Consider the following 56,592-nt stretch of genomic DNA (forward strand, 5'->3'; position numbering starts at 1 on the left):
ACACAGCGGGGGAAAAAAGAGAGGACACACCGTGGGGGTGGGGGTCTTTTTTTCTCCCCCCCCCCCCCCCCCCCCCCCCCCCCCCCCCCCCCCCGCTGCATCACCGGGACCGCCGAACCGCGGAGACCAGCAGGAGTGCAGGGGGCCGGTCAGCCGACGACGGCCGACCGGGCAGGGGTCGAGGTGACGGCCTCGGGGCTGGTGGGCACGGACCCGAACGGGCCGTCGGTCGTCGACCCGTAGACCGCGAGCGGTGGCAGGGTCGACGTGCCGCAGGTCGCCGGCAGGGTGAACCAGACGACCTTTCCGGCCGCGCCGCTCGGCCGTACGCCCCAGCTCTCGCTGACAGCGGCGATCAGGGCCAGGCCGCGGCCCGACGTGGCGAAGGAGTCCGCCTCGTTCACCGTGGGGACACGGGGGTCGTGGTCGTGGACGGAGACCGTCAGCCGGTCGAGCAGCAGCTCGATGTCGACGGTGCATGACTTGTCCGGCTGTGCGTGCCGGTGGACGTTGGTCAGGAGTTCGGTGACGCCCAGGGCTGCCTGGTCGATCAGAGGATCGAGATGCCAGTAGCGCAGTTGCGCCGAGATGATCCTGCGGACCTGACCGATCCGCGACGGCAGGGCCTGGAGCTCCACCGTGCAGTGCCTGCTTGGCTCGCTGATCACGGCTGCGACTCCCCGAAATAGGTCCGGAAGAAAGAAGACGGACGAACGGAGCCGGCGGACGACTGACTGCCGAATCCGCTCTGCTCTTGTCGTGTCTGCTCGTGTCGCGCGACCCGTCCCCCGGGGCGAGCCCATGAGGGCGAATCGCTCTGTCACCGAAAGTTCACTTTCAGTGACGTGGATCCAGCGTGTCCCACCCCGTGCGGTTCCGCAACTCGCGGAGCCGTCTCCCGTGTTCCGCACGCCGTGGTCCGTTCCCCGCGCCCAGCCGGCCCCCGGCATCGGCCCCGCCCTCGGCCCGGCTCCGTCCCCCGGGCCTCAGCCCCGGCGTCCTCCCGCGCTGCGCAGCGCCTCCAGGAAGCGGCGCAGCGGGGCCGCCCCGTCGCGTCTGCGGTTGCGCTGCCCCATCGTCAACCGGTAGCGCACGCCGTTCACCCGGGCGATGGCCGAATCCGCCGCGAAGAACCACCGCTTGCCCGCACTCACCGTGGTCACCGGAGCGCTGTCGATCTCCCGCCCGTTGCTCGTGAGCAGGGAGAGCCGACCGTCCTTGACGACCACCTGACCAGCGTGCGTCAGCGACCTGGTGAACCGCTCGATCCTGACCCCCGACGCGCTGAACTCGACGTCCGCCATTGCGGCTTCGCCCCCCTTCGTCACCACTTCTCCTGTTGCAGTGTGCCGCGCCCGGGCTCCGGCCGCCAGAGGGCGTCCGAGCGGGCCGCGCGCTGCTCGCCCCCGCCCCGCCCCAACTGCCCCCGCAGGCTGGCCCAAAGGCAGGGCTATGGTCGGTCAAAGTCACCGTTTGTGCAGGTCGGGGGCCTATCGTGAAGGGGAGGAATACCGCCTGGACGAGCACACGGACCAGCGGCACACCAGCAACGTACGGAACAGGGAGCACGGCGATGGGCAGCCACGAGCTGGGACATGACCGAGGAGCCACGGGGGCGGTCCTGGAGACGGTGGACGTCGACCGCAGCGACGCCGCGTACCGGGCCTGGCTGAAGGAGGCCGTCCGCAAGGTCCAGGCCGACGCCAACCGGTCCGCCGACACCCACCTGCTGCGCTTCCCGCTGCCCGAGGAGTGGGGCATCGACCTCTACCTCAAGGACGAGTCGACCCATCCCACCGGCAGCCTCAAGCACCGGCTCGCCCGCTCGCTCTTCCTCTACGGGCTCTGCAACGGCTGGATCCGGCCGGGCAAGCCGGTCGTCGAGGCGTCCAGCGGCTCGACCGCCGTCTCGGAGGCGTACTTCGCGAAGCTGATCGGGGTGCCGTTCATCGCCGTGATGCCCCGCACCACCAGCCCCGAGAAGTGCCGGCTCATCGAATTCCACGGTGGGCAGTGCCACTTCGTCGACGACTCCCGCACGATGTACGAGGAGTCCGCCGCCCTCGCCGCCACGACCGGCGGGCACTACATGGACCAGTTCACCTACGCCGAGCGCGCCACCGACTGGCGCGGCAACAACAACATCGCCGAGTCGATCTACCAGCAGCTCCGGCTGGAGCGCTACCCGGAACCCACCTGGATCGTCGCCACCGCCGGGACCGGCGGCACCTCCGCCACCATCGCCCGGTACGTCCACTACCTCCAGCACGACACCCGGGTCTGCGTCCCCGACCCGGAGAACTCCTGCTTCTTCGACGGCTGGACTCGCGACGACCCGTACGCGACCAGCGACTGCGGCTCCCGGATCGAGGGCATCGGCCGCCCGCGCATGGAGCCGAGCTTCCTGCCCGGCGCCATCGACCGGATGATGAAGGTGCCCGACGCGGCGAGCGTCGCCGCCGTACGGGCGCTGGAGCGGGCCATCGGCCGGAAGGCGGGCGGCTCGACGGGGACCGGGCTGTGGAGCGCCTTCAAGCTGATCGCGGAGATGGTGGAGCAGGGGGAGCGGGGCAGCGTCGTCACCCTGCTCTGCGACCCGGGCGACCGCTACCTGGACAAGTACTACTCGGACTCCTGGCTGGAGGAGCAGGGGCTGGACATCGCCCCCTACCGCGCCGCGATCGACACCTTCCTCACCACCGGGGCCCTGACCGGCTGAGCCGGGACCTCCCGCGGATCACGCCGCCGGTGCCGTCAGCCGTCCGTCGAGCCGGCGCACCGCGTCCCGGAAGGACCGGCCCATCCCCAGGCGGCCGATCCCGAGCACCGAGCGGAACGGGCCCGTCCCGTCGGCGGCGAACGTCCACTGCACCCGGGTCCCGGCCCCGTCCGCGGTGAGCCGCCACTCCTCCAGCAGGGCCCGCAGGCCGGGGGCGTTGGTCTCGTCCACCCGGTAGGCGTACCGCTCGCCCGGCTCGGCGGCCACCACCGTCTCCCGGAAGAGCACCCCGCCGCGCAGCCGCACCTCCCGGCCCGCGCCCCCGTCGGTGGGCGTGGCCCGGGTGATGGCGGTGAACCAGGAGGGCCAGGCGGCGACGTCGTCCGCGAGTGCCCGGTAGACCACGTCCGGGGCCGCGGACACCTCGGCGGCGAACACCAGAAGGATCGGCGCGGAGTCGGTGAACTCCAGCCCTACGGTACGGAGTCGGCGTGCCATCGCCTGCACCTCCCGGCGGTCTGCGCATATGGGGAGGCACACCCTAGCGTCCGGGACGGCAGTTGTCTGTACCACTGCCGGAGGTCGGTTTCCGGCCCTCCGGCCGTGCCCGGGCGGCGGTTCTGGCGGCCTCCGCGATGTTGCGGGCCATCCCGCCGAACACCACCGCGTGGAACGGCGACACGCTCCACCAGTAGGCATGACCGAGCAGCCCCTGCGGGTGGTACAGGGCGCGCTGGCGATAGAGGGTGCGCCCCCGGTCGTCCGTGCCGACCGACAGCTCCAGCCAGGCCCGGCCCGGCAGTCGCATCTCCGCCCGCAGCCGCAGCAGTTCACCGGGCACGATCTCCTCCACCCGCCAGAAGTCCAGCGAGTCCCCGACCCGCAGCCGGTGGGCGTCCCGTCGGCCGCGCCGCAGCCCCACCCCGCCGATGATCCGGTCGATCCAGCCCCGTACCGCCCAGGCGAGCGGGAAGGAGTACCAGCCGTTCTCACCGCCGATGCCCTCGATCACCCGCCACAGGTCCGCCCGGTCCACCGGCAGCGCCAGCTCCCGTTCGTCACGGTAGAGGCTGCCGCCCGACCAGTCCGGGTCGGTGGGCAGCGGGTCGCTCGGCGCCCCCGGCAGCGAGGCGGACGTCCAGCGGGTGTCCACCTGGGCGTCCTTGATCCGCTGGAGGGCGAGGCCGAGGGCCCGGTCGAAGCCGATCGGCCCGTCCGGCGGATCGGGGACGTAGCGGACGATGTCGTGCTCCCGGCAGACCACCTCGTGGCGCAGCGACTCCGCGAGCGGCCTGGCGATCGACCGGGGGACCGGGGTGACCAGCCCGATCCAGTGGCTGGAGAGCGTCGGCGTGAGCACCGGTACCGGCACGATCACCCGCCGCGGCAGCCCCGCGACCCGCGCGTACCCCTGCATCATGTCCCGGTACGTCATGATGTCCGGGCCGCCGATGTCGAAGGTGCGGCTCACCTCCGGCGGCAGGGCCGCGCTCCCCACCAGATACCGGATCACATCCCGCACGGCGATGGGCTGGATGCGGGTGGAGACCCAGCTCGGGGTCACCATCACCGGCAGCCGCTCGGTCAGATAGCGCAGCATCTCGAACGAGGCCGACCCCGAACCGATCACCACCGCCGCCCGCAGCACCGCCGTCGGTACCCCGGAGTCGAGCAGGATCCGCCCGACCTCGGCGCGCGAGCGCAGGTGCGGTGACAGCTCCTCCTCCGGCACCCCGGCCGGGGTCAGTCCGCCCAGGTAGACGATCCGCCGCACCCCGGCCGCCCGCGCCCTCTCGCCGAAGTTCCGGGCGGCCCGGCGGTCGGTCTCCTCGAAGTCCGGGCCGGAGCCGAGCGCGTGCACCAGGTAGTACGCCACGTCCACGTCCCGCATGGCCTCCGTCAGCGAGTCCGCGTCGGTGACATCGCCGCGCACCACCTCCACCCGGTCCGCCCACGGGTAGTCGCGCAGCTTCCGCGGTGTCCGGGCCAGCGCGCGGACCCGGTGGCCCGCGTCGAGCAGCGCGGGCACCAGTCTGCCGCCGATGTAGCCGGTGGCACCGGTGACCAGGCAGCGCGGCCCGGCCTCGCCGGTGGAGTCGTCGGCGGAGGCGCGTACGCCGGGTTCCTCGGGAAGATCCGTCACCTGTCCGAGTCTCGCACCGGACCGGGTACACCCGCAGCCGCACCCGCACGTACGGATCGCTCTCACCGGGCCCCTCGTGGTGTCGGTGCCCACCGTCTCCCCCCGCCTCCTCGAAGGATCGGCGGCGGGACCGGGCGCTGCGCGGCCCCGTGGGCGGCCAGGACCGGCGGTCCCGGCCCGGCGCGGGCGGGGCGGGGGAGTGACATACCGGCAAACGAGTCAATCGTGTGACGGTCGCGTCACCCGCACCGGTCACCGTGCCGGTCCTCACGCCTCAGGCCAGCAGCTTGTCCAGCACTCCGCCGAACAGCCGCCGCCCGGCCGAGGCCAGCAGCGGATCCCCCCATCCGGGCACCAGCCGCACCCGCAGCTCCTCCACCCACACCACATGGGAACCGGAATGCGTCGGCAGCACGTCGATCGAGGCCCGGCCCAGCACCACGGAGCCGCGCTTCTCCAGCAGGCAGATCCCGGCCCGGCCGCCCGCCGGGGGCGTCCAGCGGACCACTTCCATCGGGTCGTCGAAGGCCAGTGGGCCCACCCCCGTGCGCGCCGTGAACACCGTGCCGACCCTGGTCGGCGCCCCGCCCGCCACCGTGATGGCGGTCAACGGGACATGCTCGGCGTGCCGCTCCCAGTCGGTCACTCGGCGCCAGGCCTCGGCTGCGGGGAGAGAGGAGAAGCGCTCGATCCGAAAGACGGCCATTCCTCGATCGTAGGGGGTGTACGGCCACCCGAACGGAATCCGCCCGGCCGCGCCCCGGAGATCAGCGGGGAGAGACCCTCTCCCCGGACGACCCGCGCGACTCGTGCGGCTCACGTGATTCACCCGCCACCACCAGCCCCGGCAGATGCTCGCCGATCTCCTGACGCGCCCCCGCCGTCAGCCCCGCGTCCGTCACGAAGGCGTCCACCTCGTCCAGCGTGGCGAACGAACTCAGCCCCACGGTCCCCCACTTGGTGTGGTCGGCCACCACCACGACCCGGCGCGCCGAGCGGACGAAGCGGCGATTGGTCTCGGCCTCCGCGAGGTTGGGCGTCGAGAGACCGGCCTCGGCCGAGATCCCGTGCACGCCGAGGAAGAGCAGATCGAAGTGGAGCGAGTCGATGGCCCGGTCCGCGACCGGCCCCACCAGCGAGTCCGAAGGCGTCCGCACCCCGCCCGTCAGCACCACCGTCGCCGTCCCCGGCCGCGCGGCCCGGCCGGACTCGGGGCGTTGGGAGTCGTGGAACACATCGGCCACCCGCACCGAGTTGGTGACCACCGTCAGATCCGGCACGTCCAGCAGATGCCGGGCCAGCACATAGGTCGTCGTGCCGCCGGAGAGGGCGATCGCGCTGCCGGGCTGGGCCATCGCCGCCGCCGTCCGCGCGATGTCCTCCTTGGCGCTCGGCTCCAGCGCCGACTTCGCCTCGAAACCCGGCTCGTGGGTGCTCGCCTCGACCACGGGGACAGCACCGCCGTGGACCTTCTCGATGACGCCCTGGCGGGCCAGCGCGTCCAGATCCCGACGGATCGTCATGTCGGAGACGTTCAGCCTGCGGGTCAGCTCGTTGACCCTGACCCCGCCGCGCCTGCGCACCTCGTCGAGGATCAGGGCACGTCGCTGCTCCGCGAGCAGATTCTGGTTCTCGCTCAACGCGGTCGCCCGGTCCTTCCCTCTGCCGTACGGTCCGCAGCGGTCTGCGAGACCCGCTCATCCTGCCACGCAGGCATGTCCGGCGTACCACCTGGGGAGATTCCGTGAGACCGCTCACGCACCCGCCCCGCCCGAAGGATTCTGGGGCCGGAGCACGGGCCGGGGCCCACGGTCCCCCGAGCCCCTCCCCGCTCGATCCCTGTCATGTCTCCGTCGGCCCGTACGCACGGCCGGCGCGCCCGAGAGAGAGTTCCCCCTTGGCTCCTGCCGTCCCGCCCCCGCAGCCACCCCCGCCGGACACCGGGGCAGCGCTGGAACTGCTGGTCCACGGCGTCGGCGGCGCCACCCCGCAGGAGATGCTCGGCGATCCCCGTACGGTCCGGGTCACCGGGGACGCCACCGCCGCCGTGTACCGGCGCACCGAGGACGCCCACGGCGAGAAGCACCCCGAGCGCTACCGGGACGAGCCCGTGGCCGAGGCGTACTGCTGGTCGGGGCTCACCTCCGGCAACGGCTCCCGCGCCCTGTGGCTGCTGCTCCTGCCGTTCATGGTGGTCAACCTGGCCCACTGGATGCGTCCCACCGCCACCGGCCGCACCCGCGCCGTCCGGCTGTACGGGGTGGTGGTGCGGCTCGTCGCGCTCAGCCTGACCGTGCTGCTCACCGCGGCCGCCTGCGAAGTGGCCCTGGACCTGGTGGCCTGGCAGTGCGCGGGCACTTCCGCCTGCTCCGAACGCCGTTCCTGGCTGGGCTTCCTGTCGAGCCGTCAGGGCGGCTGGTGGTCCCAGCCCGGCCGGCGGCTCGCGCTCGCCGCCCTCGTCCCCGCCGCCCTGGTGGGGCTGTTGTGGTACCTCTCCAACCGGACCTGGAGCGCCTACGAGTCCCAGAGTCCGCTGGACGCCACGGGCACCGACGCCGACGCCCACGACCCGGACGGGGCGGAGGAGGCCCACGGCCCCGGAGCGCCGGAGGCCCCCGAAGCCGCCGGAAGCGGCCCCGCCCCGGCCCCCACGCCCCCCGCCGTCCGCCCCGCGCTCGGTCGGCCGGGTTTCTGGTACGGGCGGCGGCTCGTCGCGCGACTGCGGGCCGCCCACACCGCCGCCGGGTTCCTCACCGTCGCCGCCGCCGTCACCGTCGCCGCCGCCCGCCACGACCGGACCGCCGACAGCCCGGTGCCCCAGGTGCTGGGCGCGGCCCTGGAAGCCGCCCTGGTCCTGTGCGCCGTGGTGACCGTGTGGGTGGTCTGCCGGCGCGGCCGCAGCGAGAGCGCCCGCGACACCCGCCTGGACGGCGCCCTCATCACCTACCTCCCGGGCTCCGCGCTCGCCCTGCTGGCCCTCGCCGTCCTGCACGCCGGCTGGTCGCGCCCCGCGTGGGAGTCCTCCGGCAGCCTGCCCGGCGAGACCGCCTTCCGGCTCCTCGCCGTAGGCCAGGGGCTCCTGGTCGTGATCCTCGCCCTGGTCGCCCGCAGCCTCTACCGGCGTGCCCCCGAACCCCGCACCACGCTGTACGGGCTCGGCGGCCCGTCCGTCGCCATGCTGGCCTGCGCCCTGGGAGGCGTGATGACCGGAGGGGTGGCCCAGCGCGTCGCCGACTGGCTGGACGGGCCCGGCACCCCGGGCGCCGGGCGCGGCTCCATCATCGAGGGCCCGCCCGTCCTGCTCAGCTGGCAGGCATCCGTCATCCCGGTGCTGCTGCTCCTGCTGCTCGTCCCGGTGCTCTATCTGGCGGTCCGCACCGCCCGCCGGGCCCGCCGCATGAGCCCGGACATCGAGGCCGAGTACGCCCCCGAGCCGCCCGACCGCGCCCGCACCCGGCGCATCGCCCGGATCCGGGCCACGGCCGCCCTCACCGACGCCGCCCCCTGGATCGTCGGTGTGGTCTCCGCCGCCACCCTGCTCCTCGGTGCGGCGGCCATCGCCGGCTCCTGGACCAGCGGCGAAGTGCCCGGCCTCGCGACGGACGGGGCCGCGGCGCCCGTGGCCGCCCTCGTCGAGGCGGCCGAGTCGACCGGCTCCTGGCTGACCGGCCTCGGCTTCATACTGTTCGTCGCGGGAGGCCGCCGTGCCTACCGGGACGCCTCGGCCCGGCGCACCATCGGCATCCTCTGGGACGTCGGCACCTTCTGGCCACGCGCCGCGCACCCCTTCGCGCCCCCCTGCTACGCCGAACGCGCCGTCCCCGACCTGGCGTCGCGGATGTCCGCCTGGACGGCCACCACCCGGGGCCGGCTCATCATCTCGGGCCACTCGCAGGGCAGCGTCCTCGCGGCCGCCGCCGTCTGGCAGCTCCCCGACACCGCCCGCCGCCGGGTCGGGCTGCTCACCTACGGCTCCCCGATCGAGCGGCTGTACGGGCGCTGGTTCCCGGCCTACTTCGGGGCCGTGCCCCTGCTCGGCCTGCACGACTCGGTGCACTGCTGGCGCAACCTGTGGCGGGCCACCGACCCGATCGGCGGGCCCGTCCGGCTCGCCACCGCCCACGACCCCCGGGTCGACCGGGGACCGCTCAAGGACCCGCTGGCCTACGGGCGTACCACCGCGCTCCCGCTGCCCGAACCGATCCTCGGCCACTCCGACTACCAGGCCGACCCGGTCTTCGCCAAGGAGCGCACCGCCCTCCTCGAGGAGCTGGGCCCCCGCCTGCCCCGGCAGACCGGAGGAGAGGAGGGCGGGAGGCTTCACAAGAGCTCGGGGAGGTCCTCCGGATAGAGCAGGGTCAGGTCGTCCGTGCTCGCCTCGGCGAGCTGGGCGACCCGCCCCGCGTGCCGCTCCACCATCGACTCGAAGGTCTGCCGGGCGGTGCGGCCGTTGCCGAAGGCGGGGCCCTTGGGAAGCTCCGTGAAGTACTTCAGCAGTGCCTCACCGGTCCCGTCCGCAAGGCTGTACTCGTGCTCCTCGGCCTGTTGCCCGACGATCCGCAGCAGCTCCTCGGGGACGTAGTCGCTGAAGGTGATGGTCCGCGAGAAACGGGACGCCACCCCGGGGTTGACGGTGAGGAACCGCTCCATCTCGTGGGTGTACCCGGCGACGATCACCACCACCGCGTCCCGGTGGTCCTCCATCAGCTTCACCAGCGTGTCGATGGCCTCCCGGCCGAAGTCCCGCCCGGAGTCCTCGGGGGAGAGGGCGTACGCCTCGTCCACGAAGAGCACCCCGCCGCGCGCCCGGTCGAACGCCTCCTGGGTCCGGATCGCGGTCGAGCCGATGTGCTCCCCGACCAGGTCCACCCGGGAGACCTCCACCAGATGGCCGCGCTCCAGCACCCCGAGGGAGGCCAGGATCTCCCCGTACAGCCGGGCGACCGTGGTCTTGCCCGTGCCGGGGGAGCCGGTGAAGACGAGGTGGCGGCGGACGGAGGCGGCCTTGAGCCCGGCTTCCTGGCGGCGCCGCCCCACCTCGATCATGTCGGTGAGCGCCCGCACCTCGCGCTTGACGCTCTCCAGCCCCACCAGCGCGTCCAGTTCGCCGAGGACCGCCGAGGCGTCCCGGGCGGGCTCGGGGGCGGGCGCCGGGGCGGCCGGTTCGGGTGCCACGGGCCGCTGGCCGGGCAGGGCGGAGAGCAGGCCGGGGGCCGCCTGGGCGGCCGTCAGCACGGCGGGCGCGGGTGCCGGTGCCGGTGCCGTACGAAGTCCGCTCTCGTCGCTCGTGCAGTCGGTGACCACCGGGCCGGTTCCCCCGGAGCCTTCCCCGCCCTCGGCGAACTCGTAACCACCGCGCGCGCACCGCTCGGTGCGGCAGCGGCTCAGGGTGGTGCGGCAGCCGTCCATGACATGGAAGCCGTACCCCTCGCTGCCCGTCACCCGGCAGCTGTCGAAGGTGCCCCGGCCCTCGGCGGAGACGTAGAAACCGGCCTCGGCGGGGCCGGTGACCGTGCACCGCTCGATCACCGGGTCGGCGCCCTTGGTGACGATCACCCCGGTCTGGGCCGTGTCGATGGTGCAGTTGTTGAGCGTGCCGCCGCTGCCGTGGTCGCGGAACCAGGCGCCGGTGGAGGTCTCCCGGATCCGGCAGTCGTCCAGCTGGGCGGTGGCCCCGTCGCTCACGGAGACGGCGGTGTTGCGGATCTGCGAGAGGTCGCTGTCCACCACGTCCGCGCGCGAGCCCCGGTCGAGGACGAAGAGGGCGTCCGGTACGTCGTGGACCCGGCAGGCGTCCAGTATCACCGTGGCCCCGTCGCTGACCCACACCGCCGGGTAGTCGCCCGTACTGTCGTGGATCTCGCACTGGTTGGCGTCCACCCGGGTCCCCGGGTCCCAGACCGAGAGGCCGTTGCGGCCGAACCGGCGGACCGTGGAGCGGGTCAGGGTGAGCACCGAACGCGAGCGCAGATCGATCGCGTTCTCCGGGATGTCGTGGATGTCGCAGTCGGCGAGCGTCAGCACCGCGTCGGTGTCCAGCGTGACGCCGTCGCCCGAGGTGCGGTGCACGGTGCAGTCGGTGAGGTGTGCGGTGGCGCGGGCGGTCACCTGGACGCCGCTGCCCTTCACCTCGTACACCTCGCAGCCGATCGCCTCCAGTCCGCTGCCCTCGCCGGCGACGCCGATGCCCGCACCGGAGGCGTGGTGGATCCGGCACCGGTCGAGGCGGGGGTGGCCGCCGTCGCGCACCGAGACACCGGACTGCCCGGCCGAGACGATCTCGCACTCCTCGAAGACCCCGCCCGCCCCGTCCAGGACCGCGATGCCCACCCCGGCCGGATTGTCGACCGTGCAGCGCCGCACGGTCGGCCGGGCCGCTCCCCGCACCTCCACGCCCGCGGCGGACCGCGTCACCACCCGCAGGTCCGTGAACTCGGGGGTGCCGTCCTCCACCAGCAGCGCCGGGGCGGCCGAGTCCTGCCCCTCGATGTGCAGATCCTGGATGATCGCGGAGGCCCGTACCGTCAGCGGTACGCCGTCGACCGGCGCGATCCGCACGGAGCCGACCGAGCCCTCGGGGCCTCGCAGGGTCACCGCCCGGTGGACGACGAGGTTCTCCCGGTAGGTCCCGGGCGCGACGGTGAGGACGTCCCCGTCGGCCGCCGCTTCCAGGGCCGCGGAGAGGGAGGCGTACTCGCCCGTGCGGCGGCGCCATCGCGATGTGCCGGTGTGCGTCACCTGGACCGTGCCCTGTGCCATGGAGTTGCTCTGCCCCCACCTCGTGCCGTGCGCTGCCTCGGGTCCGTCCGCCCGGCCTGCCTGTGCAGCTGCTCGGGGAGCCGGACGCGGTCGGACCACCGTAGCGCGCGGGAGGGGCGGGAGTTGACGAGTCGGGCGGCACGGGGCGAAGGGTCCGGCCGCGCCGACCTGCTGTGCCCTCCCGCCACCGTCACCGTCCGCCGTACGGTTCCGGCTCCCCGCTGCCGGTCCCCGCCCGGCCCCAGTCGGTCCCCGCCTCGGCCCACGCCCGGTCCCAGCGCGCGTACCGAGCCCGCACCAGGCGCCCCACGATCAGCCGCCTGCCCGCCTCGACACACCCGGCGGCCAGCAGGAACGCACCGATGCCACCGAGCACCGCGTGGGTGCGGGCCGTCCCCGGGGCCATCGGGGGCGGTACGGGGGCCCCGGCGCCGTCCGTCCAGATCCGTACCGGCGAACCGGGCCCCCCGGGCCCCGACGCCGTCGTGACCTCTCCGGTACGCGGGGTGCCGTCCGGTGCCCGCCAGGCCGCGACCACCGTCCGCCCCGGCGCCAGGTCCGGGTCACCGGTGAACCGCCGTGCCCCCGGCGCCCCGTCCACCACGGTGGCCGTCGTGGCCCGGCGCTCGGCGTGCTGGGCCTTCACCTCCCGCTGGAGCGAGGCGTCGGCGAGCGTGCAGACCGCCCACCCGGCCGCGGGCGCCCCCACGGTCAGGAGCACCAGTGCGCCGAGCGTCACCCATGCCTCGTGGCGGTCGGTGGCGCGCCACAGCGGGTTGTGCCGCCACCGCCGAACCCCTCTGATCGCCCCCACGCGCCGACACCTTTCGCCCTCGGGCCCGCCGTCCTCAGTCGAGGATCTTGACGGGGTCCCCGGGCCGGATCACCCCGGTCCCGTCCGGAATCAGATTCTGGCCGAAGAGCAACCGCTTGCCGACCCGTCGGTGCCGGGCGAGGGTGAGCAGGGGCTCCTTGCCGCGCTCGGCGGTGTGCTGGTCGGTGGTGGTGATCACGCAGCGGGCGCAGGACTTCACCACGGAGAAGTGCACATCCCCGATGGCGATCCGCCGCCAGCCGTCCTCGGCCCAGGGCTCGGCGGTGTCGATCACGACGTTCGGACGGAAGCGGTTCATCGGGAGCGGGCCCTCGTGAGGGTGGTCACCCGCCGCGATCAGGTCGTTGAGGGCGTCCAGCGAGGCGGTGGCGGTCAACAGCAGCGGATAGCCGTCCGCGAGCGAGACGGTGTCGCCGGGGCGCGCGTACTCGGGGTCGACGGGTCTGCGGTGGGCCGGTTCGTCGAGGTGCACGAGCCGGACCTCCGCACCCAGGACCTCGCTGAACCAGGCGTGCGCCTCGGGTGCCGCCTCCGCCACCGTGACGGTGTCCCGGCACACCTCCGCCCGGATCAGGCGCTCCGGGCCCGGCACCGCCACCCGGAGCGACGGACGGCCAGGCAGGGAGACGGCGATCCCGCCGCCGGGCAGCGGCGCGGCGGAGATCCGCGCCATGGACGGCTGCTCGCGCTGGGTGATCCCGCGCGACGTCGTGTCGACCAGCATCCAGCGGCGGTCGCCGTCGAGTCCCCATGGCTCGACGGCAACCTCGTCGGATGGCTGGGCGCCCAGCGATTTGACCGGATACACATGGACGGACCGGAGCACAGGAAGGGCCATGCGCCCATCCTGCCAGTCACTTCGCATCCGTACGCCCGGCTCTTCGCAGACCCGTCAGGTGGGCGCTGTCAGTACCCGCGGCCCTGATAGGGGCTGTTGTACGGATCCTCGTACGGCGACGGGGTCGGCGCGGGCCGCGGCGCGGCCGGGCGCATCGACTCGTACCCGGTGGCGGGCGCGGGACGCGGCGGCTGGGGCTGCTGCGGATAGCCGCGCACGGCCGAGGGCTGCTGCGGGATGTAGGGCGCCGGGGCGCTCTGCAACCCGGCGGGATACATCGGGGCGCTCTGCGCGGGAGCCTGCTGGTACTGCGGCACCGGCTGCTGCTGCGGGTAGCCGTAGGCGCCGCCCATCGACGGGGAGGGGGCCGAGGGAAGAGCCGGCAGCGCGGACGGCAGGGCCGGCAGATAGCTGCTGGACGTGTCGTACGCGGCAGGGACGCGGATCGGGGCGATCTGCGGGGTCCCCCGCTCCGCGACCAGGGAGTCGTAGATCGGAGTGTCGGGGAACGACGCGGCGTGGTAGCCGCCGCCGAAGGCGGAGCGAGGGGAGGTCATGGCACCTAAGTTAAGCCCACGATGTGCCGGTTGGGGAGCCCCCATCTCGGGCTCATCCGTTTTTCGTCGGTTCTGGCGGCCGGAACTGCCAAAACACCGCTCTTCCCTCCCTCGCCAGGGGGCTTTTCTGTTCATGGTCGCCATTGTTGACGAGAAGTGGCGGGCGGGTTACAAAGGGCGACCCCCGGTCGGTCGTGTCTCTCATTTCCCGCGGTAATGCGGATGTGCCCGAGAAGCGGTGGCGGATCGTGGCGGCCCGGTGCGCGGGACCGTCGCCGGTTGGGCCGGGACACGGCGGGCGGCCCGGGACCGGACGGCTCCGGGCAGGGCGGCGGCCCGCAATCGGGCACCGCTCCGGGCCGCCCGTAAACAAGGGCCCGGACGTGACCCGCCCGCTATCCCGGCGACAAAGGTCCGATACGATTCCGGCAACGCGACTCGGTGTTCCCCCGGCCCGGGCGTCGGCAACTGCCGCGCACGTACGGTTTTGTGTCACCCCGTCATGAACGCCATACCGGCAAACCTGCACCGGACGCACACCCGTCGGGCGCTTCCCGTCGGGCATAGGCGACCATGATCGGATGGAATCCCGTTTCCTCGGCATAGGTGAACTGCGCTCCACTCCGTCCGTGGCCGTCGTGGTCGACGTCATGCGCGCCTTCACGGTGGCCGCTTGGGCCTTCGCCCGCGGGGCCGAGAAGATCGTTCTCGCCGGGTCGCCGGACGAGGCCCTGGCGCTCAAGGCCCGCAACCCGGAGTGGGTCGCGCTCAAGGACGGCGCGCCCGCCCCCGGGTTCGACACCGTCAACTCCCCGGGCCTCCTGCGCTCCCTGGACCTCGGCGGGCGGACCATGGTCCAGAAGACCACGGCGGGGACGGTCGGCGCCCTCGCGGTCAAGGACGCGCCGCTGGTGCTGTGCGCCGGGTTCGTGGTGGCCGAGGCGACGGCCCGGGTGCTGCGTGCCCGCGGGGGCGACAGCGTCACGTACGTAGTCACCGGCGAGGACGGCCGCGCCGACGAGGACCTGGCCTGTGCCCAGTACATCGCGCGCCGGGCCACCGAGGACGACCCCGGGACGGACCCGGCCGACTACCTCCGCCGCGCCCGCGACTCGCGCGCCGCCCGCGAGCTGGCGGAGGGGGTCCGCCTGGGCGTCCACCCCGACGACATCGCCCTCTGCCTCGAACTCGACCGGTTCCCCTTCGCCATGGTGGCGACCCAGGAGGACGCGCTCACGGTCCTCCGCCCGCACCGCACCGACGGCTGACCGCCGGACCGTGCCGGTCCGCCGCACCCCGGAGGGATTAGGTTGTGGGGGAGAGGCCTGCGGGCAGCCGGACACCTGATGGGGGCGACCATGACCATGCAAAAGGGAACCAACGTTCCGGTGCCGGCGGGCACCGTGCGCGTCGAACTGGGCTGGCGGTCCGCCGCGGGCACCCCGGACGTCGACGGCTCCGCACTCCTGCTGGTGTCGGGGAAGGTCCGCAACGACGCCGACTTCGTCTTCTACAACCAGCCCGCCCACTCCTCCGGCGCCGTCCGCCACGAGGGCAAGCGGACCGCGGGCGACGCGGTCACCGACACCCTCTTCGTCGACCTCGGCCGGGTCGAGCCGGCGATCGAGCGGATCGTCGTCGCCGGATCGGCGGACGGCGGCAGCTTCGGCCGGGTGAGCGGCCTGTACGTACGGGTCGTTGACGCGGCGAACGGCGCCGAGCTGGCTCGCTTCGACCCCACCGACGCCACGGTCGAGACCGCGTTCATCCTCGGCGAGCTGTACCGCCGCCAGGGCGCCTGGAAGTTCCGCGCGGTCGGCCAGGGTTACAGCACCGGGCTCGAAGGGCTGGCCACGGACTTCGGCATCTCCGTGGACGAACCGCAGCAGGCCGCCCCCGCGGCACCGCCCGCCCCGGTCGCGCCGCCCGCCCCGGCCTGGCCCGCCGCCCCCGGCTCCGTACAGCCCCCGGCCCCGCCGGCGCCCACCCCGACGCTCCACACCGCGCCGACCCTCCACACCCCGCTGTCCACCCCGGCGGCACCACCCGCCCCTCCCGCCCCGGCGCCCTCGCAGCCCGTGCGGCTGTCCAAGATCACGCTGACGAAGGAGGCCCCGGCGGTCTCCCTCGCCAAGCAGGGCGGCACCTCCGGCGCGCTCCGCGTCAACCTCAACTGGGAGGTGCGCAAGCAGTTCAAGAGCTGGGGAGCGAAGCTCGGCCGGGCCGTCGCGATGCACTCCGATCTCGACCTCGACCTCTGCGCCCTGTACGAACTCACCGACGGTCGCAAGGGAGTGGTCCAGGCCCTCGGCAACGCCTTCGGGTCGCTGCACCAGCCGCCCTTCATCCACCTCGACGGCGACGACCGCACCGGCGCGGTCTCCACCGGCGAGAACATGACCGTCAACCTCGACCACAAGAACCTGCTCCGCCGAGTCCTGATCTTCGTCACCATCTACGAAGGCGCCCGCAGCTTCGCCGACCTGCACGCCACGGTCACCCTGCAGCCGCAGAACGGCGCGGCGATCGACTTCTCCCTCGACGAGTGCACCGTCCCCTCCACGGTCTGCGCGCTCGCACTGATCACCAACAACGGCGGCGACCTCACCGTGCAGCGCGAGGCCCGCTACCTCGTCCCGCAGCGCGGAGTCAGCCCGCAGCGCACGATCGACGCCGCCTACGGCTGGGGCATGAACTGGACACCGGGCCGCAAATGAGCAGCGCCTCACGGACCACCGGGCCGCGGGTGACGCACTTCTGAGCGGGCGCCTCGACGAAGAACGACAGAGGCCCCCCGTGGCGTCACCGCCCGGGCGCGGCCCCGGGTGCTCCGTCCGGCCCGGCCCCCGGTGCCACGTCCGGTCCGGCCCTCCCGTCCCGGCCGGGGGCCGCGTCCGGTTCCGGCCGTGCGTACGTACGGCCCTTCCAGGCCGCCCCCCGCCCCCGGTAGTGCCGCACGGCCGAGTCCACCGTCATCAGCAGGTACAGCACCGCCGTGAGCGGCAGCAGCGGCCCGAGCCACGGCGACTGCCGGTAGTAGGCGAGCATCGGCAGGTACGTCACCGTCATCACCGCCCATGCCAGCCCGCCCGCCCAGGCCGCCGCCGCGTCGCCCGTCGCCAGCCCGGCCGCCAGGGTCGCGGGCGGAGCCACGTACACGAGCAGCAGCCCCGGCACCGTCCCCGCCAGCAGCAGCGGGCTGTGCCGCAATTGGGCGTACGCGCTGCGCGCCACCATCCGCCACAGGTCCGCGAGCCGCGGATACGGCCGCACGCTGTCCACCCGGTCCGCCAGCCCCAGCCAGATCCGGCCGCCGCCGCGCCGCACCTCCCGGGCCAGCGACACGTCGTCGATCACCGCCTGCCGGATCGACTCCGGGATCCGCGCCCGTTCGGCGGCCTCCGTCCGCAGCAGCACGCAGCCGCCCGCCGCGGCCGCCGTCCGCGACTGAGCCCGGTTCACCCGGCGGAACGGATAGAGCTGCCCGAAGAAGTAGACGAACGCGGGCACCACCAGCCGCTCCCAGAAGCTCTCCACCCGCAGCCGCGCCATCTGGGACACCAGGTCGTAGCCCGCCGGCCCTTCCGCACCGGCCGCGGCCACCAGGTCCCGCAGGCTGTCCGGCTCGTGCGCGATGTCCGCGTCCGTGAGCAGCAGGAAGTCCGGCTTGTGGCGCCGGGCCAGGGCGATACCGTGCCGCAGCGCCCAGAGCTTGCCCGTCCACCCGGGCTCCGGCTCCCCGGGCTCCACGACGGTCAGCGGCAGCCCGCCGAACCGGTCGGCCAGCTCCCGGGCCAGCCGCCCCGTCCCGTCGCCGGAACAGTCGTCCACCAGGATGATCCAGGCCTCGCCCGGATAGTCCTGGACCAGCAGCGAGGGCAGGCTCAGCGGCAGCATCTCCGCCTCGTCGCGGGCCGGTACGACCACGGCGACCGAGGGCCAGCGGGCGGGATCGGTGCGGCGGGGCAGCCGCTGGTCGGTCCGCCAGTAGAAGCCCTGCCCCAGCAGCAGCCACCCCCACACGGTCAGCGAACCCACGGCGATCCAGGCAACGGCGCTCATTCGCCGCAGTCTGCCCCACTGGGCCCGGTCCGCAAGGGCTGTCGGCTAGGGTGACCGGGTGAAGATCGCGCTCATGGACTCCGGAATCGGCCTGCTGGCGGCAGCGGCCGCCGTTCGCCGACTGCGGCCCGACGCCGAACTGGTGATCTCCTGCGACCCCGGCTCGGTGCCCTGGGGCCCGCGTACCCCCGAGGACGTGAGCGCCCGCGCACTGGCCGTGGCCCGCGCCGCCGCAGCCCTCCGGCCGGACGCCCTGATCGTCGCGTGCAACACCGCCTCCGTCCACGCGCTGCCCGCGCTCCGCGCCGCGCTGGAGCCCGGCCTGCCGGTGATCGGCACCGTCCCGGCCATCAAGCCCGCCGCGGCGGGCGGCGGCCCCATGGCCATCTGGGCCACCCCGGCCACCACCGGCAGCCCCTACCAGCGCGGGCTGATCGCCGAGTTCGCCGGCGCCGTCGACGTCACCGAGGTCCCCTGCCCCGGACTGGCCGACGCCATCGAGCACGGCGACGAGTCCGGCATCGACCGCGCCGTCGCCGCTGCCGCCGCCCTCACTCCGCCGGGCGTACAGGCGGTGGTCCTCGGCTGCACCCACTACGAACTGGTCGCGGACCGCATCCGCGCCGCCGTCCAGCAGCCCGGCCGCCCGCCGCTCGTCCTGCACGGCTCCGCCGGGGCCGTGGCCGCCCAGGCGCTCCGCCGGATCGGTGCCGGACCCGCCCCGACGGCCGCCCCCTCCGGCACCCTCACCGTCCTGCTGGCCGGCCGCCCCGCCACCCTGCCGCGCCCCGCCCTGGCCTACGCGGAGGGCCGGGCCCTCCAGGCCGTCGCCCCTACCTGCTGACCTGGGGTTGCCCAGCGATCTCGGCCGCCCGGGACCGCCGCGCACCCCATCGCTGTCCCGGGCCGAGCGGCGCCGACGTGGGTACGCTGCGCCTATGACGGACCACCCCGAGAGCGCGCACCACAGCTCGACGCAGGCACCGTCCACCGTCTGGACCGGCCGTGCGACCAACCGCATGCAGTGGCTCCTGGCCCTCGCGGGCGCGGGCTGCTTGGCCCTGGGCATCGAGCTGGCCGTCGCCTCGCCAGCGTCCTCCGGACTCACCCCCCTGCTGATGTCCGTCATCGGCTGCCTCGCCGTCGGCCTGCTGATCCTCTTCGGCACGCTCGCCTTCGTCCATGTGGCCGTGAAGGTCGACGGGGACGCCCTGGAGGTCCGCTGCGGCCACGTCGGTCTGCCGCGCCGCAGGATCCTGCTCGACCATGTGGTCGGCGCGGAGTACGTCCCCCGGATCAACCCGCGCCAGTGGGGCGGCTGGGGCTACCGCTGGCGCCCCGAACAGGGCACTGCCGTCGTCGTGCGCAAGGGCGAGGGCATGGCCCTCCGCCTCGGCGACGGCCGCACCTTCACCGTCACGGTCGACGACGCGGAGACCGCCGTACGGTTCATCCGCGAACGCCTCCGGCCGGCCGCCCGCGCGGAGCGCGGCGGGGACTGAGGGGGTGCGCCGGATCCGGGGCCGGGACTGACGGAGGCTCCCCGGGTTCCGGGATCCGGGATCCCGTGCCGGACCGACCGGGCGAGGGTGCGTGGGAGCGACGTGACCGGGACCGGGACCGGGACCGACGACCGGTCGACCCGGCAGAGCCGGATGCTCCCCGGGCGCGCCCGGCACGGCACCGCCCTCCAGCGCCGCTCTCCACAGCCGTCCACCGTAGAATCCGCCAGGTGAGCGCCACCATGACCCCCGTCGACGCCCCGCAGCCCGCGCCGACGCCCCCGCCCGCCGGATGGCCCCGGCGGCTCCTGCGCCCGGCCGCCGCAGCACTCTCCGGGGTGCTGCTGTACGCGAGCTTCCCGCCCCGGCCCCTGTGGTGGCTGGTCCTGCCCGGCTTCGCCCTGCTCGGCTGGGTGCTCCACGGGCGCAGGCCGCGCGCCGCCTTCGGTCTCGGGCTGCTGGCGGGCCTCGGCTTCATGCTCCCGCTGCTGCGCTGGACCGGTGAGGACGTCGGCCCGGTGCCGTGGCTCGCCCTCGCCACCGCGGAGGCGCTCTTCATCGCGGTGGGCTGCCTCGGGATCGCCGCCGTCACCCGGCTCGCGTACTGGCCCCTCTGGGCCGCCGCCGTCTGGACCCTGGACGAGGCGGTCCGCGCCCGGATCCCGTTCGGCGGCTTCCCCTGGGGCAAGATCGCCTTCGGTCAGGCGGAGAGCGCGTTCCTGCCGCTCGCGGCGCTCGGCGGCACCCCGCTGCTCTCCTTCGCGGTCGTCCTGTGCGGCTTCGGCCTCTACGAGTCGGCGCGCCGACTCCGTACGTACCGCACCCCGGGGCACGCACACCGCGCCGCGGCCGCCGGAGCCGCCGCCTGCGTCCTCGCCCCGGTCGTGGCCGCGGTCGCCGCGCTCCCGCTCGTCGACGCTTCGGCCGAGGACGGCACCGCCACCGTCGCCGCGATCCAGGGCAACGTGCCCCGGCTCGGCCTGGACTTCAACGCCCAGCGCCGCGCGGTCCTGGACAACCACGCCCGGCGCACCGCCCAGCTCGCGGAGGAGGTCAGGGCCGGAAAGGCGAAGCAGCCCGACTTCGTCCTCTGGCCGGAGAACTCCTCCGACCTCGACCCCTACCTCAACGCCGACGCCCACCAGGTCATCGACGACGCGGTCAAGGCGATCGGGGTCCCGACGGTCATCGGCTCGGTGGTCGAGAAGGGCTCGGACAGCCTGCGCAACACCCTGATCGCGTGGGACCCGGACCAGGGCCCCGTCGACACGTACGACAAGCGGCACATCCAGCCGTTCGGTGAGTACATGCCGATGCGGACGGTCGCCCGGTTCTTCAGCGAGGACGTCGACCGGGTGCAGCGCGAGTTCGTCCCCGGCACCGAGGTCGGCGTGTTCGACCTCGCCGGTACCAAGGTGGGGCTGGTGACCTGCTACGAGGCCGCCTTCGACGACGCCGCCCGCGACACCGTGCTCCACGGCGGCCAGCTGATCGCCGTACCGAGCAACAACGCCACCTTCGGCCGCAGCGAGATGACCTACCAGCAGCTCGCCATGTCCCAGGTCAGGGCCGTCGAACACGGCCGGGCCGTCGTCGTCCCCGTGACCAGCGGGGTCAGCGCCGTCATCCGGCCGGACGGCACCATCGCCGACCGGAGCGGAATGTTCACCCCCGACGCCCTGGTCGCCGAGGTCCCCCTCCGCTCCTCGCTCACCCCGGCCACCCGGCTGGGCCCGCTGCCGGAGGGCCTCATCGCCCTGGTGGCCGCGGCGGGCCTGGGCTGGGTGGGCGTGTCGGCGGTACGGGCCCGGCGGCGGGGACGGGGGACCGAAGGGTAGGGCCGGGGAGTACGCGGCAGCTCCTGGGGTCGCGGGGACGGCACGGGTGGCGCGACCGGGGGCCGGCCGGGTGGACCCAGACCGGCCACGTAGGCTCGGACCCATGGCGACTCCCGACTTCATCCGCACCATCCGCGCCACCGCCGGTCACCAACTGCTCCTGCTGCCAGGGGTGACCGCCGTCGTCTTCGACGACGAGGGCCGGGTCCTGCTGGGGCGGCGGGCGGACACCGGTCGGTGGTCGGTGATCGGCGGCATCGCGGAGCCCGGCGAGGAGCCCGCGCTGACAGCCGAGCGCGAGGTGCTGGAGGAGACCGGGGTGCACTGCGTGGCCGAGCGCCTGGTCCTCACCCAGGCGCTCGCACCCGTGCAGTACGCCAACGGCGACCGCTGCCAGTACCTCGACATCACCTTCCGCTGCCGGGCCACCGGCGGCGAGGCCCGCGTCAACGACGACGAGTCCCTGGAGGTCGGCTGGTTCCCCCTGGACGGGCTGCCGCCGCTCCCGGAGTTCGCCCTCTTCCGGATCAAGCAGGCACTCACGGAGGGGCCGGCCTGGTTCCAGCGCACGTCGGCGGAGGCCTGACCGGCCGCCGCCGGTGGCCTGCCCGTCCGGGCCAGGGGTCGGACCCTTCGCGTACGACGGGTGCGGTGGGGCCGGCGCGCTGAAGCCGTCCGCGCGGTGCGCGGGCCTCCTCGGCCAGGGCGACGGTCACGCTCGCCGCTCCTCGCCCGCGCTCCGAGGCCTGCCGATGCCATCGGCGAACACCGCTCCAGCCGTTCCGGGGCGGCCCACCGTGCCCTCGCACAGCTCGAGTTGCCGCCACCCACGTGAGCTGTGGTCACCACCTTCGACGGGGGCAGGCGGTGCACGGCGACGACGAAGGTGACGGGTCCGCGGGTCACACCAGCAAGATCCTTTCCGTCCTGAGGGTGGTCGGACACCCTCGGAGGTGCGGGGACCGACGATCACGACGAAGGAGCCGGAAAAATGAACGCCAGACTGAACATGCTCGCCAGCCCCACCGCGGGCACCGTCCTCAAGAACCTCACCGCCGCGGGCCGGGCGGTGTCGGAGACCGGGCTGCCCGATACGACGCGGGAGCTGGTGAAGATCCGCGCGAGCCAGATCAACGGCTGCGGGTTCTGCACCGACATGCACACCAAGGAGGCCGCGGCGGCCGGGGAGACACAGCTGCGCCTCAACCTGATCGCGGCCTGGCGGGAGACCGCGGTCTTCACCGACGCCGAGCGCGCGGCCCTGGAGCTGACGGAGCAGGGCACCCGCATCGCGGACACCGCCGGTGGCGTGCCGGACGACGTCTGGGCACGGGCCGCCCAGTACTACGACGAGGAGCAACTCGTCGCCCTGGTCTCGCTGATCGCCCTCATCAACGCCTTCAACCGGCTGAACGTCATCGTCCAGCAGCCCGCGGGCGACTACCGGGTGGGCCAGTTCGGCTGACCTTCGGCCGAACGGTGTGCGCCCCCGGCCTCCGCCGGGGAGGTGTGCCGCCGGCACGCTGCCCGTACTACGCGCGGACGCGCTCCGGGCGGGAGCCGGTCCAGCGCGGACAGGAAGGGCGATGTACGGTCAGCTCAAGGCTCTCACCGGCGGTTATGCGGTCAACGGCCTTGCACGGACAGTGAGTAGAGGAGAGACATGAGCGTCGACGACGTTGAGTTCCGCCGCAGGATCCGCTCCGATGTCCCGCACTCGGCGAGGGTGTGGAACGCCTGGCTGGGCGGCAAGGACAACTACCCCGTCGACCGGGAGCTGGCCGACGCGGTGAGCGCCGCCTACCCCCAGATGGTCGACATCGCGCGCGCCTCGCGCGCCTTCCAGGCCCGCGCGATCCGGCACCTCGCCTCCCTGGGCATCCGCCAGTTCCTGGACGTCGGCACCGGCCTGCCGGTGGCGAACAGCACCCACGAGGTGGCGCAGGGCATCGTGCCCGAGGCGCGGATCGTCTACGTGGACAACGACCCCATCGTCCTCGCCCATGCCCACGCCCTGCTGACCAGTGCCCCGGAGGGCCGGACCGCCTACGTGGACGCCGATCTCTCCGAGACGGACACGGTGGTCGACGAGGCGGCGAAGACGCTCGACCTCTCCGAGCCGGTCGCCGTGCTGCTGCTCTCGACGCTGGGGCACCTCGTCCCGGCCGACGGCATCAGGGTCGTCCAGCAGTACATGGCCCGGATGCCCTCGGGCAGCTATCTGGTGCTCTGCGACACGGTGAAGACCCCGCAGACGCTGGCCGCCCAGGAGGCGTACGACTCCGGCGAGAACCCCCCGTACCTGGTCAGGGAGCCGGAGGAGATCACGGACTGCGCGGCGGGTCTGGAGATCATCGACCCGGGTTTCCTGTCGATCGCCCTGTGGCGCCCCGAGGAGGCCGACCCGGTGCCGGTCGACCAGTGGGGGCTGGTGGCCCGCAAGCCGTAGCCGGGAAGCGGGGCGGTGTGGCACGCCCGGGCGGCGGAGGGTTCGGGAACCCTCCGCCGGCCGGGCGTCTTTCGTGTACGGGGGCGTCCGCCGCGGCCCGGCCCGGTGCCCCCACTGCTCAGCCGCCCTGTCTCCGCGCCGCCGTGTCCTCGCGCAGTTCGCCGGTTCGGCGGGTGAGGGAGTCGATCCGGGCGGCCAGCTGCCGCTGCCCCGAGGGCAGATGCGGCCGGACCGCCGTGAGCGGGGCGACGAGGAGGGCGGCGTCGTCGGCGGCGAGGGCCCGGCGCAGCTGGTCCAGCGGGGCGCCCGCGGGGGTGGGCAGCCCGGTGAGGGCGGTGACCTGGCCGGCCAGCGAGCGCAGGTCCGCCGCGTTCTGACGGGCCCAGGTGGTGATGGTGCGGTCGGCCGCGCGCCGGTCCCGGGTGGCCTTGACCCGCTCCTCCCCGGTGGAGCCGAGGGAGCCGGGGCGCAGCCGCAGATAGCGGCGCTCGGCCGCCTGCCGGCTGGCGACACCGAGCGGGTCCGCCAGCTCGGCCCAGCTCGCCCCCGCGGCCCGGGCGGCCTCGATCAGCCCGGTCTCCCACCCCGCGAGCCGCTCCCGCAGCTCGCGCAGCAGCTGGAGCGAGGCCAGCGCCTGGGCCCGGTCCGGATCGGCCGCCCGGCCGTCGGCCTGCTCCGCCGTGGCGGTCCGGGCGTCACGGACCGCGCCGTCGATGACGCCCAGCGCCGCGGCTGCGGCGAGGAGGGAGACGGCGTCCGGATCGGGGTGGCGGGTGGGGTCGGGCTGCTCCGCTGCTGGCACGGTGACTCCTTCGACAGGTGCGGCTTCACGACAGGTTCGACGTGATGTCGTCCTTTCGGTGACATTTCATTTGTCATCGAATGGATGACATGCTACAACGGTGTCAGGTGAAACGCGCGGGCTACCGCCCGACCGACTGGAGGTGTTTCCGCAATGCTCATGCGTACCGACCCCTTCCGTGAACTCGACCGGATCACCGAGCAGATCCTGCGCCCCGGCACCTGGTCGCGGCCCTCGGCGATGCCGATGGACGCGTACCGCGAAGGCGACGAGTACGTGGTGGCGTTCGATCTCCCCGGTGTCTCGCCGGACGCGATCGACGTGGACGTCGAGCGCAACATGCTGACCGTCCGGGCCGAGCGCCGGCCGGCCGTCAACGCCGAGGACGTCCAGATGGAGCTGTCCGAGCGCCCGCTGGGCGTGTTCTCGCGCCAGATCGTCCTGGCGGACACCCTGGACACCGAGCGCATCGACGCCGACTACGACGCGGGCGTCCTGACCCTGCGCATCCCGATCGCGGAGCGCGCCAAGCCCCGCAAGATCTCCGTCGGCGCGGGCTCCTCGCGCAAGCAGATCAAGGGCTGACCGGCACCCGGCCCGTCCTCGTCCTGGAGGACCCCCGGGGGGACGGGCCGCCGGGTGAACCCGAGGGGGGACGTCCGAGGGAGCGGTCACCGTGACCCTGCGATGGGAGGCGTTCCTGGACCGGGTCCAGGAACGCGGCACGTACGAGACCCGGGAAGAGGCCGAGCGCGCCGCACGTGTGGTGCTGGCCCTGCTCGGCGCACACCTGGTGGGCGCGGAGCGGGCCGAACTGGCCGCCTGCCTCCCCGAGACCATGGCCCTGATCCTGCTCAACCCGCTCCAGGCCGCGGAACCGCTCTCGCCCGAGCGGTTCGTACGCGCCACGGCGGCCTGGATCGAGGGCGCCACCGAACGGACCGCCCTGTGGGACGTGGGAGCCGTGCTCAGCGTCGCCGCCGACGCGGCGGGCGAGGACCTCCTGCGCCGCATCCTGCTGCAACTGCCGACGGGGTACGACCTCCTCTTCGGCCGCCCGCAGCCCCTGTGACCGCCGCATCACCGCCCGGGCCCCGTCCGGATCCCTTCCGGACCACCCCCGGGGGTGTACGGCGGCGCTTTCGGAGAAGAAGCCAGAGACAACACGACACCGCAGGACCGCGAGAAGGGCTGCTGCCGCCATGATTCCTGAGCCTCGGACCATCGCCGCCCCGAAGGCCATGACGTTCGACCGGCTGCTGGAGAAGATCAGATACGAGGGTGCCTACCCCACCCGGGAGCGGGCGGAGGAGGCCCTGAACGCCGTACTGGGCGGGCTCGGCGCGCAGATCACGGGTGAGGAGCGGGTCGCGTTCGCCGCCGCGCTCCCCAGGGAGGCCGCCCGGGTGTTCACCGCAGAGGCGCCCGGCATCGACCCGGCCCCGGCCGCCCGTTTCGTGGACGACCTGGCCGCACGGACCGGTGGTACGGCGGCGACCGCCCGTTGGGACGCGGGTACGGTGCTGGCGGCGGTGGCCGCGTTGATGGACCCGGCCCTCGTCACCCGGGTCATCGAGTCCCTGCCGACCGGCTACGCCCTGCTGTTCGGCCGAGCCCAGCTCACCACGGCTGCCCGGACCCGGCTCGGCGCGGCGGCCTGAGCAGCCCGAGCGGCCCAGGAGGCCTGAGCAGATCGCCGAGCCCCGGGGCAGCCCCGCCCCGGGGCCGGGGCTGTCCCTGCCCGGCGCCCCGCGTCGGCGCCCGCAGCCGGTGACCCCGCCCGATGTCGTCGCAGCGGCGGACCCGGCCGCCCGCCGAGGTCGCCGCCGTACTTTCCGCCGGACTCGACCTGGCGCTCGCGCGGTTGACCGACGGCCTGGACACCGAGCTGGGCGAGCGCGGCGGGGCGGCCTCTGGGGGGCAGCGCCAATTGGTCACCCGGGCAGGGGCGTTGCTCCGGGACCCGCCCGTCCTGCTGCTCGACGACGTGACCTCCGCCCCGGACACGGCGTCCGGGGCCGCTGTGCTGGACCGGCCCCGCGCCGCCACCGCACACCGGACCGTCCTCTTCGCCGCCCACATCCCCGCTGTCCGGGAGACCACCGTCGCCGCACCTTCGGTGTCCGCCGCGAGGGACGCGGCCTGCACCCCCTCGGCGCCCGGTACCGGACAGGCCGCTTCCCGGCTGCGCCCGCGTCACTCGTTCCCGTTGCCCGCCGCCGGGCACATGGCGAGCACGGTTGCCGCCCGGGTCGGCTCCGTGTCCGCCCACGGCGACACCCTGGCCTTCCGCCGCTGCCCCGGCGAGCCGCCGGGGCAGCGGCGGGAAGCGCTCGGCGACCCGTACAGCCGCCCGGACCACCGGGCCGCCGGTCTACCGGCGGATCGTCACCGGCTCGATCTCCGCGTTGTTGTGCCTTCGCGCCCAGTTCTCCAGGGCCACCCGGCAGGCGTGGTCGAGATGGCGCAGCCCGGTCAGATCCAGCTCTATGGGCTGGTCCTGCGGCAGCTTCTCCAACTGCTCCAGGATGCGCGGCAACCGCAGGAAGGTCGCGTTGCCGGTGAGCGTCACCACGACCCGGCCGCCGGTCAGCTCACGCGTGGAGAGCTGTACGTGGGAGGTCTCCCAGGCCGACTTCACCACGGCGAGCAGCAGCCCCAGCACCACGCCCTCGAAGAGGTTGGTCACCACGATGGCCAGCGCGGTGACCGCCAGCAGGACGGCCTCCCCGCGGTGGTCGCGCCAGAGCGGGCCGAACTCCTTCCAGGGCACCAGCTTGCACCCGGCGTGCACCAGGATCCCGGCGAGCGAGGCGAGCGGGATGATGCCGATGGCGGCGGGCAGCAGCGCGGCGAAGAGCAGCAGCCACACCCCGTGGGCGACGCGGGAGAGCGCGGTGGTGGCCCCGGCCTGGACGTTGGCCGCGCTGCGGACGATGACAGCGGTCATCGGGAGGGCGCCCAGCGCCCCGCAGATGGTGTTGCCCACGCCCTGGGCGACCAGCTCCTTGTCGTACTGCGTACGGGGGCCGTCGTGCATCCGGTCGATGGCCGCCGCGCTGAACAGGCTCTCGGCCGAGGCGATGAGGGCGAAGGCGAGGACGGTACCGATGACGGCCACGTTGGCCAGATTGCCGAACTCGGCGGCACCCGGCAGGTCGATGGCGTGCAGCAGCCCGTTGACATCGGCCACCATCGGCCGCAGCCCGGCCAGGGCGGCGACGGCGGTGGCCAGGCCGACCGCGGCGAGGGGGGCTGGGACGATCCGCACGCGGGCGGGGAGCCTGGGCCAGATCAGCAGGACGGCGACGGTCCCGGCGCCGAGGCCGAAGGCGGTCAGCGCCTCGGTGTCGGTGGCGATCTCGGCGACCAGCCCGGGGAGTCCGGCCAGCTTGGCGAGGGCGGTGTCCGGCTGTTCGGAGTCGGCCATCGCGTACAGCTGGCCCAGCACGATGACCAGGCCGATGCCCGCGAGCATGCCCTGCACCACGGAGACGGAGATGGCGCGGAACCAGCGGCCGAAGCGGGCGAAGCCCATGACCATCTGGAGGAGACCGGCGGCCAGGACGATCGGCCCGAGCGTGGCGAGACCGAACTCCGTGACCGCCTCGTAGACCAGGACGGTGAGACCGGCGGCCGGGCCGCTGACCTGGAGCTTGCTGCCGGGCAGCAGACCGACGACGATACCGCCGACGATCCCGGTGACCAGACCGAGTTCGGCCGGTACGCCGGAGGCGACGGCGATGCCGACGCAGAGGGGAAGGGCGACCAGGAAGACGACGAGTGACGCGAGCAGGTCACGTCGTACGACGTGGGGGTTCTTGAGTTCCTTCACGGAGATCACGGGTGACGATTCCCTTGAGGGTCGGATCCGCGCCCGGCCCGGGGCCGGGCGCGGAAGGGTGGGGGCGGGAAGCCGTCAGAGGCGGCCGGACGACGGGCCGCTCTCCGGCCGGTGAACGCTGGTCGGGCCGGGACGTACCGCGCCGCGGACCGAAGGGAAGGGTCTCGGGGGTCGGGCGTAGGTGGGGAGCCCGGCCTCCTTTGCGTTCGCGGTGTCGTGTTCGGTGAAAGTCCGGGCGGGTAAGACGAGGGACTTCATGGGTGGCCTGCCTCCTGCGCCCGGTGGTTCCGGGGAGCGGTGTGGTCGGGTCATGGGAACGAATGCGCGGATATGGTTCGAATGAATGTTCGGAGGGGGGGTTCTGCTCCACCTCGTGGTTCTGTCGAACATCCGGGGTGTGAAGCCGTGCGCACGGCGTCCGAACGGATACGACTACAGCTCAGCATATAGACGAGAACTTTGCTATCGCATTACCTTCTCGTTGAGGAACGCGAATGCGCCATTCTTGTCATTCATTCGGCTTGTTCTTTGTGATTGCGAAAACCTTTGGGGCGGCGGCGGCCTGTGCGAAGGCAGGGGAGCGGGATGCGTCCGCAGGGGGCGTCAGGGGTGACGGCCGTCCAGGAAGAGATGTGGCTCGGGCTCGCCCATCGGGTGGTCCGGGGTGAACAGCACGCTCTGCCGCTCCTCCACCGCGAACCCCGCCCCGGCCACCACGGAGACGAACTCCTCCTCGCCGAAGCTCGACACCACCACCGGCTGCCCCATGAACACGGCGCTCACATCCGCCGCGTCGACCGGCACCGTCGCCACGGCCAGCCGACCGCCCGGCCGTACTGCCCGGGCGAGGCGGCCCAGCAGCTCCCGCTGCTCGCCACGGGTCAGCTGGAGGAGGGAGAAATAGACGCATGCGGCGTCGAACTCCCCGTCCACCAGAGGCAGATCGCGGATGTCACCGCACCGGAACTCCGCCTGCGGCACCTGCCGCGCCGCCAGCGCCGTCATCACCGGTGAGACGTCGACCCCCACCACCCGGTGTCCGGCCGCCGCCAGTCGCCGCGCGGTCGGGACCCCCGTACCGCTCCCCACGTCCAGCACCCGGCTGCCCGGCGCGAGCTGCTCCAGCAGCCGGTCCAGCGAGGCGTGGTGGGCGGCCGAACCGGCGAACGCCCGCTCGTACGCGGAGCCCAGCGCGTCGAACACCGTCGCGGCGGGGAGCCCCGCGGGCCGTCCAGGGGCGTTGTCGCTCATGGGTGTGGTCCTTCCGGTGGTACGGGACCCCCGAGGCCTCCGGTACGAGGTCTCCACGGAGCCGCGCCCCCGCCGACCGGGGCCGCCGTCCCCAGCGTCCCCGGACGCGCGTCTGAGTATGCGGTGCGCCGAACGCTGAGTACCCGGCCCGATGTTCCGCCGCCCGGCCGCCGGTCGAATGGGGCCATGGACTCCGCAGCGCGGCGCAACCCCCGCATCCAGCACGTCACCACCGCCGGTACCGCCCTGGCGGTCTCCCTGCTGCCCCTGGTGGTCGGTGTGCTGCTGGCCAAGTCCATGGCGGCGGACCCGATGACCTCGGTCAACGCCCTCGTCACCAACGGCAGCCACCGCCCCCGGGTCTCGCCCAAGCAGTGGTGCAGCTGCGGCGGGGACGCCCTGCGGCGCCTGCGCACCACGGGACGTCCCCGCCTCGTCCGCCGCTGAGCCGGGCCCCTACCGGCCGACCGGCTGGGCCTCGTCCGCCGACGGCCGCTCGAACTGGGTGTGGTACAGCTCCTCGTACCGCCCGCCCGCCGCCAGCAGTTCGGTGTGGGTACCGCGCTCCACGATCCGGCCCGCCTCGACGACCAGGATCTGGTCGGCCGCCCGTACGGTGGAGAGCCGGTGGGCGATCACCACGGCGGTCCGCCCCTCCAGCGCCTCGGCCAGGGCCTCCTGGACGGCGGCCTCGGAGGTGGAGTCCAGATGCGCGGTCGCCTCGTCCAGGATGACGACCCGCTGACGGGCGAGCAGCAGCCGGGCGATGGTGAGTCGCTGGCGCTCACCGCCGGAGAGCCGGTACCCGCGCTCGCCCACCACCGTGTCCAGCCCGTCGGGCAGCGAGGCCACCAGGCCCTCCAGCCGGGAGCGGCGCAGGGCGTCCCAGATGTCGTCCTCGGACGCATCCGGCCGGGCGAGCAGCAGATTGGCCCGTACGGACTCGTGGAAGAGGTGCCCGTCCTGGGTGACCATCCCCAGGGTGTCGCGCAGCGAGTCGGCGCTCAGATCGCGTACGTCGACCCCGTTCAGCCGTACGGAACCGGCGTCCGCGTCGTACAGCCTCGGCAGCAGCTGGGCGATGGTCGACTTGCCCGCGCCCGACGATCCCACGAGGGCGATCATCTGCCCGGGTTCGGCGCGGAACGACACCTCGTGCAGGACCGGGGTGCCGCCCCGGTTGTCCAGCGTCGCGACCTCCTCCAGCGAGGCGAGCGAGACCTTCTCCGCCGACGGGTACCCGAAGGACACGTTGTCGAACTCCACCGACACCTGGCCCTCCGGCACCTTGCGGGCGTCCGGCTTCTGGGTGATCAGGGGCTTCAGGTCCAGCACCTCGAAGACCCGCTCGAAGCTGACGAGCGCGCTCATCACCTCGACCCGGGCCCCGGCCAGCGCGGTCAGCGGGGCGTACAGCCGGGTCAGCAGCAGGGCCAGGGCCACCACGGCCCCCGGCTCCAGGGTGCCGCGGAGCGCGTAGTAGCCGCCGAGCCCGTAGACCAGGGCGAGTGCGAGGGCCGAGACCAGGGTGAGCGCCGTGATGAACGCGGACTGGGCCATCGCCGACCGCACCCCGATGTCCCGCACCCGGCGGGCCCGCTCGGCGAACTCGGCCGACTCCAGTGACGGGCGGCCGAAGAGTTTGACCAGGGTGGCGCCGGGGGCGGAGAACCGCTCGGTCATCTGGGTGCCCATCGAGGCGTTGTGGGCGGCCGCCTCCCGCTGGAGACCGGCCATCCTGGCCCCCATCCTGCGGGCCGGTACGACGAAGACCGGGAGCAGGACCAGGGAGAGCAGCGTGATCTGCCAGGAGATCGTGAGCATCACACCGAGCGTCAGCAGCAGGGTCACGACGTTGGAGACGACGCCGGAGAGCGTGTTGCTGAACGCGCGCTGCGCGCCGATCACGTCGTTGTTGAGCCGGCTGACCAGGGCGCCGGTCCGCGTCCGGGTGAAGAAGGCGACCGGCATCCGCTGCACGTGGTCGAAGACCGCCGTCCGCAGATCGAGGATCAGCCCCTCACCGAGGTTGGCCGACAGCCACCGGGTGACCAGGCCGAGCCCCGCCTCCGCCACCGCGATCAGGGCGATCAGCAGGGCGAGCCGGGTGACCGTCCCGGAGTCCGCGCCCCGCACGATGGCGTCGACGACCTGCCCGGCCAGGACCGGGGTGGCCACCGCCAGCAGCGCGGTCACGGTGCTGAGCAGCAGGAACCGGTGGATGCGCGTCTTGTGCGGCCGGGCGAAGACCAGGATGCGGCGTAGCGTCGCCTTCGAGAAGGGGCGCCGGTCCTGCTCGGCGTTCATCGCGCTGTGCAGCGACGTCCACGCGGTGACTTCCATGTCCATGGGGTGCTCCGAACTCTGCAGACCTGGGTGGTGGGGACTGGTCGGAACGCTATGACCTCAAGCTTGGTTGAGGTCAACAGGGCACGCTGGGTGTCCACCGGCGTCGCCCTCCGCCCGGTGCGAGCCGGGAGGTGAGAACGGCCGTTCCCGGCAGCGGGCCGACAGGCGGGCGGGAGAGCGCAGGAGGAGCGACGGCGTGTGCGTCGACTCGATCCTGCCCCGAGCGAGGCGCCCCGGGGGGAGGCGTCCCGGATCGCCGGGAGGGGGGCACGGGCACGGCCGGACGGGATGGTCGTGCGGGGCTGGCATGATCGGAGGATGAACGAGAGCATCATCGCCGCGTGTGACGGCGCGTCCAAGGGAAATCCGGGACCGGCCGCCTGGGCCTGGGTCGTCGCGGACGCGCAGGGCAGCCCGGAGCGCTGGGAGGCGGGCCCGCTGGGCACCGCGACCAACAACGTCGCCGAGCTGACCGCCCTGGCCGAGCTGCTGGAATCCACCGACCCGGCGGCGCGTGTCGAGGTGCGGATGGACTCGCAGTACGCGATGAACGCCGTGACCAAGTGGCTGCCGGGGTGGAAGCGCAACGGCTGGAAGACCTCGGCGGGCAAGCCGGTCGCCAACCGCGAGCTGGTCGTCCGCATCGACGCCCTGCTCACCGACCGTACGGTGACGTTCCGCCACGTCCCCGCCCATCAGGTGGACGGCGACCCGCTCAACGCGCTCGCCGACCAGGCCGCCAGCGAGGCGGCGGTGGCGCAGCGCCCGGCCGGTACCGCCCACGGGGCGACCGCCCTGCCCGTCCCCGCCCCGGCGCGCTCCACGAAGGGGCGTGCGGAGACGGGCGGTGGCGGCGCGGGCGGCGTGAAGGCGAAGACCACGGGGTCCCGGACCGGGCGGTCGTCGAACGGCACCATCAAGGCGCGGTTCGCCGGGCGCTGCCACTGCGGAAAGCCGTACGCGGCGAAGGAGCCGATCGCGAAGAACCCGAACGGCTGGGGTCACCCGGAGTGCCGTACGGCCACCGACTGATCCTGCTCGGCCCCAGGGGTACGGGGGAGTCGCGGGAGGCGGTCGCGCGGCGGGTCTCAGACGTCGGCCCAGACGAGTCGGCCGGCCGGTGCGGGGCGCGTGCCCCAGCGGGCCGCCAGGGCGTCCACGAGGAGAAGGCCTCTGCCGTCCTCGGCGAGGCGGTCGAGCGCGTCATCGCCGTCCGGGCCGTCCGCCGCCGGAGCCTCCCCGACGGGCGGCCCCGCCGCAGCGAAGGGGCGCGCCGGTGCCGGGATCCGGGCCAGGCCGCGGTTCCACACGCAGATGCGCACCCCCTCCGCCGAGCGGAGCAGGCGGCAGCGGATCCGTCGGGTGCTGGTGTGCTGCACGGCGTTGGTGACCAGTTCGGTCACTATCAGCGCCGCCGCCTCGATGCGTTCCGCGGGCTCTCCCCAGGCGTGCATCGCCTCCTGCACCCGGTGGCGTGCCTCCGGAACGCCCCCGGGCAACCGGGGGACCCACCAGCTGTGTGCACCTCTGACACTCCCCTCGGCGGGGGCGCGTTCTGCGCAACTGACTATTTCCGACATGTATGCACTCTCGGTGCAAAACGCGTACTTTGCAAGCGACAGAGTGTTCAAGGCTCCGCTCCGGGGCTCGACGAACGAGGTACGAGCATGCGAGCCCGCTCCGGCCCCACGGTGCAGCACCGCGTCCTGGCGGCCCGGCTGCGCATCCTGCGGGAACAGGCCGGTGTCACCCTGAGGGCCGCCGCCGACGCCCTGGGCGCCCACCCCGCCACCGTACGGCGGATCGAGCGGGCCGAGACCGGGCTCGACGCGCGGCAGGTCACCGAACTGCTGCGCTGCTACGGCGCCCCGCCCCCGGTCGCGGAACCGATCCTGGCCGGGCTCGGCGCCGCGAACCTGCCCGGCTGGTGGCACCGGTGGCGCGACACCATGGAGAGCTGGCAGCAGGACGTCATCGGGGTCGAGTCCTCCGCCAGCCTGGTCCGCACCTGGCACCCGGCCCTGGTGCCCGAGCTGCTGCGGACGCCCGGCTACGCCGCCGGGCTGTACCGGATGCGGTACCCGGACGACGGCCCCGACCGGATCGAGCGCCGCGTGGAGCTGCTGCGGGAGCGGCGGCGCCGGCTGTGCGAGCGCGGGACCACCCTGTGGGCCCTGCTCCCGGCCGCCGCCCTGCTCACCCGGGTGGGCGACCCGGAGACCATGGCCGGGCAGCGGCGTGCGCTGGCCGAGGCGATGGAGGAGCAGCACGTCATCGTCCAGGTGGTGCCACTGGACCACCCGCCGCACGCCATGACCGGCATGCCTCCCCTGCATCTGCTGCGGGTCCCGGCCCCGGAGATCGGTGACCAGGCGGTCCTGGAGACGCCCGGGGTCCGTGTCGACCTCATCGACGATCCGGATGCCGTGATGGCCCACCGCATCCGGCTCGACGCGGCGTGCGCCGCCGCCCCGCCGCCGGAGACCCCGCTGCCGGACATCGCGGCCGGGTGACTCCCTGGGCGGGGCCGTGAGGTCGGGCGCGCCGCGGGACCCGCCCCGCCGGGGCGACCCGTCCGGTCCCCCGGCCGCCGGGTGTTTGAGGCGCCGATCGTCGGTCACCCGCACGGTACGGCCGTAAGCAGATGCCTACGGCACGCATCCGACCCCCGGGAGTGAGCAGCATGGAGAACTGGCGCACACACGCGGCCTGCCGCGACGAGGACCCGGACCTGTTCTTCCCCATCGGGACGTCCGGCCCCGCCGTCGTCCAGGCGGCGGAGGCGAAGGCGGTCTGCCGGACCTGCCCGGTGCAGGCCCAGTGCCTGGAATGGGCCCTGGAGAACGGCCAGGAAGCGGGCGTCTGGGGCGGCCTCGCCGAGGACGAACGACGCGCACTGAAGCGCCGCAACCGCCGCCGTACGCAGAACTCCGCCGGCTGACTCCGCTCCATGTCCCCGACCCGCCACGGACGGCCGTGCGGACGGAGAATTTCGTCATCGGCGGCAATGGGTGGACGATGAGCCATGGACACCACCGTCTGGCTCGTTGTCGCAGCCGTCGCCGCACTGACCATGCTGGCCCTGGCCGCCGTACTGCTGGTGCGCGTCTTCAAGGCCAGGAGGCTCCTGGTCGACGCCGGGATCCCGCTGCGCAACAAGGCCCTCGTCTGGGCGGCCGTGGTCTACACCGTCTCCCCGGTCGACCTGCTGCCCGACCCCGTCTATCTGGACGACATCGGCTTCCTGCTGCTGGCGCTGCGCTCCCTGCACTCCGCCGCGGCCTCGGCCGGACTGGGACGCGCCAAGGGCGCGGGCGCCCCGGTGGAGCTCCCGCGCCCGGAGAAGACCGGCGGAGCGGACAGGCGGCCGGACGCCGTGCTGTAGCTCCGGCCGCGCGTCGCTCCGGGACTCCGGACGTTCCGCGTTCAGACGTTCGGGGGCCTGCGCTCCTGCCCGCTAGACGCTCCGGGACAGGGCCGCCGCGCCGGAGCCGGGCTGCTGTTCCTCCGGAGGCTGCGGCTGCTGCTGCTCCGACTGCTGCTGCTCCGGTTGCTGCGGTTCCTGCGGCGGCGCGGGCTGGGAGTCGGGCGTGTCACCGGGCGGGCTGTCCGGCGGCGGGTCGGAGGCGGGCGGGCTGTCCGGCGGCGCCGTCGTCCCGTCGTCGGCCGGCGGCGGGGACTCGCCGTCGCGCGGAGACTCACCCGTGCTCGGGGGGCAGGAACGGTCGCCGCCTGCTCCCGGCGGGCAGGGCGAACCGGACTCGTCCTTCTTCGTGCCCTTGGGCGGATCGGTCTTCTCGTCCCCGCCGCCGGTGTCACCGGCCGGACGGGTGAACCAGTCACCGTTCTCGGAGTCGACCATCACGAACTCGTCCACCGGCTTCGACGACGGCTCCACCACGACCACATCCGAGGCCCGGTACCCCGGCCAGGCCTTCCCCGTCTGCTTCGGGGTGCTCTTCTGGGCGACCGGCGGCAGCAGCGGATTGCCGCAGGCGCACCGCACCCGGGGCACCCCGCGGTCGTCGACGAGCACCGCCGTACCGGCCTGGAGCACCGCCTGGTACGCCGCGGCCTTCCCGTCCCGGAAGCTGTGATTGGTCACGCGGGTGTCCATCCGCAGCTGTACGGGGGTGAGGGAGCGGAGGTAGCCCGGTACGGCCGAGGGCTCGATGTCCTGGACCGAGGCGAACGCCCGGTTCTTCTCCGGGGCGGCCCCCAGCACGCTGATCTGCTTCTCCACATCGCAGCTGGCGACCTTGCGGGTGCCCCCGTAGAGGCCCGGCGCGGCGCCGTCCACCCCGCGCGTCACCTGCGAGCCGGTGCCCGAGGCGCTCGGTACGGGGGAGGGGGACGGGGAGGCGGTCGACGGGTCGGGGCCGCTGTCACGCGCCGTGGACTCCGTGAACGGGTCCGGGCCGGAGGCGCCCGCCGCCTGGAGGAACACCTCGCCCCCCGCCGTCGAACCGCCGCCGCCGCCGTCGTCGGGGCGGGTCAGGAAGACGACCAGCGAGACGGCCACGACGACGGCCGCCGTGATCGCGGCGACCCGGGGGACGGAGCGCCACCAGGGGCGCCCGGCCCCAGGCCCGGGGGCGGCGCCCGAACCACTGCCGGGACCGTCTCCCGGGCCGCCCGTCGAGCCTCCGCCGGAGCCCCCGGAACCGCCCGAACCGCCTGATCCGCCGCCCCGGCCCCCGCCGCCGGGCGGGCCGGGAGGGGCGCCCGAGACGGTGGGGGGCGGGGGCGTCGTCGGGCCCGACCGGGAGGGGCCCGAGAGCGGACCGGAAGGCGGTCCCGTAGGGCGGTCGGAGGACGGCGGTTGGACACTCACGGGCTGCACTCCCCGAGGTTGGGACCGCCCCGGACTCCCGCCCCCGCAAACCGGGGCATCGGCGGGTGATCCGGGCCTGTTGCCCTCATTGTGTGTACGGCCCGCGCGCTCCCCGCAAGCGGAGGGAGCGGCCGTTTCCCCGGGGGGCGGAGTGCCGTACCCCTGCTTAGCGTGACAGCGTGAACGTCCGGGTGAGCAACGACAGGAAGAGCGCGGCACGCGCACCGCACGGCTGGCTGGACGCACTCGTGGCGGTGCTGGCCGGAGCCCTGGCCATGCTGGTGACGGCCGCCCTCGGTCTGTGGGCCGCCGGTGCCGCGGGGCTTCCCGACGGAGGCTTCCCCCGGGTCGTGGCCGCGGTCGTCGTGATGGCGGCGGGCGGTACGGTCGGCCTGGCGGGCGACGCCGGGTCTCTCGTGGGGGCGCGGGCGGGCCTCTCGGTGCTGCCGCTCTCGGTGACCGTGGCGGGCGCGCTGCTCATCGCCCACGGCTTCCTGCGGCCCCTGCGCCACCGGGCTGTCGCCGGGGTCCGGGAGCTGGCGGGCTGGGCGGGCCGGGTCGCTGTCCTCTGGGCGGTGGTGCTGATCGCGCTCTCGCTCCTGGCACGGCACACGTTCACCCTCCCGGCGGAAGACCTCACGGGTGACGGAAGGAGTGAGGGAACGGAAGACGCCTTCGGCGATGTCCTGGGCGATTCGGCGCGGGTCGGGTTCCGGGCCGACATCCCGCTGACCGTGATCATGGGTCTGGTGTGGCTGGCCGGTGTCCTCCTGCTGGCGCTCCTGGTCTCGCGCCGGGCACCGCTCCCGCCCCGGCTGGTCCGCTTCCAGGAGACCGTGCGCCCCGCCGCCTCCGCCATGGTGGCGCTGCTGCTGCTCTCCGTGGCCCTGGGCGCCGTGGCGGGGCTGGTCGTGATGGTGGTACGCGGCCATCCCGCCCAGACCCTCGCGGTGATCCTCCTCGGCCTGCCCAACCTGGTCTGGCTCGCCTTCACCGTGGGCCTCGGCGCCTCCTGGGAGGGCAGGGCGCAGGGCCCGTTCGGGCTGCCGATGCCGCAGGTGCTCGACTCCGTACTCCGGACGCCCGACCTCGCCACCGTCAATCTGCGCACCCTCGCCGCCCAGGACGGGCGGGTGTGGTGGCTGCTCGTCGCCGCCGCGCTCCTGGCGCTCGGCGCCGCCTTCGTCATGGCGCTCCGCTCACCCGCCCGGACGCGTCCCTGGCAGCACGCCCTGCACCTGGCGGTCGCCCTCACCCTGACCGTGCTCCTCATCGGCCTGACGTCCGCGGTCTCCGCCCGCTACGGCCTCTCCCTGCTCGGCATCGGAGACCTCGGCGGCGGTCTCGGAGGCGAGGTCTCGCTGCGCCCGAAGCTCTGGACCGCGCTCGGGACCGCCTTCCTGTGGGGCCTGGTCGCCGGCTTCCTGGGCGCGCTCGCCGCCTCCCGGGTGCACCGGAGGCACGGCGAGGTCCCGCCGCCGGAGGAGACCTAGGCCTCCGGGAAGACCGGGAGGGCCCAGCGCGGCGGCCGGGGCACCGGCTCGGGCGTGGCCGACCAGGAGCCGGCCCGCGTGTCCACGACCGTCGCCGTACGGTGCCCGGCCGGGGCCGCCGACGCCGCCGCGCGCAGTGCCGCGACGAACCGCAGACACGTCTCGTAGCGGTCGTCCGGCGCCTTGGCCAGCGCCTTCGCCAGTACGCCGTCCACCGCGCCCGGCAGGTCCGGCCGCTGCCCGCTCGGCGGGGGCGGCGGGTCGTACTGGTGGGCCCAGAGCAGGGCCATGTCGTCGTCCCGCTGGAAGGGCGGGGCCCCGGTCAGCGTCTCCTGCACGACGCATGCCAGGCTGTACACGTCGCACCGGCCGTCCACGGGTTTCCCCGAGATCTGCTCCGGAGCCACGTAGTCGAGCGTGCCGACGAACTGGCCGACCGTGGTGAACCCCGTCAGCGACAGCGACTTCTTCGTCAGCCCGAAGTCCGTCAGGTACACGTGTTCCGGATGGTCGCTGTCGGTCCCCGCCGCCACCAGGATGTTCCCCGGCTTCACGTCGCGGTGCACCAGATCGTGGTCATGGGCCGCGTCCAGCGCGGAGGCGACCTGCCCGCCGATCCGGACGGCGGCGGTGAGATCGAGCGGCCCGCGCCGGTCGATGAGCACGCGCAGGTCGGCGCCCGCCACGTACCGCATGGCGATGTAGAGGAGCCCGTCCGTCTCACCGGCCTCGAAGACCGGCACGATATGGGGGTGGTCGATCGCGGCCGCCACCCGCGACTCGTGGGTGAACCGCTGCCGGAAGGTGTCGTTGCGAGCCAGCTCCGGGGCGAGCAGCTTGAGCGCGACGATCCGGTCCAGCCGCAGGTCCCTGGCCCGGTAGACGACCGCCATGCCGCCCCGGCCGATCTCGGCCTCCACGAGATAGCCCGCGACGCGCTTCCCCACCAGCTCCTCGTCCCGGCCGGTGGGAAGCCCGGCGTCGTGGGAGGGCGGGGGCGGCGCCACGGCCTGTCACCGCCCGCCGTCCGGCGAGTCGTCGTGCGTGACGACCCGCGTGGGTTCGGGCTCGTCGGCGGTCACGACCCGCGTGGGCTCCGGCGGCCCTTCCGACGTCACCACGCGCGTGGGCCCGGGCCCGTCGGACGCCACCGGCTCGGGGGGCCCGGGGTCCTCGGCCGCCTCGGGTGGGCCGTCCGCCGTGACCACCCGGGTGGGCTCGGGCCCCGCCGTGCCCGGCCCCGTGAACGCCGTCCCCGACCCGGGCCCGGACTGTGCCGCGTACGTACTCAGCTGTCTCCCGTCGCAGAAGACCCACCGCTCGTGCTCGGCGTCGTACAGCCACACCGACTCCCCGTCCACGACCATGCCCACCCGCAGCCCCCGCGTCCGCTGCTGGAAGCCCTCCCCGTCGCTGCGGCCCTCGGCCAGATCCTGAGCGGCGCGCCGGTACTGGTTCAGGGCCTCCTCCGCGCGGGCCAGCAGCGGGCGCGGGTCGGCCGTGCGCGCGAGCGGCCGACCGGGGGCCGGAGGAGTACGCGGTACGGAGACCAGGAGCCGACCGTCGACCCAGGCCGCCCAGCCGTTGGAACAGACGACGTACGCCCAGTCACCGCGCCGCTCGGCCAGTCGCACCGGCAGCAGCGCGTCCAGCGGGTCGGTGGGCCGGGCGGTGTCCGGCGTCTCCCAGGCGGTCAGCCCGTCCGGGGGGACGACATGGGTGGGGCGGAAGTCCGGGGCCGGGTCCGGGGTCGCCATGGCACCGCCTCACTTCCGCATGACCGCGGGCTCATGGCGCCGCAGCAGCTTCGCGACGACGTAACCGAAGAGGGCCGAGAGGACGACGAGCATGCCCATGTTGAGCAGCCAGACCCCTCCCGAGTGTCCGAAGAGCGGGTCGGACGTCAGATCGCCCGGCACGATCCGCGCCAGGTCGATCGTGCCGGCCATCGCGCCCAGTGCCCACCGCGAGGGCACCAGCCAGGACAGCTGCTCCAGCCCCGGCACCCCGTTCAGCTTCAGCAGGGCACCGCAGAAGACCACTTGGACGATGGCGAGGAGGACGAGCAGCGGCATCGTGACCTCCTCCTTGCGCACCAGGGCGGAGACCAGCAGGCCGAGCATCATCGCGGTGAAGGACAACAGGGCGACGGCCAGAGTGATTTCCAGCAGTGGTGGCAGGAACACCCCTTCGCCGCCCGGAGCGTTGAGGTCGACACCGACCAGTCCCACCAGCGTCAGGACGACGGCCTGGAGGACCGTGATCGTACCGAGCACCACGATCTTCGACATCAGGTACGCGGATCTGGAGAGGCCGACGGCTCTCTCCCGCCGGTAGATCACCCGCTCCTTGACCAGCTCCCGTACGGCATTGGCGGCCCCGGTCAGCACCCCGCCCACACACAGGATGAGCAGCGCGTTCATCGCCGTCTCCTGGGTGAGCCTGCTCCCGGCCAGGGCGCGGGCCATGGCGCCCATGACGAAGGGCAGAGCGATCATGATGATGAGGAACGTCCGGTCGGCGGCGAGCGCGGAGGCGTACCGGCGGACCAGAGTGCCGAGCTGCGCACCCCAGTTACGGGTCTTGGGCGGCGGCGCGACGGACCCGCCGGGCGCGGCCTGGGTCAGCCGGGGCTGCGCCGAGGCACCCGCGATGTACCGGCGGTGGAAGGGCGAGTCGGAGTACGTGGTCGCCCAGTCCCGGTCCCGGTCGTTCTCGAACGCCTCGAAGGCCTCCGGCCACTCGGAGAACCCGAAGAACGCGAGGGCGTCGTCCGGAGGACCGTAATAGGCGATGCGGCCGCCCGGCGCGAGGACGAGCAGCCGGTCGCAGACCTCCAGGCTCAGCACGCTGTGCGTGACGACGATGACGGTGCGGCCGTCGTCGGCCAGCCCGCGCAGCATATGCATGACGGAGCGGTCCATCCCCGGGTCGAGCCCGGAGGTCGGTTCGTCCAGGAAGAGCAGCGAGGGCTTGGTCAGCAGCTCCAGGGCGACGCTCACGCGCTTGCGCTGGCCGCCGGAGAGACTGTGGATGGGCTGGTCCACCCGTTCTTCCAGGCCCAGTTCATGGATGACCTCCAGGACCCGCTCCTGCCGCTCGGCCTTCGCCGTGTCCTGCGGGAAGCGGAGTTCGGCGGCGTACCCGAGGGCTTTGCGCACGGTCAGCTGGGAGTGGAGGATGTCGTCCTGCGGGACCAGGCCGATGCGCTGGCGCAGCTCCGCGAAGTCACGGTAGAGGTCACGGCCGTCGTAGAGGACGGTCCCGGTGTCGGCCGGGCGCAGGCCGGTCAGGGCGTTGAGCAGCGTCGACTTCCCGGCGCCGCTGGGACCGACGACCCCGAGCAGGCACTTCTCGCCGACGGGGAAGGAGACCTTGTCCAGCAGCGTTCGGCCGCCCCGGCCCGCCCTGCCGACATGGACCTCCAGATCCTGGACGTCCAGCGACACCTCGCCGGTGTCCACGAACTCCTGGAGCACGTCCCCGACCAGGCTGAACGCGGAGTGGCCGATACCGATGATGTCCCCGGCCCGTACGACCGCCCGGTCGACGGGCTGGCCGTTGAGGAACGTGCCGTTGTGGCTGCCGAGGTCGACGATCTCGTGCCGGCCGTCGGGGAGCGCCCGCAGCTCGGCGTGGCGCCGGGAGACCACGAGGTCGTCGATGACGAGGTCGTTGCCCGCGTCGCGGCCGATGCGGACGGTCTTCGCGGGCAGCGGCCGTACGGTGGTGGGCTGCCGGAAGGTGCCGGTGGCGGCGGGCATGGAGACGGCCGACGGCCGGTCGGCGGCTGCCGGGCGGGCCGGGGGCTCGCGGCCCACGAGCACGGCGCGGGGGCCGTCGCCCGGATTGCCGAAGTGGATGACGCTGCCCGCGCCGACGTCCGACGTGTGGATGCGATGACCACCGGTGTACGTGCCGTTGGTGCTGTCCTCGTCCTGGAGCATCCAGTGACCGGCCTCGGGGTGGAGCACCGCGTGGTGCCAGGAGACCCGGTCGTCGTCGATGACGATGTCGCTCTCGGGATCGCGCCCGACATGGTAGTCCCGGCTCGGACTCATCACCGTGGAGCCGTGATCGGTCTCCAGGACGAGTTCGGGCGCAGTCGGCGCTGCGGGCCGCTCTCCCATGTCCTGAATTCTATCGACACGCCGCGATCGGCGCCCCTCGCCGCAGGACCGCGTCGACCGTGCGGTCCGGGCAGGCCGTCCGGCGCCCGGCCTCGGCGCCGGCGCGCCGCGGGCCGGCCCGGGCGCGCTGCGGGCCGTGGCCCCCGGGTGGTCAGCGGAGCACGGTCGCGAGGATGACCTTCCCGCCGTCCGGCGACTCCCGGACCGTGACCTCCTGGGCCAGTCGCCGGATCATCGGCCAGCCGAAGCCGCCCGTGCGGCCGGTCAGGTCGGGCGTCCGGTCCCGCGGGTGCTCCGGGCTCGGGTCGCTGATCCGGACATGGACGCCCGTCCGGTCCGCGGTGAGGCGGAGCGCGGTGACCGCCCCCGCGTGCCGGACGGCGTTGGTGACCAGCTCGGAGACCAGGAGCAGCAGGTTCTGCACCACGTGGGCGGCCGGTGCGGGGTGCAGCCGTCGGACGAAGCTGGTGACGGCGTCCCGTGCGTCGGCGGCCTTCTCCGGCTTGCAGACGTAGTCGGTGCGGGTCTCCCCGTCCGGTGAAAGTGTCATCAGCATGCGGTCGTTCATGGCAGTCACCCCGTCGCGTGAGCTTTCTGGCTGAGGACCGGATACCCGCGGAACGGCATTTCATGGAGAACGGCCGGGGCGGGCGGCCCGGACAGCCCGCCAGGGCCGGGGGCCGGGCCCGCTTCGTACGGCCACCGCCCGGTGACCGGGCAGGCCCGGGAGCGCCCGCGCACCGACCACGACCCGCTGCACCGCGAGGAGTACCTCCTGGCGCGGCGGGTCGTGGGATGAGCCCCCGGGCCCCTTCGGACACCGGCGGGTGTGCTACCGCAGACAGGGGCCCGCCGTGCCGGTCCTCCCGGGCGCGGCGTTCTTCCCGCCGAGGTCCAGGACGTACGCGTGCGGGAAGGAAGTCACCGGTGCGTAAAGGGATCGGGCAGGGCTGCCCCGCAGGAATGGACCGCAGCCCGGAGGCGTTCGCTGGGTCATGACCTTCTTCGTCGATGTGACCGTGCGCGGCTACGAGCTGGACACCCAGGGCCATCTGAACCAGGCCGTCTACCTGCAGTACGCGGAACACGCCCGCTGGGAGCTTCTGCGCGCGGCCGGGTTGCCGCAGGAGAAGCTGCTCGCGGACGGGGTCGGCCCGGTGGCGCTGGAGGTCACGGTGAAGTACCTCCGCGAGCTGCGCGGGGGTGAGCGGGTGCGGGTCACCTGCCGCTTCGACTACGGGACGGGGAAGACGTTCACCCTGGAGCAGCGGATCGTCAAGGAGGACGGAACGGTGGCCGCCGAGATCACCGGGGTCGGCGGCGTCCTGGACCTGACCGCCCGCCGCCTCGTTTCGGACCCGGGGGGTCGGCTGGCCGCCCTGGCGGACGACCCGGACCTGCTCACGGGCTGACCGACCGGCCCGCACGGCCGAAGGCCCCGCCGAACGGGGCGGGGGCCTTGGGCGGTCGCCGCGGGCGACCGGTCAGACGGCGGTGCCGACGGTCAGGTGGTCGCCGGGGATACCCGCCTTGCCGGGGGCGTAGTAGTCCTTGATCCCCTCTACCCAGGTCTCCACCCGGATCCGGTCCCCGTCCGAGGGCTCGAAGGCGTCGAAGAGCGCGTCGATGTTGGCGGGCTCGAAGCCGATGGCGGTCATCAGCGCCATGAACAGGGGGCGTTCGATCAGCCCGTCTCCGTCCGGGTCCCCGAGCGCGGCCAGCGCCTCCGCGAAGACGGCCACGGTCGCGTCGAACCGCTCCGGCGACAGCACGCAGGCGGTGAACTCCTCGAAGCTGATCTCCCCGTCGCCGTTCTCGTCCAGCTCGGCCAGCAGGGTTCGCCAGTACCGCCGGAACGCCGTCCGCATCGCGTCCTTCGCCGCCGGGTCCGAGGCGTGCGCCTCCCGGATGACCCGGTCGGCCATGATCTCGAAGTCGTCGGCCTCCAGGACTCCGTTGGCGTTGGCATCGAACAGGGAGAAGACGAGCGCCACGCGCCGGTCGGCCTCAGTGGTCATGAATCCGTCACCTTTCGCCGTACGGTCCCGCCGACCGATGCCCGGTCGGCGGGACCCACTGTCAGGCCGGAGAGGGGCGGGGACGGCCGAAGTCGTCCCCCTTTCACCTGAAGGACGTAACCGCCCGGCACAAACGTCCAGTTGAGGCAGTCGGCCGGGGCTCGCGCCCCTCGCACGCCCCGGTGCGGCCCGTCGAGGCCGGTCCCGTACCGGGGAGGAGCGGGCGAACCGGCCGCCGGGACCCACGTTCCAGGCCGGGCGGACGCGCGTGCCGTCCGCCGGGAGCGGGGAAGCGCGGCCCCCCAGCAGACCGATCCGCTTCTGCTCGACCAGCCCGGCACCTTCCTGGACGCCGGCCACCGGACCGGAACGCTCGACCCGCTCGGACGACAGGGGGAGCGTGCGCCCCCTCTGATCGGCTGACTGCGGACCACGGCTGACATGTTTCGCGGGACGACGGGGGACACAGGGGAGGTCTGTTCCCGGGCCCGGAGCCGGGACGCCCCGACACCCCCGAACCGGTCATTGGGAGAACCTCGGTGGAGAACACCTCGGTCCGACACGCCTCGGCGCAGGACGCCCCGGCGCAGGAGAAGGAATCCGTACGGAGCTGTCCCTTCGACTTCGCCCGACAGCTGGAGTTCGACCCACAGCTCAAGGAGCTGCTCACCGAGGAACCCGTCTCCCGTATCCGTATGGCCTACGGCGAGGGAGAGGCCTGGCTCGTCACCCGGTACGAGGACGTCCGGACGGTCACCACCGACCGACGCTTCAGCCGCAGCGCGGTCCTCGGCCGGGACTTCCCCCGGATGACGCCGGAGCCGATCGTCCAGGCCGAGTCCATCAACCTCATGGACCCGCCCGCCAGCAGCCGGCTGCGCAGCCTGGTCGCCAAGAGCTTCACCCCGCGCCGCGTCGAGCAGATGCGGGCGGGCACCCAGCGTGTCGTGGACCGGCTGCTCGACGGGATGGAGGCGGAGGGCTCACCCGCCGACTTCGTCGCCCGGGTCTCCTCGCCGCTGCCGCTCATCACCATCTGCGAGGCGCTCGACATCCCCGAGGCCGACCGCCCCTGGCTCCGTGCCCACGCCATGACGATGATGACCGTCGGCGCGGCGGGCAAGGAGGACGCGGTACGGGCCAAGGCCGAACTGCGCGGCTACTTCACCGAACTGACCGCCGAGCGCCGCCGCTCCCCGGGCCAGGACCTCATCAGCACCCTGGCCACCGCCCGCGACGGCGACGAACTGCTCGACGACAGGGAACTCGCCGTGATGGCGATGGTCCTGCTCATCACCGGCCAGGACACCACCACCTACGAACTCGGCAACATCGCCTACACCCTGCTCACCCGGGCCGACCTGCTCAAGACGCTCCAGGCCGAACCCGAGCGGCTGCCCCGCACGATCGAGGAACTGCTGCGGTACATCCCCTTCCGCAAGGGCGTCGGCATCCCGCGCGTCGCGATGGAGGACGTGGAGCTGGGCGGGGTCACCATCAGGGCGGGCGACATCGTCCATGTGTCGTACCTGACGGCCAACCGGGACGCCGCCAAGTTCGACCGCCCCGACGAACTCGACCCCGACCGGCCCTCCATCCCGCACATGACCTTCGGCTGGGGCGCCCACCACTGCCTGGGCGCACCGCTCGCCACCATGGAGCTGGAGGTGGCCTTCGCCACGCTGCTGGCCCGCTTCCCGGGGCTGCGTCTCGACGCCGAACCCGAGGACGTCCGGTGGAACACCACGTCCATCTGGCGCTACCCGCTCGCCCTGCCCGTCACATGGTGACGAGAGCCTCCGCTCCCAGATACGAGGAGAACCCATGGCGACCCTGTGCCGACCGGCCATCGCTGTGCCCGAACACATCATCACGATGGAGCAGACGCTGGACCTGGCCCGGGAGACCCACCACGGGCACCCGCAGCGCGACCTGGTCCTGCGGCTCATCCGGAACACCGGCGTCCGGACCCGGCACCTCGTCCAGCCCATCGAGGAGACCCTCAAGCACCCGGGGTTCGAACTCCGCAACCAGGTGTACGAGGCCGAGGCCAAGTCCCGGGTCCCCGACGTCGTACGGCGGGCCCTCGCCCACGCCGAGACCGAACCGGACGAGATCGACCTGATCGTCTACGTCTCCTGCACCGGTTTCATGATGCCCTCGCTGACCGCCTGGCTCATCAACACCATGGGGTTCTGCCCCAAGACCCGGCAGCTGCCCATCGCCCAGCTCGGCTGCGCGGCGGGCGGGGCGGCGATCAACCGGGCGCACGACTTCTGCCGCGCCTACCCCGGCTCCAACGTCCTCATCGTCTCCTGCGAGTTCTGCTCGCTCTGCTACCAGCCCACCGACATCGGCGTCGGATCGCTGCTCTCCAACGGCCTGTTCGGGGACGCCCTCTCCGCCGTCGTCGTCCGGGGCGAGGGCGGCACCGGCATGAGCCTGGAGCGCAACGGCTCCCACCTCGTGCCCGACACCGAGGACTGGATCTCCTACGCCGTCCGCGACACCGGATTCCACTTCCTGCTCGACAAGCGCGTCCCCGGCACCATGGAGATGCTCGCGCCGGTCCTGAAGGACATCGTCGACCTGCACGGCTGGACGGTCCCGGCCATGGACTTCTTCATCATCCACGCGGGCGGCCCGCGCATCCTCGACGACCTCTGCCACTACCTCGACCTACCGATGGAGATGTTCCGCTACAGCCGGGCCACCCTCACCGAACGCGGCAACATCGCCAGCTCCGTCGTCTTCGACGCGCTCGCCCGCCTCTTCGACGACGGCGGGGCGGCCCCCTCGGCGCAGGGCATGATCGCCGGCTTCGGCCCGGGCATCACCGCCGAGGTCGCCGTCGGCAGCTGGACGCACCACGACCCCGCCGCCGACCCCGACCGGGAACTGGCCGAACTGGAACTCACACCCGGCGTTGCGCTGTCCGGCTGAACCCGTGTTAAGGCGCCGCGCGGGAGGGGACGAAGGACCGGGTACGCGCGCTTCGCGACCGCACACCCGTACCGCCGACCGACCCCACTCAAGGAGACCTGCATGCGCCTGCGCGCCCGATGGGCCCCGGCAGCCCTGCTGCTGATCGCGCCACTGATCGGCACCACCACCCCGGCCACCGCCGACACCGGACCGAAGGGGGTCCCGGTGGAGCGGAGCGTCCGGGCCGTCCCCGGGCAGTACATCGTCACCCTGGAGCCCGAACTCTCCCCGGACACCGTCCTGGAGGAGTTCGGGCTCCGCCCGCTGTTCACGTACGGGAACGCCCTGCACGGGTTCGCCGTCACGCTCACCGCCACCGAACTGGAGGCCGTCCGGACCCTCCCGGGGGTGCTCGCCGTCGAGGAGAACGCCGAGGTGGCAGTCGAGGCACCCCGGACGGGCGGCCTCTTCCGGGCCCCCGCGGCCACCTGGGGCACCGACCGGATCGACCAGCGCGCCCTGCCGCTGGACGGCACCTTCACCACGACCGCCACGGGGGACGGGGTGAACGTGTACGTCGTCGACACCGGGATCGACGCCGCTCACGCCGAGTTCGGCGGCCGGGTCGTGCGCGGCTACGACTCGGTCGGGGACGGCCGGATGGGCCAGGACTGCAACGGCCACGGCACCCATGTCGCCGGGACCGTGGGCGGCTCCACCTCCGGGGTGGCCAGGGACGTCTCGCTGGTCAACGTACGGGTGCTGGACTGCCGGGGCCGGGGCACCTGGGCCGGGATCCTGGCCGGGTTCGACTGGGTGGCCAAGGACGCGGCCGCGCGTCGTGCCCCCTCCGTCCTGAACGCCTCGCTCGGCGGGGCCCGTTCGCGCGCGGTCGACGCGGCGGTCGAGGCCGTCGCCGACGCGGGGGTCCTGCCGGTGGTGGCCGCGGGCAACGAGGACCAGGACGCCTGCAACGTCTCCCCGGCGGCGGCCGACGGGGTGGTGACGGTGGGCGCGAGCGACCGCCAGGACCGGGAGACCTCGTTCAGCAACTGGGGCTCCTGCGTCTCCCTCTACGCCCCGGGCGCCGACATCGTCTCCGCCCGGCTCGGCGGCGGCACCGTCTCCCTGAACGGCACCTCCATGGCCAGCCCGCATGTCGCCGGGGTCGCCGCCCTGCACCAGCAGGAGAACCCGGAGGCCTCGCCCGCGGCCCTCGCGCGCACCCTGACCGAGACCGCCACCCCCGACGTGCTCTCCGGCCTCGGCCAGGGCTCGCCCGACCTGCTGCTCTACACCGGCGGTCTCTGACCCGCACCGCAGGCCGGAGCCGGTGAGCGGCGGCCGACAGGCGTCCCGCTCACCGGCCCCGCCCTGTCCGGCTGTTGCCCGGACAGCGGACGGTCTCCTGTTCTCCGCGCCTCTCCGACTCCACCGCGCGGAAGAAGCCGTAGGGCGTGCGGAACCACGTGTTCCTGACTGCGGATCCAGGGCCGTACCCTTCCCGCACTCTGCTCCAGGGCCGACGGGGAGGCGCCTCCCGCCCGGCGGGAGGCGCCTCCAGGATCGCGGGGCGGCGGGCCCTGCGGCAGAGTGGGCACCATGGACGATCTCAACGCACTCGCCGACGAGCACCTGACAGCCGCCCGGGCCTCCGCGCACGGCCGCAGCGCACACCTCCTCATCCAGGAACCGCCCCTGCGCCAGACGGTGATCGCCCTCACCTCCGGATCCGCGCTCGACGAGCACAACGCCCCGCCCGCCGCCTCCCTGCTGGTGCTCCGCGGCACGGTCCGTCTCACCGCCGTGTCCGGGGACGCGGAACTCCCGGCCGGCACCCTCCACCCGATCCCGCAGGAGCGCCACGGGCTGTTGGCCCTCCAGGACGCGGTGGTGCTCCTCACGGCCGTCAACGACTGACGGCGGCCCACGACGGACGACGGCGGGAGGTACGGCCGGGGTTCTGCGGACTTCTACGGACCGGACAGGTGTGTCCGGCTGTCGAGGTGGCAGGAGAGGATCGAGGGAAGCCGGGGCGTCCGACGGACGAGCACCCCGCCCGCCGCGTCCGACCACGTCCCCGGAGTACCCGCTTGACCACCCAGACCGCCGCCCCCGCGGACCGCACCACCACCCCCGCCGGGCGCCCCCGCACGCCGCGCCACTGGCTCACCGCTCTGCGCCGCACGCCGGTCTCGCTGTGGAACGACGACATCACCGACTGGGCCGCCGCCCTCACCTACTACGCGATCCTCGCCCTGCTCCCGGCACTCCTCGTCACCGTCTCCGTGATCGGCCTCGCCAACCCCGACGCGACCACCGCCCTGATCGCGGACATCACCGCCTTCGCCCCCGCCGAATCCGGCGAGGCGCTGCGCCGTCCGCTGGAGGCGGCGACCGGGCAGCGCACCGCCGTCTGGCTGCTCGTCGGCACCGGATCCGTCAGCGCGATCTGGTCCGCGTGCAGCTACCTCGCCGTCTTCCGGCGGGCCATGCACGCCATGCACGACGTACGGGACAACCGGCCGCCGCTCCGCCAGGCGCACATCATCGTCGTCTCGGCCGTCGGCCTGCTCGTCCTCCTGATGACCAGCGCCCTCGCCCTCGTCCTGACCGGCCCCCTGGCCCGCTGGCTCGGCCGCCGCGTCGGCCTGCCCCACGAGGGCGAGACCCTGTGGGTGATCCTGAAGTGGCCCGTGCTGCTCTGCCTGGTCGCCTGTCTGATCCTGGTCCTCTTCAGCACCGGACCCCGCTCCGCGCGCGGCGTCCGCCGGGGGCTGCCCGGCGGGGTGCTGGCCGCCTTCCTCTGGCTCACCGCCTCCGCGCTCTTCGCCCTGTACGCGACCCAGATCGGCAGCTACAGCAGGCTCTACGGCTCCCTCGCCGGCCTCGTCGTCTTCCTGATCTGGGTCTGGTTCGCCAACCTCTCCCTCCTCGCCGGAGCCCAGTTCAACGTGGAGCTGGACCGCCCGGAGCGGGAGGAGGGGCCGAAGAAGGAGCCCGTCACGGACGCAGGATGAGGCGGACCGGGGCGCCCTCCTTGGTCTCCATCCGCCGCACCGCCGCGGCCACCTCCTCCAGCGGCAGTACGTCGGTGATCGACCGGGAGAAGTCCAGCCGCCCGCCCTCCGCCAGCCGCACCAACTGCGCCACATGGTGCTCCTCGGAGCCGTAGTGGCCCAGGATGCGGTGCTGGAGGTAGCTGAAGCGGGTGGAGCGGTCGACCGTCAGCGGCTGGTCGCTCAGCCCCACGAGCACCAGCCGCCCCTTGGGCGCCAGCACGCTCAGCGCCTGCTCCCGCACGGGGGGCGCGCCCGCGAAGTCGAAGGCCGCCTCCAGACCGGCACCGCCCGTCGCCCCGAGCACCCGGTCGCGCAGGAGCGGGTCGCCGGAGTCCAGAGCCAGATCGGCCCCGAAGTGCAGGGCCCGGTCGCGGGCGGCGGGGTGCGGGTCCACCGCGATCACCGGGTACGCCCCCACCGCCCGCAGCAGCTGCACGGCGTGCGCCCCGAGCCCGCCCGCGCCCCAGACCCCGACGGCCTGCGCCGGGCGCACGTCACCGGTGCCGGTCACCGCCGCCCAGGGGGTGGAGACCGCGTCCGGGATGATCGCCGCCTGCTCCAGGGGGAGCGTGCTGGGCAGGGCGACCAGGGTGGTGGCCGAGGCCACGGCGTACTCCGCCCAGCCGCCGTCGTAGTCGACCCCCCGCGTATGCGTCCGGCCGCCGCGCCGCTCGCCCGCCTGGAGGACCACCCGCTGCCCGGCCGTCCAGCCGCCGACCCCGGGCCCGAGGGAATCGATCGTCCCGGCCACCTCATGGCCCAGGGTGACCGATTCGCCCTCCAGATACAGGGGCGTCAGCGAGCCGTCCGCGAGATGCACGTCGGAGAGGCAGACCCCGGCGGCGCCCACCTTCACCAGCACCTCGCCCGGCCCCGGTACCGGCTTCGCCACCTCCTGGACGGAGAGGGTGCGGGTGGGCAGGTGCAGGCGCACGGCGCGCATGCGGTCCATGGCGGGGACCCTTCGGACGACGGTCGGCCCGGTCCCGGGCGACGGGCCCGGCCGGTCAGGCCTTCGAACGGTATCCGGCCACGATCGGCATCGTCTCGCGCAGCACCCGCACACTGTCGTTCGACGCGTCCCCGAGCCGGTGGCCCTTCCACACCCCCTCCGCACTGGAGAACCGGCTGATCGGCTTGCAGGGGCCGCCGCAGGCGGCGCGGTACGCCATGAGGGTGTAGTGGCGCCGGTCCTCGGTGATCCAGCCGGTGTTGTACGGGCGGGTGCGGCTCAGGCTCATCGACCCGCCGCCGCCCGACGCCAGCGTCGTCCGGTCGTGGGCCAGGCCCAGGTTGTGGCCGATCTCGTGGCTGGCCGAGTCCAGCTCGATGCCGTCGACCTCGACGACCGCGTACGCGTACTCATGGGTCGAGCTGTCGAGGGCGGGCGTGTAGTCCGCGGTGCCGCCGCCGCGCTCGGCCCGCTCCACGACGAGCGTCACCAGGTCGGCGCCGTACCGGTCGCGCTGCTCGTGCACCTGGCGCCCGAGCCCCGACGTGTGGTCCTTGAGCACGGCGTAAGCGGCGCGGAACTCCTCCGAGCCGTCGTACCCCTTCGCCGTGTACGGGTGGACGATCCGGATGGTCCCGCAGAGCCCGTCCGCCGCCAGCGAGCGGTTCAGCCGGGTCGCGATCCGCTGGGCCGAGGCCGGGACCCGGTGCTCGCCGCCGACCCGTTGCGCGGCCTTGGGCGTGTAGACCACCAGCACATCGACCATGGGACACGCCGCCGCCCTCGCCGCCTTCCCCGACGTCGGGGGAGCGGCCGGAGCGTTCGTCGACCGGCCGACGAGGAACGGGGCGGCGCAGAGGGCGGCGGTGAGGGAGACGGCCAGAGCCGTCTTCAGGAGGGCTGCGCGCATGGGGGGACGACTCCATCCGGAGGGGACGGGCGGAGAGGTGCGCTCGCGATTGCTGAGCGTGACACCTTTCTAACACTTGGTGAACTCGGCCGCCCGTCGCGCCGATACCGGGCGGTACGAAGGTCGGGGCCGGGCCGAGGGGTGTGAGGGGGAGGGGGTGGGCAGGTACACGTGTACGAACTCGCGCAAGCGGTACGGCGGTCGGTGGCAGAGGGGCGTGTGTGACGTGACGGAACAGAGCGAATGGCGGTTCTCCGACGACCGGGGTCAGCTGTCGACGGCTCCGCGGCGGCCCAGGCGGGTGCTCGCCTATGTGCAGGCCGGGGCGACGCTGTGGGGTCTCGGCATCCGGCCGCACGCGATCTTCGGCTCCGACCATGACGGCCCCGGCCCCGACCGTGCCAAGACCGGGACGCTCCCGCTGGACGAGGTGGCGTACGTCGGCGCGGGCGGCGCCCTGGACGTGGAACGGCTGCTGGCCGGCCGGCCGGACCTGGTGGTCACCGTGAGCTATGGCGGCGGTCATGTGTACGGGCTGGCGCCGGAGACCGCGAAGCCGTTGGAGGAGCGGGTCCCGGTCGTCGTCATCGATGTGAGCCAGGCCCGCACGTTCACCGAGATCGGTGAACGGTTCGCCGAACTGGCCCGCTCGCTCGGAGCCGGAGGCGGCGCCGACGCGGACGCCGATCTGGCCGCCGCCCGGGAGCGGCTGCGGAGGGTCGCCGCCGCCGCGGGCGGGGCCGGCGGGCCCCGGGTGGTCGCCCTCTCCCCGGCCGCGCCCGACCGGGCGCATGTGGCGCGCCCCGCGATGTGGCCCGAGCTGCGCGTCCTCACCGAGCTGGGCGTCCGCCTGGTGGAACCGGCCCCGGGCCCCGGGGCCAACTGGTCCACCCTCGACCGGGCAGAGGCCTTCGCGCTCCGTCCCGAGGTGATCCTCACCGACATCCGCGCCCACGCCGCCCCGCTCGACGAGCTGCGCGGGGAGGAGTGCGGCGCGGTGCCCGTCGTGCCGTGGAACCCGGAGCCGCTGTACGGCCCCCGCGACCACGCCCGCTTCCTCGGCCTGGTGGCGGACGCGCTGGAGGCGGCCCGGGCGCGCTAGGCGTTCCGTCCGCGGAGGCTGGTGGCAGCGATCACTGGAGAGTGCGCTCCGGAAGAGGGGTGCGGGGCGGTGGGTGGGTTCCTGGGCCACGGCGAGCGGATCGGCCCCTGTCCGGCCTGTCCCGGCGCAGGCTCGCCTTCGAGCGCGCCGGCCGGGACGGGTGCCGGGAGGTGATCGACGTCCCGGGGGCGCGGTCCGCCCGACCGAGGAGGCTCGCCCGGTCTCCAAAAAATATTCTGCAAAAATACTTTGGGAAAATGGTCGGGCCGCTCTACGCTGCTGCCATGACCAGCGAACCCAGCCGCCGCGTCCTCGATCCCGAGCGCGACGGAGCCGCCTTCAAGGCCCTCACCCACCCGCTGCGGATCGAGTTGCTCGGCCTGCTGCGGCAGCACGGCCCGGCCACCGCCAGTGAGCTGGCCGCGCGCACGGGCGAGACCTCCGCCTCCACCAGCTACCACCTGCGGGTCCTCGCCAAGTACGCGTTCGTCGCCGAGGCCGAGCACCGCGACGGCCGCGAGCGCCGCTGGAAGTCCGTGCATGCCCTCACCTCGTGGAGCAACGAGGCCATGCACCGCGCCCCCGGCGGCCGGGCCGCGCTCACCGCGCTCCGCCGCCGCCAGCTCCAGTACCTGGAGCAGGCGCTGGCCCGGCACGAGGCGGACCTGGAGAGCGGCCGCCTCGACAGCGCCTGGCAGGAGCCCGCGGGCCTGAGCGACAGCCTGCCCCGGCTGACCCCCGAGTCGCTGACCGAGCTGTGGGACGTCCTCGCGGCGAAGTCGGCCGAACTGGCCGCCCGCGACGCCGACGACCCGCGTGCCGAGCAGGTCGTGGTGTTCACGGCGGGGCTCCCGCTGGCGCCGGAGCCGGTGGGAGGAGCGTCGGCGGAGGATCCCCCCGTGCCGGAGCCGGTGGCGGAGGGCTCCGCCGCGACCGGTGGCTCCGCCCCACGGCCGTCCGGAGGCTCCGGCCGGTCCTCCGCCCGACGGCCGTCCGGTGGCTCCGCCCCGCAGCGGTCCGACGGCTCCGGCCGGTCCTCCGCCCCACGGCCGCCCGGTGACTGCGCCCCGCAGCGGCCTGACGGCCCGGGTCCGTCCTCCTCCGCCGCCCCCGCCGACGAGGGCCCCGCGTGAGCGGGGCGACCGGAACCCCCGGCACCCCGATACCGCCCCCGTCCGTCCCCGGCCTCCGCATCCCGGACCCGCTGACCGCACGCCGCCGGTTCGTCACGGTCTCGTTCCTCTTCTGGCTCCCCATCGGCATGTCCATCGCGACCGGGGTGCTCCTCTTCACCGACCGGGGCATGGGCCTCGCCGCCGTCGCGGGCCTCTTCGCCGTGCACTCCCTCACGGCCGCCGCGATGGAGCTGCCCACCGGAGGCCTCTCCGACGTCGTCGGGCGCCGCGCCGTCCTGGCCACCGCGGGCCTTCTCAACGTGGCCGCCTTCACCCTCTTCGGCCTCGCCTCCGCCGCCTGGGCCATCGCGCTCGGCATGGCCCTCATGGGGTGCGCCCGCGCCCTGTCCAGCGGGCCCGCCGAAGCCTGGTACGTCGATACCGTCCACGCCCACGCGGGACCCGCCGCCGACCTCCGTACGGGGCTGGCGCGCGGCAGCTCCGCCACCTCGGCCGCCCTCGCACTGGGCACCCTGCTCGGCGGCGGGCTGCCCTGGCTGCTCGGCCGCGTCCCCGGCGCGGGGGACCGGCTCGCCGCGGTGACCGGCGGCCACGTCATCCCGCTCTCCGTGCCCGCGCTCCTCGGGGCGCTGGTCGCAGCCGGGTTCGTCCTCTACGTGGTCAGCGCCCTGCCCGAACCGCCCCGGCCCCGGGCCACCCTGCGCGGGGTCCTGGGCGGTGTGCCCGTCGCCGTCGGGTCCGGGCTCCGGCTGGCCGGACGGGACACCGTGATCCGGCGTCTCCTGCTGACCGCGAGCACCACCGGAGCGGGCCTGGCGGTGCTCGAACTCCTCACTCCGGGCCGGGCCGCCGCACTCATGGGGACGGCCGAGTCGGGCGCCGCGGTCTTCGCCGGGCTCGCCTGCGCGGGATTCGTCTGCGCCGCCCTCGGCAGTCAACTGGCCCCGCTCGCTGCCCGGTCGACCGGCAGCAGTGGGCGCGCGGTCCTGGCGGGCCGAGGGGCGGCGGTGCTGGGACTGGTCCTGCTCGGTGCCTCCGCGGGCTCGACGAGCGCCCTCGCCACGGCGGTCGCCGGCACCGGCTTCGGGCTGGCCTACCTGGGGCTGGGCGTCGCGGCCCCCAACGCCAACGACCTGCTGCACCGCCGGGTCGACGCCCAGGGCCGGGCCACCGCGCTCTCCGTCCAGTCGCTGGCCCTGCAACTGGTCGCCGCCGGTGCGGGGATAGCCTTCGGCCTGCTGCCGCTCGGGCCGCTGCCCTGGCTGCTGGCCGCCGCAGTCGCGCTCGCCGGGGCGCTGCTCTGGGTGCGCAGGGTCCCCGGCACCCCGGAGGGGCGGCTGCCCTCCCCGCTGCCCGTTGTGGCCGGATCGGCGTCCGAACGGTGAGCGGCCGGTGCCCGATCGCCCGGGTGGCTTCCGCCGGAGGGGCAGGATCGGGCTGAATGGGGCGGAGAGCCGCACCGGCCGTCCGCCCCCGCACAAGGACGGCGGAAGAGCCCGGTCCGCCCGCCGCCACTCCACGTCACAGCAGCTGAGGAGATCCACCCCCATGCCCGACCACAGCGACCTGCTGGTCGTCGGCGAATGCGTTGCCGACATCGTCCGGCTGCCGGACGCGGAGGACCGGGTCCACCCCGGCGGCAGCCCCGCGAACGTCGCGTACGGCCTCGCCCGGCTCGGCCACCGGGCCACCCTCCTCACCCAGCTCGGCCCCGACGCGTACGGGCGGCTCATCCGGGACCACCTGACCTCCGCCGGAGTCACCGTCCGCACCGACGGGGCAACCGCCCCCACCCCGTCGGCAGCCGTCACCGTGGACGGGGCGGGGCAGGCCTCGTACGCCTTCGACGTCGCCTGGACCCTCGCCCCGCCGGCCCTGGAACCGGCCCCGGGCCATGTGCACACGGGGTCGATCGGAGCGGTGGTGGCGCCGGGTGCGGACACGGTCCTGGACATCGTGCGGGCCGCCCGCGCCACGGCGACCGTCAGCTACGACCCCAATGTGCGGCCCGCCCTCATGGGGGAACGCGTTGATGCCGTGCGGCGGGTCGAGGAGTGCGTCCGGCTCAGCGACCTGGTCAAG

General features: G+C 73.8%; 52 protein-coding genes and 1 pseudogene (1 of these 53 only partly in view). 29 read left to right on the forward strand and 24 right to left on the reverse strand.

What is annotated here, in order from left to right; all coding sequences use genetic code 11:
• Positions 1–149: 149 nt before the first annotated feature.
• Positions 150–668, reverse strand: coding sequence for an ATP-binding protein (locus AC0682_RS20020; protein WP_478534292.1), 519 nt, complete (start codon positions 666–668; stop codon positions 150–152).
• Positions 669–986: 318 nt separating this feature from the next.
• Positions 987–1,304 carry a hypothetical protein gene (locus AC0682_RS20025; protein WP_478534408.1) on the reverse strand — a complete coding sequence of 106 codons (318 nt, stop codon included), beginning with the start codon at positions 1,302–1,304 and terminating at the stop codon, positions 987–989.
• A 269-nt stretch (positions 1,305–1,573) separates the two neighbouring features.
• Between AC0682_RS20025 and AC0682_RS20030 the strand changes: the two genes are divergently transcribed.
• Positions 1,574–2,719, forward strand: a complete 1,146-nt coding sequence (locus tag AC0682_RS20030) for a PLP-dependent cysteine synthase family protein (protein WP_478534294.1) — start codon at positions 1,574–1,576, stop codon at positions 2,717–2,719.
• Between the two features lie 18 nt (positions 2,720–2,737).
• On the opposite strand, the gene AC0682_RS20035 is transcribed toward AC0682_RS20030, so the two are convergent.
• The 4 genes from AC0682_RS20035 to AC0682_RS20050 form a co-directional block, all read right to left on the reverse strand.
• Entirely contained in the window at positions 2,738–3,217 is a 480-nt protein-coding gene (locus AC0682_RS20035; protein WP_478534295.1) for an SRPBCC family protein, read from the reverse strand.
• A 43-nt stretch (positions 3,218–3,260) separates the two neighbouring features.
• Positions 3,261–4,862, reverse strand: a complete 1,602-nt coding sequence (locus AC0682_RS20040) for an SDR family oxidoreductase (protein ID WP_478534297.1) — start codon at positions 4,860–4,862, stop codon at positions 3,261–3,263.
• 274 nt (positions 4,863–5,136) lie between these two features.
• Positions 5,137–5,568 carry an SRPBCC family protein gene (locus tag AC0682_RS20045; RefSeq protein ID WP_478534298.1) on the reverse strand — a complete coding sequence of 144 codons (432 nt, stop codon included), beginning with the start codon at positions 5,566–5,568 and terminating at the stop codon, positions 5,137–5,139.
• A 61-nt stretch (positions 5,569–5,629) separates the two neighbouring features.
• A complete protein-coding gene (locus AC0682_RS20050) occupies positions 5,630–6,502 on the reverse strand; it encodes a DeoR/GlpR family DNA-binding transcription regulator (RefSeq protein ID WP_478534300.1) in 873 nt (290 codons plus the stop codon).
• Between the two features lie 257 nt (positions 6,503–6,759).
• Between AC0682_RS20050 and AC0682_RS20055 the strand changes: the two genes are divergently transcribed.
• On the forward strand, positions 6,760–9,213 hold the full coding sequence (locus AC0682_RS20055) for a hypothetical protein (protein ID WP_478534302.1): 2,454 nt from the start codon (positions 6,760–6,762) through the stop codon (positions 9,211–9,213).
• Here the strand turns inward: AC0682_RS20055 and AC0682_RS20060 are convergent.
• The 4 genes from AC0682_RS20060 to AC0682_RS20075 form a co-directional block, all read right to left on the reverse strand.
• On the reverse strand, positions 9,183–11,621 hold the full coding sequence (locus AC0682_RS20060) for a right-handed parallel beta-helix repeat-containing protein (protein ID WP_478534304.1): 2,439 nt from the start codon (positions 11,619–11,621) through the stop codon (positions 9,183–9,185). The genes AC0682_RS20055 and AC0682_RS20060 overlap by 31 nt on opposite strands.
• A gap of 190 nt (positions 11,622–11,811) precedes the next feature.
• Complete coding sequence (locus AC0682_RS20065; RefSeq protein ID WP_478534305.1) at positions 11,812–12,435, reverse strand: Rv1733c family protein; 624 nt, start codon at positions 12,433–12,435, stop codon at positions 11,812–11,814.
• 34 nt (positions 12,436–12,469) lie between these two features.
• Positions 12,470–13,294: an MOSC domain-containing protein gene (locus tag AC0682_RS20070; RefSeq protein ID WP_478534306.1), complete on the reverse strand. Its 825-nt coding sequence runs from the start codon at positions 13,292–13,294 to the stop codon at positions 12,470–12,472.
• A gap of 68 nt (positions 13,295–13,362) precedes the next feature.
• On the reverse strand, positions 13,363–13,851 hold the full coding sequence (locus tag AC0682_RS20075; RefSeq protein WP_478534307.1) for a DUF6643 family protein: 489 nt from the start codon (positions 13,849–13,851) through the stop codon (positions 13,363–13,365).
• A 581-nt stretch (positions 13,852–14,432) separates the two neighbouring features.
• Here AC0682_RS20075 and AC0682_RS20080 point away from each other — a divergent pair.
• Positions 14,433–15,119, forward strand: a complete 687-nt coding sequence (locus tag AC0682_RS20080; protein WP_478534308.1) for a 2-phosphosulfolactate phosphatase — start codon at positions 14,433–14,435, stop codon at positions 15,117–15,119.
• Between the two features lie 78 nt (positions 15,120–15,197).
• Positions 15,198–16,568 (forward strand): TerD family protein, encoded by a 1,371-nt coding sequence (locus tag AC0682_RS20085; protein ID WP_478534309.1) that lies wholly within the window; start codon positions 15,198–15,200, stop codon positions 16,566–16,568.
• Between the two features lie 85 nt (positions 16,569–16,653).
• Here the strand turns inward: AC0682_RS20085 and AC0682_RS20090 are convergent, their stop codons facing one another.
• Entirely contained in the window at positions 16,654–17,913 is a 1,260-nt protein-coding gene (locus AC0682_RS20090; RefSeq protein ID WP_478534311.1) for a glycosyltransferase, read from the reverse strand.
• A gap of 58 nt (positions 17,914–17,971) precedes the next feature.
• Between AC0682_RS20090 and AC0682_RS20095 the strand changes: the two genes are divergently transcribed.
• The 6 genes from AC0682_RS20095 (at position 17,972) to AC0682_RS20120 (ending at position 23,702) form a co-directional block, all read left to right on the forward strand.
• Positions 17,972–18,757: a glutamate racemase gene (locus AC0682_RS20095; RefSeq protein ID WP_478534313.1), complete on the forward strand. Its 786-nt coding sequence runs from the start codon at positions 17,972–17,974 to the stop codon at positions 18,755–18,757.
• A gap of 94 nt (positions 18,758–18,851) precedes the next feature.
• Positions 18,852–19,415: a hypothetical protein gene (locus AC0682_RS20100; protein WP_478534314.1), complete on the forward strand. Its 564-nt coding sequence runs from the start codon at positions 18,852–18,854 to the stop codon at positions 19,413–19,415.
• A gap of 242 nt (positions 19,416–19,657) precedes the next feature.
• Positions 19,658–21,253, forward strand: coding sequence for an apolipoprotein N-acyltransferase (lnt, locus tag AC0682_RS20105; RefSeq protein WP_478534409.1), 1,596 nt, complete (start codon positions 19,658–19,660; stop codon positions 21,251–21,253).
• 103 nt (positions 21,254–21,356) lie between these two features.
• Complete coding sequence (locus AC0682_RS20110) at positions 21,357–21,839, forward strand: NUDIX hydrolase (protein ID WP_478534315.1); 483 nt, start codon at positions 21,357–21,359, stop codon at positions 21,837–21,839.
• Between the two features lie 405 nt (positions 21,840–22,244).
• Positions 22,245–22,718 (forward strand): carboxymuconolactone decarboxylase family protein, encoded by a 474-nt coding sequence (locus AC0682_RS20115; RefSeq protein WP_478534317.1) that lies wholly within the window; start codon positions 22,245–22,247, stop codon positions 22,716–22,718.
• Between the two features lie 198 nt (positions 22,719–22,916).
• Positions 22,917–23,702, forward strand: a complete 786-nt coding sequence (locus AC0682_RS20120; protein WP_478534318.1) for an SAM-dependent methyltransferase — start codon at positions 22,917–22,919, stop codon at positions 23,700–23,702.
• 118 nt (positions 23,703–23,820) lie between these two features.
• Here the strand turns inward: AC0682_RS20120 and AC0682_RS20125 are convergent, their stop codons facing one another.
• Positions 23,821–24,504 (reverse strand): HSP18 transcriptional regulator, encoded by a 684-nt coding sequence (locus AC0682_RS20125; protein ID WP_478534320.1) that lies wholly within the window; start codon positions 24,502–24,504, stop codon positions 23,821–23,823.
• Between the two features lie 153 nt (positions 24,505–24,657).
• Here AC0682_RS20125 and AC0682_RS20130 point away from each other — a divergent pair, with 153 nt between their 5' ends.
• The 3 genes from AC0682_RS20130 to AC0682_RS20140 all read left to right on the forward strand — a co-directional run bounded on the left by AC0682_RS20130 (position 24,658) and on the right by AC0682_RS20140 (position 26,165).
• On the forward strand, positions 24,658–25,089 hold the full coding sequence (locus tag AC0682_RS20130) for an Hsp20/alpha crystallin family protein (RefSeq protein WP_478534322.1): 432 nt from the start codon (positions 24,658–24,660) through the stop codon (positions 25,087–25,089).
• Positions 25,090–25,180: 91 nt separating this feature from the next.
• Positions 25,181–25,576, forward strand: a complete 396-nt coding sequence (locus AC0682_RS20135; protein ID WP_478534323.1) for a DUF2267 domain-containing protein — start codon at positions 25,181–25,183, stop codon at positions 25,574–25,576.
• Positions 25,577–25,706: 130 nt separating this feature from the next.
• On the forward strand, positions 25,707–26,165 hold the full coding sequence (locus tag AC0682_RS20140; RefSeq protein ID WP_478534324.1) for a DUF2267 domain-containing protein: 459 nt from the start codon (positions 25,707–25,709) through the stop codon (positions 26,163–26,165).
• A gap of 713 nt (positions 26,166–26,878) precedes the next feature.
• Here the strand turns inward: AC0682_RS20140 and AC0682_RS20145 are convergent.
• The gene (locus AC0682_RS20145) at positions 26,879–28,348 is read right to left on the reverse strand and encodes a SulP family inorganic anion transporter (RefSeq protein WP_478534325.1); all 1,470 of its coding nucleotides are present in this window, start codon (positions 28,346–28,348) and stop codon (positions 26,879–26,881) included.
• 603 nt (positions 28,349–28,951) lie between these two features.
• Positions 28,952–29,599 carry a class I SAM-dependent methyltransferase gene (locus AC0682_RS20150; protein WP_478534326.1) on the reverse strand — a complete coding sequence of 216 codons (648 nt, stop codon included), beginning with the start codon at positions 29,597–29,599 and terminating at the stop codon, positions 28,952–28,954.
• Between the two features lie 186 nt (positions 29,600–29,785).
• Between AC0682_RS20150 and AC0682_RS20155 the strand changes: the two genes are divergently transcribed.
• On the forward strand, positions 29,786–30,046 hold the full coding sequence (locus tag AC0682_RS20155; protein ID WP_478534327.1) for a hypothetical protein: 261 nt from the start codon (positions 29,786–29,788) through the stop codon (positions 30,044–30,046).
• A 9-nt stretch (positions 30,047–30,055) separates the two neighbouring features.
• On the opposite strand, the gene AC0682_RS20160 is transcribed toward AC0682_RS20155, so the two are convergent.
• Complete coding sequence (locus AC0682_RS20160) at positions 30,056–31,948, reverse strand: ABC transporter ATP-binding protein (protein WP_478534328.1); 1,893 nt, start codon at positions 31,946–31,948, stop codon at positions 30,056–30,058.
• A gap of 318 nt (positions 31,949–32,266) precedes the next feature.
• Here AC0682_RS20160 and AC0682_RS20165 point away from each other — a divergent pair, with 318 nt between their 5' ends.
• Entirely contained in the window at positions 32,267–32,980 is a 714-nt protein-coding gene (locus AC0682_RS20165; protein ID WP_478534330.1) for a ribonuclease H family protein, read from the forward strand.
• Positions 32,981–33,036: 56 nt separating this feature from the next.
• Here the strand turns inward: AC0682_RS20165 and AC0682_RS20170 are convergent, their stop codons facing one another.
• The gene (locus tag AC0682_RS20170) at positions 33,037–33,447 is read right to left on the reverse strand and encodes an ATP-binding protein (RefSeq protein ID WP_478534331.1); all 411 of its coding nucleotides are present in this window, start codon (positions 33,445–33,447) and stop codon (positions 33,037–33,039) included.
• A 168-nt stretch (positions 33,448–33,615) separates the two neighbouring features.
• On the opposite strand from AC0682_RS20170, the gene AC0682_RS20175 reads away from it, so the two are divergent.
• From AC0682_RS20175 to AC0682_RS20185, 3 genes are all read left to right on the forward strand, one after another.
• A complete protein-coding gene (locus AC0682_RS20175) occupies positions 33,616–34,461 on the forward strand; it encodes a Scr1 family TA system antitoxin-like transcriptional regulator (RefSeq protein ID WP_478534332.1) in 846 nt (281 codons plus the stop codon).
• Between the two features lie 170 nt (positions 34,462–34,631).
• Positions 34,632–34,889 carry a WhiB family transcriptional regulator gene (locus AC0682_RS20180; protein ID WP_478534334.1) on the forward strand — a complete coding sequence of 86 codons (258 nt, stop codon included), beginning with the start codon at positions 34,632–34,634 and terminating at the stop codon, positions 34,887–34,889.
• 84 nt (positions 34,890–34,973) lie between these two features.
• Positions 34,974–35,333 carry a YkvA family protein gene (locus AC0682_RS20185; RefSeq protein ID WP_478534335.1) on the forward strand — a complete coding sequence of 120 codons (360 nt, stop codon included), beginning with the start codon at positions 34,974–34,976 and terminating at the stop codon, positions 35,331–35,333.
• A gap of 72 nt (positions 35,334–35,405) precedes the next feature.
• Here the strand turns inward: AC0682_RS20185 and AC0682_RS20190 are convergent, their stop codons facing one another.
• Positions 35,406–36,782: a DUF6777 domain-containing protein gene (locus AC0682_RS20190; protein ID WP_478534336.1), complete on the reverse strand. Its 1,377-nt coding sequence runs from the start codon at positions 36,780–36,782 to the stop codon at positions 35,406–35,408.
• Between the two features lie 179 nt (positions 36,783–36,961).
• On the opposite strand from AC0682_RS20190, the gene AC0682_RS20195 reads away from it, so the two are divergent.
• On the forward strand, positions 36,962–38,275 hold the full coding sequence (locus tag AC0682_RS20195) for a streptophobe family protein (RefSeq protein ID WP_478534337.1): 1,314 nt from the start codon (positions 36,962–36,964) through the stop codon (positions 38,273–38,275).
• On the opposite strand, the gene AC0682_RS20200 is transcribed toward AC0682_RS20195, so the two are convergent.
• From AC0682_RS20200 to AC0682_RS20215, 4 genes are all read right to left on the reverse strand, one after another.
• Positions 38,272–39,282, reverse strand: coding sequence for a serine/threonine-protein kinase (locus AC0682_RS20200; protein WP_478534338.1), 1,011 nt, complete (start codon positions 39,280–39,282; stop codon positions 38,272–38,274). The genes AC0682_RS20195 and AC0682_RS20200 overlap by 4 nt on opposite strands.
• Before the next feature lie 6 nt (positions 39,283–39,288).
• On the reverse strand, positions 39,289–40,032 hold the full coding sequence (locus tag AC0682_RS20205) for a hypothetical protein (RefSeq protein ID WP_478534339.1): 744 nt from the start codon (positions 40,030–40,032) through the stop codon (positions 39,289–39,291).
• 9 nt (positions 40,033–40,041) lie between these two features.
• A complete protein-coding gene (locus tag AC0682_RS20210; RefSeq protein WP_478534341.1) occupies positions 40,042–42,405 on the reverse strand; it encodes an FHA domain-containing protein in 2,364 nt (787 codons plus the stop codon).
• Positions 42,406–42,556: 151 nt separating this feature from the next.
• The gene (locus AC0682_RS20215; protein ID WP_478534343.1) at positions 42,557–42,973 is read right to left on the reverse strand and encodes an ATP-binding protein; all 417 of its coding nucleotides are present in this window, start codon (positions 42,971–42,973) and stop codon (positions 42,557–42,559) included.
• Between the two features lie 427 nt (positions 42,974–43,400).
• On the opposite strand from AC0682_RS20215, the gene AC0682_RS20220 reads away from it, so the two are divergent.
• The gene (locus AC0682_RS20220; protein ID WP_478534345.1) at positions 43,401–43,817 is read left to right on the forward strand and encodes an acyl-CoA thioesterase; all 417 of its coding nucleotides are present in this window, start codon (positions 43,401–43,403) and stop codon (positions 43,815–43,817) included.
• A 72-nt stretch (positions 43,818–43,889) separates the two neighbouring features.
• Here AC0682_RS20220 and AC0682_RS20225 read toward each other — a convergent pair whose 3' ends face one another.
• The gene (locus AC0682_RS20225; protein WP_478534347.1) at positions 43,890–44,423 is read right to left on the reverse strand and encodes an EF-hand domain-containing protein; all 534 of its coding nucleotides are present in this window, start codon (positions 44,421–44,423) and stop codon (positions 43,890–43,892) included.
• Positions 44,424–44,962: 539 nt separating this feature from the next.
• Here AC0682_RS20225 and AC0682_RS20230 point away from each other — a divergent pair.
• The 5 genes from AC0682_RS20230 to AC0682_RS20250 all read left to right on the forward strand — a co-directional run bounded on the left by AC0682_RS20230 (position 44,963) and on the right by AC0682_RS20250 (position 50,368).
• Positions 44,963–46,213: a cytochrome P450 gene (locus AC0682_RS20230; protein ID WP_478534348.1), complete on the forward strand. Its 1,251-nt coding sequence runs from the start codon at positions 44,963–44,965 to the stop codon at positions 46,211–46,213.
• Positions 46,214–46,232: 19 nt separating this feature from the next.
• Positions 46,233–47,366: a type III polyketide synthase gene (locus tag AC0682_RS20235; RefSeq protein WP_302885889.1), complete on the forward strand. Its 1,134-nt coding sequence runs from the start codon at positions 46,233–46,235 to the stop codon at positions 47,364–47,366.
• 102 nt (positions 47,367–47,468) lie between these two features.
• Positions 47,469–48,659, forward strand: coding sequence for a S8 family peptidase (locus AC0682_RS20240; protein ID WP_478534350.1), 1,191 nt, complete (start codon positions 47,469–47,471; stop codon positions 48,657–48,659).
• A 291-nt stretch (positions 48,660–48,950) separates the two neighbouring features.
• On the forward strand, positions 48,951–49,268 hold the full coding sequence (locus AC0682_RS20245; protein WP_254813117.1) for a cupin domain-containing protein: 318 nt from the start codon (positions 48,951–48,953) through the stop codon (positions 49,266–49,268).
• A gap of 173 nt (positions 49,269–49,441) precedes the next feature.
• Complete coding sequence (locus tag AC0682_RS20250) at positions 49,442–50,368, forward strand: YihY/virulence factor BrkB family protein (protein ID WP_254813118.1); 927 nt, start codon at positions 49,442–49,444, stop codon at positions 50,366–50,368.
• Here the strand turns inward: AC0682_RS20250 and AC0682_RS20255 are convergent.
• Both AC0682_RS20255 and AC0682_RS20260 read right to left on the reverse strand, forming a co-directional pair.
• Positions 50,352–51,362: a zinc-binding dehydrogenase gene (locus AC0682_RS20255; protein WP_254813119.1), complete on the reverse strand. Its 1,011-nt coding sequence runs from the start codon at positions 51,360–51,362 to the stop codon at positions 50,352–50,354. The genes AC0682_RS20250 and AC0682_RS20255 overlap by 17 nt on opposite strands.
• Before the next feature lie 55 nt (positions 51,363–51,417).
• Positions 51,418–52,272 carry a M12 family metallo-peptidase gene (locus AC0682_RS20260; protein WP_478534353.1) on the reverse strand — a complete coding sequence of 285 codons (855 nt, stop codon included), beginning with the start codon at positions 52,270–52,272 and terminating at the stop codon, positions 51,418–51,420.
• 226 nt (positions 52,273–52,498) lie between these two features.
• Here AC0682_RS20260 and AC0682_RS20265 point away from each other — a divergent pair, with 226 nt between their 5' ends.
• The 4 genes and pseudogenes from AC0682_RS20265 to AC0682_RS20280 all read left to right on the forward strand — a co-directional run.
• Positions 52,499–53,374, forward strand: coding sequence for an ABC transporter substrate-binding protein (locus tag AC0682_RS20265; protein WP_478534355.1), 876 nt, complete (start codon positions 52,499–52,501; stop codon positions 53,372–53,374).
• 284 nt (positions 53,375–53,658) lie between these two features.
• Positions 53,659–54,256, forward strand: a pseudogene (locus AC0682_RS20270) (ArsR/SmtB family transcription factor); the annotation flags it as partial.
• A gap of 247 nt (positions 54,257–54,503) precedes the next feature.
• On the forward strand, positions 54,504–55,895 hold the full coding sequence (locus tag AC0682_RS20275; protein ID WP_478534356.1) for an MFS transporter: 1,392 nt from the start codon (positions 54,504–54,506) through the stop codon (positions 55,893–55,895).
• Positions 55,896–56,058: 163 nt separating this feature from the next.
• Positions 56,059–56,592, forward strand: the 5' portion of a protein-coding gene (locus AC0682_RS20280) for a carbohydrate kinase family protein (protein ID WP_478534357.1). 399 nt of this gene lie beyond the right edge of the window; only the first 534 of its 933 coding nucleotides appear in the window; its start codon is at positions 56,059–56,061; its stop codon lies off the right edge, out of view.

The organism is Streptomyces sp. NPDC043746 (assembly GCF_056436485.1).

Bases quoted from the DNA above. Each gene is read 5' to 3' on its own strand.
- AC0682_RS20025 (WP_478534408.1), bottom strand. From the start codon at position 1,304: ATGGCGGACGTCGAGTTCAGCGCGTCGGGGGTCAGGATCGAGCGGTTC.
- AC0682_RS20030 (WP_478534294.1), top strand. From the start codon at position 1,574: ATGGGCAGCCACGAGCTGGGACATGACCGAGGAGCCACGGGGGCGGTC.
- AC0682_RS20035 (WP_478534295.1), bottom strand. From the start codon at position 3,217: ATGGCACGCCGACTCCGTACCGTAGGGCTGGAGTTCACCGACTCCGCG.
- AC0682_RS20045 (WP_478534298.1), bottom strand. From the start codon at position 5,568: ATGGCCGTCTTTCGGATCGAGCGCTTCTCCTCTCTCCCCGCAGCCGAG.
- AC0682_RS20060 (WP_478534304.1), bottom strand. From the start codon at position 11,621: ATGGCACAGGGCACGGTCCAGGTGACGCACACCGGCACATCGCGATGG.
- AC0682_RS20070 (WP_478534306.1), bottom strand. From the start codon at position 13,294: ATGGCCCTTCCTGTGCTCCGGTCCGTCCATGTGTATCCGGTCAAATCG.
- AC0682_RS20075 (WP_478534307.1), bottom strand. From the start codon at position 13,851: ATGACCTCCCCTCGCTCCGCCTTCGGCGGCGGCTACCACGCCGCGTCG.
- AC0682_RS20080 (WP_478534308.1), top strand. From the start codon at position 14,433: ATGGAATCCCGTTTCCTCGGCATAGGTGAACTGCGCTCCACTCCGTCC.
- AC0682_RS20085 (WP_478534309.1), top strand. From the start codon at position 15,198: ATGGGGGCGACCATGACCATGCAAAAGGGAACCAACGTTCCGGTGCCG.
- AC0682_RS20090 (WP_478534311.1), bottom strand. From the start codon at position 17,913: ATGAGCGCCGTTGCCTGGATCGCCGTGGGTTCGCTGACCGTGTGGGGG.
- AC0682_RS20100 (WP_478534314.1), top strand. From the start codon at position 18,852: ATGACGGACCACCCCGAGAGCGCGCACCACAGCTCGACGCAGGCACCG.
- lnt (WP_478534409.1), top strand. From the start codon at position 19,658: ATGACCCCCGTCGACGCCCCGCAGCCCGCGCCGACGCCCCCGCCCGCC.
- AC0682_RS20110 (WP_478534315.1), top strand. From the start codon at position 21,357: ATGGCGACTCCCGACTTCATCCGCACCATCCGCGCCACCGCCGGTCAC.
- AC0682_RS20115 (WP_478534317.1), top strand. From the start codon at position 22,245: ATGAACGCCAGACTGAACATGCTCGCCAGCCCCACCGCGGGCACCGTC.
- AC0682_RS20120 (WP_478534318.1), top strand. From the start codon at position 22,917: ATGAGCGTCGACGACGTTGAGTTCCGCCGCAGGATCCGCTCCGATGTC.
- AC0682_RS20130 (WP_478534322.1), top strand. From the start codon at position 24,658: ATGCTCATGCGTACCGACCCCTTCCGTGAACTCGACCGGATCACCGAG.
- AC0682_RS20140 (WP_478534324.1), top strand. From the start codon at position 25,707: ATGATTCCTGAGCCTCGGACCATCGCCGCCCCGAAGGCCATGACGTTC.
- AC0682_RS20150 (WP_478534326.1), bottom strand. From the start codon at position 29,599: ATGAGCGACAACGCCCCTGGACGGCCCGCGGGGCTCCCCGCCGCGACG.
- AC0682_RS20155 (WP_478534327.1), top strand. From the start codon at position 29,786: ATGGACTCCGCAGCGCGGCGCAACCCCCGCATCCAGCACGTCACCACC.
- AC0682_RS20160 (WP_478534328.1), bottom strand. From the start codon at position 31,948: ATGGACATGGAAGTCACCGCGTGGACGTCGCTGCACAGCGCGATGAAC.
- AC0682_RS20165 (WP_478534330.1), top strand. From the start codon at position 32,267: ATGAACGAGAGCATCATCGCCGCGTGTGACGGCGCGTCCAAGGGAAAT.
- AC0682_RS20175 (WP_478534332.1), top strand. From the start codon at position 33,616: ATGCGAGCCCGCTCCGGCCCCACGGTGCAGCACCGCGTCCTGGCGGCC.
- AC0682_RS20180 (WP_478534334.1), top strand. From the start codon at position 34,632: ATGGAGAACTGGCGCACACACGCGGCCTGCCGCGACGAGGACCCGGAC.
- AC0682_RS20185 (WP_478534335.1), top strand. From the start codon at position 34,974: ATGGACACCACCGTCTGGCTCGTTGTCGCAGCCGTCGCCGCACTGACC.
- AC0682_RS20205 (WP_478534339.1), bottom strand. From the start codon at position 40,032: ATGGCGACCCCGGACCCGGCCCCGGACTTCCGCCCCACCCATGTCGTC.
- AC0682_RS20210 (WP_478534341.1), bottom strand. From the start codon at position 42,405: ATGGGAGAGCGGCCCGCAGCGCCGACTGCGCCCGAACTCGTCCTGGAG.
- AC0682_RS20215 (WP_478534343.1), bottom strand. From the start codon at position 42,973: ATGAACGACCGCATGCTGATGACACTTTCACCGGACGGGGAGACCCGC.
- AC0682_RS20220 (WP_478534345.1), top strand. From the start codon at position 43,401: ATGACCTTCTTCGTCGATGTGACCGTGCGCGGCTACGAGCTGGACACC.
- AC0682_RS20225 (WP_478534347.1), bottom strand. From the start codon at position 44,423: ATGACCACTGAGGCCGACCGGCGCGTGGCGCTCGTCTTCTCCCTGTTC.
- AC0682_RS20240 (WP_478534350.1), top strand. From the start codon at position 47,469: ATGCGCCTGCGCGCCCGATGGGCCCCGGCAGCCCTGCTGCTGATCGCG.
- AC0682_RS20245 (WP_254813117.1), top strand. From the start codon at position 48,951: ATGGACGATCTCAACGCACTCGCCGACGAGCACCTGACAGCCGCCCGG.
- AC0682_RS20255 (WP_254813119.1), bottom strand. From the start codon at position 51,362: ATGGACCGCATGCGCGCCGTGCGCCTGCACCTGCCCACCCGCACCCTC.
- AC0682_RS20260 (WP_478534353.1), bottom strand. From the start codon at position 52,272: ATGCGCGCAGCCCTCCTGAAGACGGCTCTGGCCGTCTCCCTCACCGCC.